56 protein-coding genes and 6 pseudogenes (2 of these 62 only partly in view) are annotated in these 55,594 nt (G+C 61.6%); 42 read left to right on the top strand and 20 right to left on the bottom strand.

All coding sequences use genetic code 11. The annotated features are described in order from the left end of the window. The 5 genes from ACW4E8_RS30360 to ACW4E8_RS30380 all read left to right on the top strand — a co-directional run. Positions 1 to 1,041, top strand: partial view of a tyrosine-type recombinase/integrase gene (locus ACW4E8_RS30360; protein ID WP_456807900.1) — the 3' portion only. The gene continues 234 nt to the left of window position 1, outside the view; 1,041 of the gene's 1,275 nt are visible here — the last part of the coding sequence; the start codon falls outside the window, past its left edge; it ends in the stop codon at positions 1,039 to 1,041. 140 nt (positions 1,042 to 1,181) lie between these two features. Beyond that, entirely contained in the window at positions 1,182 to 1,466 is a 285-nt protein-coding gene (locus ACW4E8_RS30365; RefSeq protein WP_456807901.1) for a hypothetical protein, read from the top strand. Further along, positions 1,463 to 2,638: a PDDEXK nuclease domain-containing protein gene (locus tag ACW4E8_RS30370; RefSeq protein WP_456807902.1), complete on the top strand. Its 1,176-nt coding sequence runs from the start codon at positions 1,463 to 1,465 to the stop codon at positions 2,636 to 2,638. The genes ACW4E8_RS30365 and ACW4E8_RS30370 overlap by 4 nt, the downstream gene beginning before the upstream one ends. A 106-nt stretch (positions 2,639 to 2,744) precedes the next feature. Beyond that, a complete protein-coding gene (locus ACW4E8_RS30375) occupies positions 2,745 to 3,317 on the top strand; it encodes a hypothetical protein (protein WP_456807903.1) in 573 nt (190 codons plus the stop codon). Further along, complete coding sequence (locus tag ACW4E8_RS30380) at positions 3,310 to 4,572, top strand: TOTE conflict system archaeo-eukaryotic primase domain-containing protein (protein ID WP_456807904.1); 1,263 nt, start codon at positions 3,310 to 3,312, stop codon at positions 4,570 to 4,572. Before ACW4E8_RS30375 ends, ACW4E8_RS30380 begins: the two co-directional genes overlap by 8 nt. Positions 4,573 to 4,616: 44 nt before the next feature. Here the strand turns inward: ACW4E8_RS30380 and ACW4E8_RS30385 are convergent. The 3 genes and pseudogenes from ACW4E8_RS30385 to ACW4E8_RS30395 all read right to left on the bottom strand — a co-directional run. After that, positions 4,617 to 4,730, bottom strand: a pseudogene (locus ACW4E8_RS30385) (LysR family transcriptional regulator); the annotation flags it as partial. 14 nt (positions 4,731 to 4,744) lie between these two features. Continuing rightward, a complete protein-coding gene (locus ACW4E8_RS30390) occupies positions 4,745 to 5,134 on the bottom strand; it encodes a hypothetical protein (protein WP_456807905.1) in 390 nt (129 codons plus the stop codon). Positions 5,135 to 5,566: 432 nt separating this feature from the next. Further along, positions 5,567 to 6,082 carry a MarR family winged helix-turn-helix transcriptional regulator gene (locus ACW4E8_RS30395; RefSeq protein WP_456807906.1) on the bottom strand — a complete coding sequence of 172 codons (516 nt, stop codon included), beginning with the start codon at positions 6,080 to 6,082 and terminating at the stop codon, positions 5,567 to 5,569. 131 nt (positions 6,083 to 6,213) lie between these two features. On the opposite strand from ACW4E8_RS30395, the gene badH reads away from it, so the two are divergent. The 11 genes and pseudogenes from badH to ACW4E8_RS30450 all read left to right on the top strand — a co-directional run. Beyond that, positions 6,214 to 6,981 carry a 2-hydroxycyclohexanecarboxyl-CoA dehydrogenase gene (badH, locus tag ACW4E8_RS30400; RefSeq protein ID WP_456807907.1) on the top strand — a complete coding sequence of 256 codons (768 nt, stop codon included), beginning with the start codon at positions 6,214 to 6,216 and terminating at the stop codon, positions 6,979 to 6,981. 27 nt (positions 6,982 to 7,008) lie between these two features. Further along, complete coding sequence (gene badI, locus ACW4E8_RS30405) at positions 7,009 to 7,791, top strand: 2-ketocyclohexanecarboxyl-CoA hydrolase (RefSeq protein WP_456807908.1); 783 nt, start codon at positions 7,009 to 7,011, stop codon at positions 7,789 to 7,791. A 92-nt stretch (positions 7,792 to 7,883) separates the two neighbouring features. Further along, on the top strand, positions 7,884 to 9,035 hold the full coding sequence (gene aliB, locus ACW4E8_RS30410; RefSeq protein ID WP_456807909.1) for a cyclohexanecarboxyl-CoA dehydrogenase: 1,152 nt from the start codon (positions 7,884 to 7,886) through the stop codon (positions 9,033 to 9,035). A 34-nt stretch (positions 9,036 to 9,069) separates the two neighbouring features. Next, entirely contained in the window at positions 9,070 to 10,713 is a 1,644-nt protein-coding gene (gene aliA, locus ACW4E8_RS30415; RefSeq protein ID WP_456807910.1) for a cyclohexanecarboxylate-CoA ligase, read from the top strand. Between the two features lie 12 nt (positions 10,714 to 10,725). Next, entirely contained in the window at positions 10,726 to 11,502 is a 777-nt protein-coding gene (locus ACW4E8_RS30420; RefSeq protein WP_456807911.1) for an enoyl-CoA hydratase, read from the top strand. A gap of 31 nt (positions 11,503 to 11,533) precedes the next feature. Next, positions 11,534 to 12,694 carry an acyl-CoA dehydrogenase family protein gene (locus ACW4E8_RS30425; RefSeq protein WP_456807912.1) on the top strand — a complete coding sequence of 387 codons (1,161 nt, stop codon included), beginning with the start codon at positions 11,534 to 11,536 and terminating at the stop codon, positions 12,692 to 12,694. Positions 12,695 to 12,706: 12 nt separating this feature from the next. Next, the gene (locus ACW4E8_RS30430) at positions 12,707 to 14,386 is read left to right on the top strand and encodes an electron transfer flavoprotein-ubiquinone oxidoreductase (RefSeq protein ID WP_456807913.1); all 1,680 of its coding nucleotides are present in this window, start codon (positions 12,707 to 12,709) and stop codon (positions 14,384 to 14,386) included. A 34-nt stretch (positions 14,387 to 14,420) separates the two neighbouring features. Then, positions 14,421 to 15,611 carry an acyl-CoA dehydrogenase gene (locus ACW4E8_RS30435; protein ID WP_456807914.1) on the top strand — a complete coding sequence of 397 codons (1,191 nt, stop codon included), beginning with the start codon at positions 14,421 to 14,423 and terminating at the stop codon, positions 15,609 to 15,611. A gap of 54 nt (positions 15,612 to 15,665) precedes the next feature. Beyond that, the gene (locus ACW4E8_RS30440; RefSeq protein WP_456807915.1) at positions 15,666 to 16,427 is read left to right on the top strand and encodes an electron transfer flavoprotein subunit beta/FixA family protein; all 762 of its coding nucleotides are present in this window, start codon (positions 15,666 to 15,668) and stop codon (positions 16,425 to 16,427) included. Between the two features lie 17 nt (positions 16,428 to 16,444). Beyond that, entirely contained in the window at positions 16,445 to 17,392 is a 948-nt protein-coding gene (locus ACW4E8_RS30445) for an electron transfer flavoprotein subunit alpha/FixB family protein (RefSeq protein ID WP_456807916.1), read from the top strand. A 136-nt stretch (positions 17,393 to 17,528) separates the two neighbouring features. Next, a pseudogene (locus ACW4E8_RS30450) lies at positions 17,529 to 17,767 on the top strand (tripartite tricarboxylate transporter substrate binding protein); the annotation flags it as partial. Between the two features lie 56 nt (positions 17,768 to 17,823). Here ACW4E8_RS30450 and ACW4E8_RS30455 read toward each other — a convergent pair. Continuing rightward, the gene (locus tag ACW4E8_RS30455) at positions 17,824 to 18,123 is read right to left on the bottom strand and encodes a LuxR C-terminal-related transcriptional regulator (protein WP_456807917.1); all 300 of its coding nucleotides are present in this window, start codon (positions 18,121 to 18,123) and stop codon (positions 17,824 to 17,826) included. Here ACW4E8_RS30455 and ACW4E8_RS30460 point away from each other — a divergent pair. The 4 genes and pseudogenes from ACW4E8_RS30460 to ACW4E8_RS30475 all read left to right on the top strand — a co-directional run. After that, positions 18,032 to 18,798 (top strand): annotated as a pseudogene (locus ACW4E8_RS30460) (cyclase family protein). The gene ACW4E8_RS30455 and the pseudogene ACW4E8_RS30460 overlap by 92 nt on opposite strands. 33 nt (positions 18,799 to 18,831) lie before the next feature. Next, a complete protein-coding gene (locus ACW4E8_RS30465) occupies positions 18,832 to 19,194 on the top strand; it encodes a hypothetical protein (RefSeq protein WP_456807955.1) in 363 nt (120 codons plus the stop codon). 3 nt (positions 19,195 to 19,197) lie between these two features. Then, a complete protein-coding gene (locus tag ACW4E8_RS30470) occupies positions 19,198 to 20,436 on the top strand; it encodes an adenylate/guanylate cyclase domain-containing protein (RefSeq protein ID WP_456807918.1) in 1,239 nt (412 codons plus the stop codon). 431 nt (positions 20,437 to 20,867) lie between these two features. Further along, positions 20,868 to 21,146: pseudogene (locus ACW4E8_RS30475) on the top strand (tripartite tricarboxylate transporter substrate-binding protein); the annotation flags it as partial. 29 nt (positions 21,147 to 21,175) lie between these two features. Here ACW4E8_RS30475 and ACW4E8_RS30480 read toward each other — a convergent pair. Both ACW4E8_RS30480 and ACW4E8_RS30485 read right to left on the bottom strand, forming a co-directional pair. Then, complete coding sequence (locus ACW4E8_RS30480; protein WP_456807919.1) at positions 21,176 to 21,538, bottom strand: type II toxin-antitoxin system PemK/MazF family toxin; 363 nt, start codon at positions 21,536 to 21,538, stop codon at positions 21,176 to 21,178. Continuing rightward, the gene (locus ACW4E8_RS30485) at positions 21,538 to 21,792 is read right to left on the bottom strand and encodes an AbrB/MazE/SpoVT family DNA-binding domain-containing protein (RefSeq protein ID WP_011154292.1); all 255 of its coding nucleotides are present in this window, start codon (positions 21,790 to 21,792) and stop codon (positions 21,538 to 21,540) included. Before ACW4E8_RS30485 ends, ACW4E8_RS30480 begins: the two co-directional genes overlap by 1 nt. Before the next feature lie 108 nt (positions 21,793 to 21,900). Here ACW4E8_RS30485 and ACW4E8_RS30490 point away from each other — a divergent pair, with 108 nt between their 5' ends. The 3 genes and pseudogenes from ACW4E8_RS30490 to ACW4E8_RS30500 all read left to right on the top strand — a co-directional run. After that, on the top strand, positions 21,901 to 22,047 hold the full coding sequence (locus ACW4E8_RS30490) for a hypothetical protein (protein ID WP_456807920.1): 147 nt from the start codon (positions 21,901 to 21,903) through the stop codon (positions 22,045 to 22,047). 265 nt (positions 22,048 to 22,312) lie between these two features. After that, the gene (locus tag ACW4E8_RS30495; RefSeq protein WP_456807921.1) at positions 22,313 to 23,773 is read left to right on the top strand and encodes an ISL3 family transposase; all 1,461 of its coding nucleotides are present in this window, start codon (positions 22,313 to 22,315) and stop codon (positions 23,771 to 23,773) included. 235 nt (positions 23,774 to 24,008) lie between these two features. Beyond that, positions 24,009 to 24,157: pseudogene (locus ACW4E8_RS30500) on the top strand (winged helix-turn-helix transcriptional regulator); the annotation flags it as partial. 32 nt (positions 24,158 to 24,189) lie between these two features. On the opposite strand, the gene glcF reads toward ACW4E8_RS30500, so the two are convergent. The 7 genes from glcF to ACW4E8_RS30535 all read right to left on the bottom strand — a co-directional run bounded on the left by glcF (position 24,190) and on the right by ACW4E8_RS30535 (position 31,870). Then, a complete protein-coding gene (glcF, locus tag ACW4E8_RS30505; protein ID WP_456807922.1) occupies positions 24,190 to 25,479 on the bottom strand; it encodes a glycolate oxidase subunit GlcF in 1,290 nt (429 codons plus the stop codon). Between the two features lie 24 nt (positions 25,480 to 25,503). Continuing rightward, complete coding sequence (gene glcE / locus ACW4E8_RS30510; protein WP_456807923.1) at positions 25,504 to 26,601, bottom strand: glycolate oxidase subunit GlcE; 1,098 nt, start codon at positions 26,599 to 26,601, stop codon at positions 25,504 to 25,506. A 44-nt stretch (positions 26,602 to 26,645) separates the two neighbouring features. Continuing rightward, a complete protein-coding gene (locus ACW4E8_RS30515) occupies positions 26,646 to 28,151 on the bottom strand; it encodes an FAD-linked oxidase C-terminal domain-containing protein (RefSeq protein ID WP_456807924.1) in 1,506 nt (501 codons plus the stop codon). Between the two features lie 174 nt (positions 28,152 to 28,325). Continuing rightward, the gene (locus ACW4E8_RS30520; RefSeq protein WP_456807925.1) at positions 28,326 to 28,799 is read right to left on the bottom strand and encodes an aconitase X swivel domain-containing protein; all 474 of its coding nucleotides are present in this window, start codon (positions 28,797 to 28,799) and stop codon (positions 28,326 to 28,328) included. Further along, the gene (locus ACW4E8_RS30525) at positions 28,796 to 30,025 is read right to left on the bottom strand and encodes an aconitase X (protein ID WP_456807926.1); all 1,230 of its coding nucleotides are present in this window, start codon (positions 30,023 to 30,025) and stop codon (positions 28,796 to 28,798) included. Before ACW4E8_RS30525 ends, ACW4E8_RS30520 begins: the two co-directional genes overlap by 4 nt. 5 nt (positions 30,026 to 30,030) lie before the next feature. Beyond that, entirely contained in the window at positions 30,031 to 31,014 is a 984-nt protein-coding gene (locus ACW4E8_RS30530; protein WP_456807927.1) for a Bug family tripartite tricarboxylate transporter substrate binding protein, read from the bottom strand. A gap of 79 nt (positions 31,015 to 31,093) precedes the next feature. Next, positions 31,094 to 31,870, bottom strand: coding sequence for a GntR family transcriptional regulator (locus ACW4E8_RS30535; RefSeq protein ID WP_456807928.1), 777 nt, complete (start codon positions 31,868 to 31,870; stop codon positions 31,094 to 31,096). A 280-nt stretch (positions 31,871 to 32,150) separates the two neighbouring features. Between ACW4E8_RS30535 and ACW4E8_RS30540 the strand changes: the two genes are divergently transcribed. The 3 genes from ACW4E8_RS30540 to ACW4E8_RS30550 all read left to right on the top strand — a co-directional run bounded on the left by ACW4E8_RS30540 (position 32,151) and on the right by ACW4E8_RS30550 (position 34,132). Beyond that, on the top strand, positions 32,151 to 33,461 hold the full coding sequence (locus ACW4E8_RS30540; RefSeq protein ID WP_456807929.1) for an MFS transporter: 1,311 nt from the start codon (positions 32,151 to 32,153) through the stop codon (positions 33,459 to 33,461). 82 nt (positions 33,462 to 33,543) lie between these two features. Continuing rightward, positions 33,544 to 33,747: a hypothetical protein gene (locus ACW4E8_RS30545; protein WP_456807956.1), complete on the top strand. Its 204-nt coding sequence runs from the start codon at positions 33,544 to 33,546 to the stop codon at positions 33,745 to 33,747. Continuing rightward, positions 33,689 to 34,132 (top strand): hypothetical protein, encoded by a 444-nt coding sequence (locus ACW4E8_RS30550; protein ID WP_456807930.1) that lies wholly within the window; start codon positions 33,689 to 33,691, stop codon positions 34,130 to 34,132. Before ACW4E8_RS30545 ends, ACW4E8_RS30550 begins: the two co-directional genes overlap by 59 nt. Here ACW4E8_RS30550 and ACW4E8_RS30555 read toward each other — a convergent pair. After that, on the bottom strand, positions 34,103 to 35,908 hold the full coding sequence (locus ACW4E8_RS30555) for a SulP family inorganic anion transporter (RefSeq protein WP_456807931.1): 1,806 nt from the start codon (positions 35,906 to 35,908) through the stop codon (positions 34,103 to 34,105). The genes ACW4E8_RS30550 and ACW4E8_RS30555 overlap by 30 nt on opposite strands. Before the next feature lie 478 nt (positions 35,909 to 36,386). Here ACW4E8_RS30555 and ACW4E8_RS30560 point away from each other — a divergent pair, with 478 nt between their 5' ends. Together ACW4E8_RS30560 and ACW4E8_RS30565 are read left to right on the top strand one after the other, a co-directional pair. Next, positions 36,387 to 36,563, top strand: a complete 177-nt coding sequence (locus tag ACW4E8_RS30560; protein ID WP_456807932.1) for a hypothetical protein — start codon at positions 36,387 to 36,389, stop codon at positions 36,561 to 36,563. A 239-nt stretch (positions 36,564 to 36,802) separates the two neighbouring features. Then, positions 36,803 to 36,964, top strand: a pseudogene (locus ACW4E8_RS30565) (integrase core domain-containing protein); the annotation flags it as partial. 76 nt (positions 36,965 to 37,040) lie between these two features. Here ACW4E8_RS30565 and ACW4E8_RS30570 read toward each other — a convergent pair. Continuing rightward, positions 37,041 to 37,847 carry an EamA family transporter gene (locus ACW4E8_RS30570; protein WP_456807933.1) on the bottom strand — a complete coding sequence of 269 codons (807 nt, stop codon included), beginning with the start codon at positions 37,845 to 37,847 and terminating at the stop codon, positions 37,041 to 37,043. Between the two features lie 474 nt (positions 37,848 to 38,321). Between ACW4E8_RS30570 and ACW4E8_RS30575 the strand changes: the two genes are divergently transcribed. From ACW4E8_RS30575 to ACW4E8_RS30620, 10 genes are all read left to right on the top strand, one after another. Next, the gene (locus ACW4E8_RS30575) at positions 38,322 to 39,212 is read left to right on the top strand and encodes a GntR family transcriptional regulator (RefSeq protein WP_456807934.1); all 891 of its coding nucleotides are present in this window, start codon (positions 38,322 to 38,324) and stop codon (positions 39,210 to 39,212) included. Between the two features lie 84 nt (positions 39,213 to 39,296). Further along, positions 39,297 to 41,036: a fumarate reductase/succinate dehydrogenase flavoprotein subunit gene (locus ACW4E8_RS30580; protein ID WP_456807935.1), complete on the top strand. Its 1,740-nt coding sequence runs from the start codon at positions 39,297 to 39,299 to the stop codon at positions 41,034 to 41,036. 26 nt (positions 41,037 to 41,062) lie between these two features. Beyond that, positions 41,063 to 41,296 carry a 4Fe-4S dicluster domain-containing protein gene (locus tag ACW4E8_RS30585; protein WP_456807936.1) on the top strand — a complete coding sequence of 78 codons (234 nt, stop codon included), beginning with the start codon at positions 41,063 to 41,065 and terminating at the stop codon, positions 41,294 to 41,296. A 2-nt stretch (positions 41,297 to 41,298) separates the two neighbouring features. Beyond that, positions 41,299 to 42,267, top strand: coding sequence for a HEAT repeat domain-containing protein (locus ACW4E8_RS30590; RefSeq protein ID WP_456807937.1), 969 nt, complete (start codon positions 41,299 to 41,301; stop codon positions 42,265 to 42,267). A 2-nt stretch (positions 42,268 to 42,269) separates the two neighbouring features. Then, entirely contained in the window at positions 42,270 to 42,596 is a 327-nt protein-coding gene (gene fdxA / locus ACW4E8_RS30595) for a ferredoxin FdxA (RefSeq protein ID WP_456807938.1), read from the top strand. A gap of 153 nt (positions 42,597 to 42,749) precedes the next feature. Beyond that, positions 42,750 to 44,258 carry an ABC transporter substrate-binding protein gene (locus ACW4E8_RS30600; RefSeq protein ID WP_456807939.1) on the top strand — a complete coding sequence of 503 codons (1,509 nt, stop codon included), beginning with the start codon at positions 42,750 to 42,752 and terminating at the stop codon, positions 44,256 to 44,258. A gap of 11 nt (positions 44,259 to 44,269) precedes the next feature. Continuing rightward, positions 44,270 to 45,301 carry an ABC transporter permease gene (locus ACW4E8_RS30605; protein ID WP_456807940.1) on the top strand — a complete coding sequence of 344 codons (1,032 nt, stop codon included), beginning with the start codon at positions 44,270 to 44,272 and terminating at the stop codon, positions 45,299 to 45,301. Beyond that, positions 45,298 to 46,179, top strand: coding sequence for an ABC transporter ATP-binding protein (locus tag ACW4E8_RS30610; protein WP_456807941.1), 882 nt, complete (start codon positions 45,298 to 45,300; stop codon positions 46,177 to 46,179). The genes ACW4E8_RS30605 and ACW4E8_RS30610 overlap by 4 nt, the downstream gene beginning before the upstream one ends. Before the next feature lie 2 nt (positions 46,180 to 46,181). Continuing rightward, entirely contained in the window at positions 46,182 to 46,493 is a 312-nt protein-coding gene (locus ACW4E8_RS30615) for a DUF971 domain-containing protein (RefSeq protein ID WP_456807957.1), read from the top strand. Positions 46,494 to 46,500: 7 nt separating this feature from the next. After that, entirely contained in the window at positions 46,501 to 47,274 is a 774-nt protein-coding gene (locus tag ACW4E8_RS30620; RefSeq protein ID WP_456807942.1) for a ferredoxin--NADP reductase, read from the top strand. Positions 47,275 to 47,340: 66 nt separating this feature from the next. Here the strand turns inward: ACW4E8_RS30620 and ACW4E8_RS30625 are convergent, their stop codons facing one another. The 4 genes from ACW4E8_RS30625 to ACW4E8_RS30640 all read right to left on the bottom strand — a co-directional run bounded on the left by ACW4E8_RS30625 (position 47,341) and on the right by ACW4E8_RS30640 (position 50,997). After that, positions 47,341 to 48,072 (bottom strand): IS6 family transposase, encoded by a 732-nt coding sequence (locus tag ACW4E8_RS30625; protein ID WP_456807958.1) that lies wholly within the window; start codon positions 48,070 to 48,072, stop codon positions 47,341 to 47,343. A gap of 441 nt (positions 48,073 to 48,513) precedes the next feature. Next, positions 48,514 to 48,744, bottom strand: a complete 231-nt coding sequence (locus ACW4E8_RS30630; protein ID WP_456807943.1) for a sigma-70 factor domain-containing protein — start codon at positions 48,742 to 48,744, stop codon at positions 48,514 to 48,516. 85 nt (positions 48,745 to 48,829) lie between these two features. Then, positions 48,830 to 49,810, bottom strand: a complete 981-nt coding sequence (locus ACW4E8_RS30635; RefSeq protein ID WP_456807944.1) for a Bug family tripartite tricarboxylate transporter substrate binding protein — start codon at positions 49,808 to 49,810, stop codon at positions 48,830 to 48,832. 62 nt (positions 49,811 to 49,872) lie between these two features. Further along, a complete protein-coding gene (locus ACW4E8_RS30640) occupies positions 49,873 to 50,997 on the bottom strand; it encodes a mandelate racemase/muconate lactonizing enzyme family protein (RefSeq protein WP_456807945.1) in 1,125 nt (374 codons plus the stop codon). Between the two features lie 113 nt (positions 50,998 to 51,110). Here ACW4E8_RS30640 and ACW4E8_RS30645 point away from each other — a divergent pair, with 113 nt between their 5' ends. Both ACW4E8_RS30645 and ACW4E8_RS30650 read left to right on the top strand, forming a co-directional pair. Then, positions 51,111 to 52,052: a LysR family transcriptional regulator gene (locus tag ACW4E8_RS30645; protein WP_456807946.1), complete on the top strand. Its 942-nt coding sequence runs from the start codon at positions 51,111 to 51,113 to the stop codon at positions 52,050 to 52,052. 378 nt (positions 52,053 to 52,430) lie between these two features. Beyond that, positions 52,431 to 52,958 carry a site-specific integrase gene (locus ACW4E8_RS30650; protein ID WP_456807947.1) on the top strand — a complete coding sequence of 176 codons (528 nt, stop codon included), beginning with the start codon at positions 52,431 to 52,433 and terminating at the stop codon, positions 52,956 to 52,958. Positions 52,959 to 53,145: 187 nt separating this feature from the next. On the opposite strand, the gene ACW4E8_RS30655 is transcribed toward ACW4E8_RS30650, so the two are convergent. Next, complete coding sequence (locus ACW4E8_RS30655) at positions 53,146 to 53,898, bottom strand: GntR family transcriptional regulator (protein WP_456807948.1); 753 nt, start codon at positions 53,896 to 53,898, stop codon at positions 53,146 to 53,148. A gap of 432 nt (positions 53,899 to 54,330) precedes the next feature. Between ACW4E8_RS30655 and ACW4E8_RS30660 the strand changes: the two genes are divergently transcribed. Further along, positions 54,331 to 55,269, top strand: coding sequence for an NAD(P)-dependent oxidoreductase (locus tag ACW4E8_RS30660; protein ID WP_456807949.1), 939 nt, complete (start codon positions 54,331 to 54,333; stop codon positions 55,267 to 55,269). Between the two features lie 24 nt (positions 55,270 to 55,293). After that, positions 55,294 to 55,594: the beginning of a Bug family tripartite tricarboxylate transporter substrate binding protein gene (locus ACW4E8_RS30665; RefSeq protein ID WP_456807950.1), read on the top strand. Its footprint extends 674 nt past the window's final position; 301 of the gene's 975 nt are visible here — the first part of the coding sequence; the start codon lies at positions 55,294 to 55,296; its stop codon lies beyond the right edge, outside the window.

Genomic DNA, 55,594 nt, shown 5'->3' on the forward strand with positions numbered 1-55,594 from the left:
GCAACGACGCTCTCCGCCTACCGCCGCGAGGTGGAGCGGCTGATCCTGTGGGCCGTGCTGCAACTGGGCAAGCCACTGTCTTCACTGACTCACGAAGACCTGCTCGTTTATGAACGCTTCCTGGCCGACCCGCAGCCGGCCGCGCGCTGGGTCTTGACCGGCAGCAAGAAGCTCGCACGCAACCACCCCGATTGGCGCCCGTTTGCCGGGCCGCTGTCGCCCGCCAGCGTGCGCCACGCCCTGGTCATCCTGAATGCGCTGTTTGCCTGGTTGACCGAGGCCGGCTACCTGGCCGGCAACCCGCTCGCGCTGGCCAGGCGCCGGCGCGCCCCCAGCCGGCCACGGATCACGCGTTACCTCAGTCACGAGCTGTGGGCGACCGTCAAGGAAACCGTCGAGGCGATGCCGGTAGGCACCGAGCGCGAGCGGCTGCATGCGGCGCGCTGCCGCTGGGTGCTGACGGTGCTCTACCTGGGCGGGCTGCGGGCCGCCGAGGTGACAGGCACTCCCATGGGGGCGTTCTTCTGCCGGCGCGATGCCCAGGGCACCGAGCGCTGGTGGCTCGAGGTGACCGGCAAGGGTAACAAGACCCGGCTGGTGCCGGCCTCCGATGAGCTGATCGCCGAACTGGCGCGCTACCGCCGCGCCCACGGACTGCCGCCTAGCCCGCAGCCCGGGGAAACGCGCCCGCTGGTGCTGCCGGTCATCGGCCGTGATCAGGGGCGCGACAAGGCCCTGTCGCGCGGGGCGCTGCACCTGATTCTGAAAGAGGTGTTCGGCCTGGCGGCCGAGCGCCTGCGCGCGCGCGGGCCCGCATGGGAAGCGCAGGCCGATGTCCTGGCCAGCGCCTCGGCGCACTGGCTGCGTCACACCGCCGGCTCGCACATGACCGACCAGCAGGTCGACCTGCGTTTTGTGCGGGACAACTTTGGCCATGCCTCGATTGCCACCACCAGCACTTACCTGCACAGCGAGGAGGATGCGCGGCATCAGGCCACACAGGAGCGGCATCGCATCGGCTGGGACACCTTCAGCAAGTAAGGTTGCTGATTCAATGGAGAGCTGGTCTCCCTGTCCTATCGGCAGGCAAAGCGGACAATCTTCGTTGGGCAGCAAATGCCGGCCACAGGTGTCCCACATTGATACAATCGAACGCGATCTACTTATATTCTACGAGGACGATGGCAAAGGTGGCTACGCGCGAAAGGGTGATAACCGCAGCGGACAGCTGCCTCGAATGCGGCACGCGGGAACTGGTCGAGGACGGGTGGACGGCAGCACTGTCCCCCATCAGCAAACAAGGAACATCCACGCGCGAAGCCGGCGAGCTGCAGAGCCCGAACGCCAAGGCCGGCCTCGAGGATGCCAGCCCGAAGAACCAGATTGCTTCGATTCTCGGCCACGTGGCCGAGAAGGTGCGCCTCTTTAGCGAGGACGATGAACTGGTGAATGAGGTGCCGGCATGAGCGAACTTGTTCCGGGCAGTGCCGACTATGGCAGCATGCACGGCGACATCGTCTCCTTGCTGGAAGGCGCCCATCGTGCCGCCGCCCGCAGTGTCAACGTGCTGATGACTGCCACCTACTGGGAAATCGGCCGCCGCATCGTCGAGTTTGAGCAAGGTGGGCAGGGCCGCGCTGGCTATGGGCAAGCCTTGCTCAAGCGGCTCTCGGCTGATCTCTCGAGGAGGTTCGGGCGTGGCTTCTCGGAGCGCAACCTGGAGCAGATGCGCCTGTTCTACCAGGCTTGGCCCATCGACCACATTTCGCAGACACCGTCTGCGAAATTGCCCACCGCCCGGATTTCGCAGACATCGTCTGCCATTTCCACTGGTGAGATTTCCAACGCCTTGTCCCGGAATGCCGTCGACCTGTCGGAGCTATCCAAAGCCTTCCCGCTGCCCTGGTCGGCGTACGTCCGACTGCTCTCGGTTCGCAATGAGATGGCGCGCGGATTCTACGAAACCGAAGCCCTGCGCTGCGGCTGGTCGGTACGGCAACTCGACCGGCAGATTAATAGCCAGTTCTACGAACGCATTGCCCTGTCACGCAACAAGGCCGCCATGTTGCAGAAAGGCGAAGCAGCCGAAAGCGCCGATGTCATCACACCTGAGCAGGCCTTGAAGGACCCGTTCGTGCTGGAGTTCCTCAATCTGAAGGACGAATATTCCGAGTCGGACCTCGAAGAGGCGCTAATCCAGCACTTAGCCGACTTCCTCTTGGAACTGGGCGACGACTTCGCCTTTGTCGGGCGTCAGCGCCGTCTACGCATCGACGACAGCTGGTTTCGCGTCGATTTGCTGTTCTTCCACCGCCAGCTCAAATGCCTGCTGGTCATCGACCTCAAGATCGGCAAATTCAGCCATGCTGATGCCGGCCAGATGCACATGTACCTGAACTACGCCCGCGAGCACTGGATGAAGCCGGGCGAAAACCCGCCCGTGGGGTTGATCCTGTGTGCGAGCAAGGGTAGCAACGAGGCGCACTACGCGCTGGAGGGCCTGTCGAACAAGGTGCTGGCCGCCGAATACCAGACCGTGTTGCCTAACGAGAATCTGCTGGCCGCGGAACTGGCCAGGACAAGGCGCGAGCTGGAGGCACGCCTTGGCCGGCTAAACGACGCAGGGAGCGCCGAATGAATGCGCGGCCTGAAACTGCATTGTCGGACGTGCCGCGCCGAAGCGAACCGGTGTACGTCCGCGCGGCCACCAGCGACGCTGGAGCGATTCTTCCATAGCGGGGGCCATGTCGATGCCGGACGTAAAGCCAAAGGCCGCGCGCAAATCCTCGCCCTCCTGGAGCGATGTCAAAGCCAAGCTGGCCGACTTCGACCGTGCCGGCCTGATCGGGCTGGTACAGGCCACCCTGTACGTGGCGAGTAAGGACAACCAGGCCTTCTTGCACGCCCGGTTTACGCTGGGCCAAGATGTGCTCAAGCCATACAAAGTGACCATCGACCGCTGGCTGTGGCCAGATCTGTTCAAGAACCAGGACACCTCGGTAGCCAAGGCGAAGAAGGCGATCTCGGAGTACAAGAAGGCCAATGGCCAGCCGCAAGGGATGGCCGAACTGATGGTGTTCTATTGCGAACGGGCGTCTGGCTTCAGCGTTGACCTTGGCTACCAGGACGATGGCTATTTTGACGCCTTGGTGCGCATGTTCGAGCAGTCGCTGCAAATGATCGCTACCTTGCCCGATACTCAGCGGCCGGCACTCTGGGCACGTCTTGCCCAAGTGCGCCGCACCAGTGACCATTTCGGCTACGGGGTGGGCGATGACATGGATGCATTGCTGGCCGAGTATGACGTCGATGGCTGATCGTGATGCGTTCGCCGCGCTGCAAGCCGAGAACGCCCGCCTGATCGCGTTACTGGAATCGCATGGCATCGCGTGGCGCTTGCCGCCGAAGGAGGCCGCGCCTGGTGTTCAGGAAGCGGAGCGGTCGCACTTTTCCACGGTCGACAAGGTGGCGCTGTTCCGCCGGTTGTTTCGCGGGCGCACGGATGCCTACCCAATCCGCTGGGAGAGCAAGTCCACGGGCAAGGCTGGCTACGCGCCGGCTTGCGCCAACGAATGGCGCGCCGGCCTTTGCGAGAAGCCGCGCATCAAGTGCGGCGACTGCGGCAACCGCTTGCTGATCCCGCTCTCTGATCAGGTCATCTACGACCATTTGGCCGGTGAGCACACGGTGGGCATCTATCCGCTGCTGGAAGACGACACCTGCTATTTCCTTGCCGTCGATTTCGACGAGGCCGAGTGGCGGGACGATGCCCGTGCCTTCGTGCAGTCCTGCGGGGAACTCGGTGTGCCGGTCGCGCTGGAGATTTCCCGTTCCGGCCAGGGCGCGCATGCCTGGGTCTTCTTCGCGGGCAAGGTGTCGGCGCGCGATGCGCGCCGCCTGGGCACGGCCATCATCAGCCACACCTGCTCGCGTACCCGGCAACTCAAGCTCGCCTCCTATGACCGTCTGTTTCCCAACCAGGACACGATGCCAAAGGGTGGCTTCGGCAATCTGATCGCGCTGCCACTGCAGAAGCGACCGCGTGAGCACGGCTGTAGCGTGTTCGTCGATGCCGATTTTCATCCCTATCCCGACCAGTGGGCGTTCCTGGCATCAATCCGGCCGATGGTACCGCGCGACATCGAGCCAACCATCTTTCGTGCCACGGGTAGCGTCCATCCGCTGGATGTCACCTTCATCGGCGATGAGGACTTGGCCACGCCATGGAAGCAAAACGCTTCGGCGGCAAGGAAGCTTGGAAGCAAGATGCCGGAGTCACTGACCGTGACGCTGGCCAACCTAGTCTATTTTGAGACGGCGCAACTGCCGCAGCCGCTGGCCAACCGCCTGACCGCCTGCTGGCATTGCGGCCCGGCCGGTAGGCGTACTGCTCGAATGGAAGATCCGCTTCGAAGACCGGTTCGAGCACCAGCATCGCTGCTGTCATGCACACCCGACCCCGCAAGGTCGAGATGCCCAGCCGGAGCCATGCGCCCATTCCTCGCCAAAGTACACGGCCAAGTGCTCAGCGAAGGCGCGGACCTTGGCGGACAGATACGCCGGTGGGGATAGAGCACGTGGATACCGATAGGCGTGACGCTGTAGTCGGGCAGCACAGGCACCAACCGCCCGGCCCGGATATCGTCGCCCACGATAAAGTCCGGTTGAATGATGATGCCCAGTCCGTCGAGTGCCACGCAACGCAGCAAATCGCCGTTATTGGCGCGCATCGGGCCAGCCACCTTCACCAGGTGCACCGCGCTATCTTTCTCAAGCCGCAGGCACGAGTTCCATCTCCGTTGAGCAGACAGATAGCATCCACGGTGTCGGTCTCATGCATGCTTGGGTGGCGGCTCTGGTCAATCATGTGGTGATCCGCGCCGATCCGGGCGAAGCCCGCGCGCGCCAGCGCCCTCAGCGTTTCAGTGGGAACGCCGCCCGGCATCGGTTCGATGGCGAACCGGCGAACCTTGATCTGCCCGTCGTCCGCTGCAAGCACCGCCGACGCCGGCCCCTTGTCTTCCATCAGGCCCGGACCGAGCGTATCGCCAAGGCCCTCGGCCCAGATCTCCATCAGGCCACCGAGTCCGGCCTCCACTGTGGCACCGGACGGCGGGCCGTCGACGATGATCACCGATTTGCGCCATCACCGTTGTCGCCGGTGATGACCCGTCGCAGCATGTTTTCCAGTCCTAGGTAGCTCATATTCGTGCCTCGCTGGGCGTGTAATGTCGTTCCTGGGGTTTTGTCCGTGAGCAGCGACAAGTAGTCGGATCGAAGCGCGAAGGGATATCGAGCCGTGTCGGAATGGCGCGCAGTTTTGTCGAGGCAGGCTCGCGGCCAGTGTCAGTCGGCACACGACACTTCCAACGGTTCTGGGCCAGCCCGTCCGCGAAATCCGCGCTCGCGTCCACTGTCAGCCGCGCAGCAGGAAGCGCACAGCCGCGTCCGAAAACGCCTGGGGCAACTCCCAGTTTCGACAGGTGGACAGCAACCCCATCCGATCCCGACAACGGAAACGTTCTCCGCAGGGATCAGACAGGAGCGCGAAGCCCGCTGGCTCCCACTATGCAACTTCAGTGTCATCGTCTTCCGCGCCGACCCACTCGGCGTCAAGCTTTCGCATGTTATCCAGAATCTTGAGCAAGTAATGCAGCGCATGCGTCACATCGTCGGTTGAGAAGTCTGCCAAGAGTTGTTGGTAATACATACGGATCTTGGGTTGCGCAAGGACCAGCCACACGTGACGGCCCCGCTCGGTCATGGTCACGATTCGCGAGCGGCGGTCTTGCGCGTCTGGCGCAATGGAGACATGCCCATCGCGCTCCATCCGGCTGATCAGCCCGGACAAATTCTGTCGGGTCACCATCAGGTATCGAGCGAGATCACCGATGCTCATGCCGCCCTGTGCCTGCCTTCGCGACAGGGCGCCCAGAACCGCCCACTGCTGCGTGGTTAGCCCTTCCTCTTCCACGGCTCGGCTCCCCGTTTTGTGCAACATGTTTGCGCATTGATAGAGTCGGAAGAACAGCCTGTTGGCAAGCTCTATCTTCGGTGAATCGGTATTCTCAGGGTATTTCATAGCCAGACCTCATAAATTTTGGCTTGCCAACGGCAACGCTTGCACCTAGTATAGGTCAACATGTTTACTTATGTTGTGAGCGCTGAAGTGCACATTGACACGCAGAGCCATGACAAACAACTGGAGGCATCATGCAACGATTCGAAGGCAAGACAGTAGTGGTCACTGGCGGCGGCGGCGGTATCGGCGGGGCAACGTGCCGCCGCTTCGGCCGGGAAGGCGCGCGCGTCGCGGTATTTGACCTGAACCTCGATGCGGCTGAAAAGGTGGCCGCCTCCATCCGGGCCGACGGCGGGGTCGCCGAGGCCATCCCTTGCGACATTACGGACCGCGCCAGCGTGGAGGCCGCCGTCTCGGCGACCGAGTCCAAGCTGGGTCCGATCGACGTGCTGGTCAACAACGCGGGCTGGGATGTCTTCAAGCCCTTCACCAAGACGGAGCCGGCGCAGTGGGACAAGCTCATTGCCATCAACCTGACCGGCGCGCTGCACATGCACCACGCAGTACTGCCCGGCATGGCGGCGCGCAAGGCGGGGCGCATCGTCAATATCGCGTCCGACGCGGCGCGGGTCGGCTCCTCGGGCGAGGCAGTTTATGCAGCGTGCAAGGGCGGGCTGGTGTCCTTCTCCAAGACCATCGCGCGCGAGCACGCGCGGCACGGCATCACCGTGAATGTGGTCTGCCCCGGCCCGACCGACACCTCGCTGTTCGCTGAATACAAGGAAGGCGCCGGCAACCCGGAAAAACTGATGGAGGCCTTCACGCGTTCCATCCCGCTGGGCCGCATCGGCCAGCCGGACGACCTGCCTGGCGCCGTGCTGTTCTTCGCCAGCGACGACGCCGCCTATGTGACTGGCCAGGTCCTGAGCGTTTCAGGCGGCCTGACGATGAACGGTTGACACCACCAAACACCAAAGGAGCATGCAATGAATTTCGAAGACATTCTGTACGAGAACCGCAACGGCGTGGCCTGGATTACCATCAACCGGCCGGACAAGATGAACTCGTTTCGCGGCCAGACTTGCGACGAACTGATCAAGGCCCTGAACAAGGCTGGCTACGATAAAAGCGTTGGTGCCATCGTGCTGGCCGGCGCCGGCGACCGCGCCTTCTGCACCGGCGGCGACCAGTCGGCGCACGACGGCAACTACGATGGCCGCGGCACCATCGGCTTGCCGATGGAAGAACTGCACGACGCTATCCGCAACGTGCCCAAGCCCGTCATCGCGCGCGTACAGGGTTATGCCATCGGCGGTGGCAATGTGCTGTGCACGATCTGCGACCTGACTATCTGCTCGGAAAAGGCCATCTTCGGCCAGGTCGGCCCGAAGATGGGATCGGTGGATCCCGGCTATGGCACCGCGTTCCTGGCACGCGTCGTCGGCGAAAAGAAGGCCCGTGAGATCTGGTACATGTGCCGCCGCTATTCGGGTCAGGAAGCCGTGGCAATGGGGCTGGCCAACGCGTGCGTGCCGCACGACCAGCTCGACGCCGAAGTGCAGAAGTGGGGTGAAGAGCTTTGCGAACGCAGCCCGACCGCCCTCGCCATCGCCAAGCGTAGCTTCAACATGGACACGGCACACCAGAGCGGCATTGCGGGCATGGGCATGTACGCGCTGAAGCTGTACTACGACACCGAAGAGTCCCGCGAAGGCGTGGCGGCGCTCAAGGAAAAGCGCAAGCCCGAGTTCCGGAAGTACGCGAAGTAACAGCGGACACCGGTCGATCCCACCTCCCCTTATGCCAGGGGGCCACGCAGCGAACGTGCGCCCTCGGGCTCGCTCATCCAGGAGACAAGCAAATGAACCCCTATCTCAATGACGACCTCGTGACGCTCGGCGATCACGCCCGGCGCTTCGCCACCGATCGCATCGCGCCAGGCTATCAGGAGCGCGACCAGACCCGCGTGCTCGATCGCACCCTGATGCGCGAAATGGGCGAGATGGGCTTCATCGCCCCCGAGCTGCCGGAGCAGTATGGCGGCCAGGGCCTGGGTTGCCTTGCCGCGGGCGTGATCCACGAGGAGGTGGCACGGGCCGACCTGAGCCTGTCCTATATCAACCTGCTGGCCTCCCTGAACGGCCAGATCCTCTGGCACCATGGCAAGCCCGAAGTGGTGGGCCCCTGGCTGGCACGCCTCACCCGCGGCGAAGCACTGCTCGCGATCGCGCTGACCGAGCCGCGCGGCGGCTCGGATGCCGCCAACCTGCGCCTGCGCGTCGAGCGGGTCGGCGACGAGTACGTGATCAATGGCGAGAAGACCTCGATCTCGGCGGCCGACCAGGCAGACGCCGCAGTGGTCTTCGGCCGCACCGGCACGCCCGAATCGGCGGCGCACGGCGTCACGGCGCTGCTCGTCCCGATGAACCTCCCCGGGATCACTACCAATCGTTTCGACTGTCACGGACAGCGCGCGATCGGCCGCGGCTCGATCTTCTTTGAGAACGTGCGTGTCCCGGTGGATCACAGGCTCGGCGACGAGAACAAGGGCTTTGTCCAGGTGATGCAGGGTTTTGACTTCTCGCGCGCGCTGATCGGGCTGCAGGTCCTGGCCGTCGCTCGGGTGGCGCTCGAAGAGACCTGGGCCTATGTCGCCGAGCGTCAGGCGTTCGGCAAGCCGCTGTCTGCGTTCCAAGGGGTGTCGCACCCGCTGGCCGATTTCGATACCCAGGTCGAGGCAGCGCGCCTGCTGTGCCTGCAGGCCCTCTGGCTGAAAGACAACGGCGCTCCGCACAGCGCCGAGGCCGCCATGTGCAAGTGGTGGGCGCCAAAGCTGGCGTACGACGTCGTGCACCAATGCCTGCTCATGCATGGGCACGGTGGCTATGACCGTGGACCGATGGAACAGCGCCTGCGCGATGTGCTGGGCTTCCAGATCGGTGACGGCACCGCCCAGATCATGAAGACCATTATCGCCCGCACGCGTGCCGGCCGCAACGCAGTACCCGTCTGACTCGCACGCTTCCCATAACGACAAAGGAGACGCCATGGAATTCGACGCCGTGCTGCTGCCAACGCGCCGCGCAGAGAGCATCGCCAGGGGCTACTGGCATGACCGCACGATCAACGACGACCTGGACGCTTGCGTGGCTACCTGCCCGGACAAGCTCGCCCTGACGGCGCTGCGGTTCGAAACCGGCGAAGTGCGGCGCTTCACCTATCGCGAACTGGCGGTGCTGGCCGACCGGATCGCCGTGGGGCTGGCGCGCCTTGGTGTCGGGCGCAACGACGTGGTGGCAATGCAGTTGCCAAACTGGTGGCAGTTCAGCCTGCTGTACCTGGCCTGCTCACGCATCGGGGCGGTGCTCAATCCGCTCATGCATATCTTCCGCGAGCGCGAGCTGTCGTTCATGCTCAGGCACAGCGAGGCCAAGATCCTGATCGTGCCCCAGTCGTTCCGGGGCTTCGATCACGAGACCATGGCCCGTACGCTGCAAGCGGACCTGCCCTCCCTGCAGCGCATTGTCGTCGTCGACGGCGTGGGCCCCGATGCCTTCGACGCCCTGCTCACGACGCCGGAATGGGAGAACGATCCCGACGCCACCGCCATCCTGACCCGCGATCGGCCAGGTCCCGACGACATCACGCAACTGATCTACACCTCGGGCACCACCGGCGAGCCCAAGGGGGTGATGCACTCGGCCAACACCCTGATGGCCAACATCGTCGCCTATGCACAGCGCCTGCACCTGGGTCAGGACGACGTGATCCTGATGGCGTCACCGATGGCGCACCAGACCGGATTCATGTACGGCCTGATGATGCCGGTCATGCTTCGTGCCGGTGTGGTCCTGCAGGACATCTGGGAACCGAAGAAGGCCATTGACGTCATTCGTGCCGAGGGTGTCTCCTTCACCATGGCCTCGACGCCATTCCTGACGGACCTCACGAAGAATGTCGAGGAAAGCGGCAATGCCGTGCCGAGCCTGCGGTCCTTCCTTTGCGCCGGCGCCCCCATCCCCGGCACGCTAGTCGAGCAAGCGCGCCGGGTACTGGGCAGCAAGATCGTGTCGGCCTGGGGCATGACAGAGAACGGCGCCGTCACGCTGATCCACCTCGACGACGATGACCGGCTTGCCTTCACCACCGACGGCTGCCCGTTGCCTGGTGTGGAGCTAAAAATCATTGAAGCTGACGGCGAGCCGGCGCCTGCGGGGCAAGTGGGACGGCTGGTCGTGCGCGCCTGCTCCAACTTCGGCGGCTACCTGAAACGACCGCAATGGAATGGCACCGATCCCGAGGGATGGTTCGACACCGGTGACCTAGCCAGCATGGATGCCAACGGCTATATCCGCATCAGCGGACGCAGCAAGGACGTCATTATCCGCGGCGGCGAGAACATCCCCGTGTTCGAGATCGAAGCCTTGCTCTACAAGCACCCTGCGGTGGCACAGGTGGCCATCGTCGCCTACGCGGACACGCGCCTGGGTGAGCGCGCATGCGCGGTGGTCGTGCCCAAGCGAGGCCAGGGCCTCGAATTCGCCGAGATGGTCGATTTCCTCAAGGCCCAAAAGGTCGCTATCCAGTACATCCCCGAACGGCTAGTCGTGCGCGAAGCCATGCCCGCCACGCCGTCCGGGAAGATCCAGAAGTTCCGGCTGCGCGAGATGTTGCAAGACGGTACCCTTTGAAAGGCCCCTGACATGGAAGAGCAAGTTGTACTCGTCGAACGCACCGGCCGCGTCGGCATCATCACGCTAAACCGGCCCAGGCAGCTCAACGCCCTTAACGATGCCGTGATGGACCGGTTGGGCGAGGCGCTGCTGGACCTCGACGCCGACGATGGCCTTGGTGCGATCGTCATTACCGGCGGAGCCAAGGCCTTCGCCGCGGGTGCGGACATCGCCGCGATGGCGGACTGGTCCTATATGGATGTCTACCGCAGCGACTTCATCACACGCAACTGGGAAACCATCCGCCGCGTACGCAAGCCTGTCATCGCCGCGGTCGCGGGCGTGGCCATGGGCGGCGGCTGCGAGCTGGCGCTATCGTGCGACATCGTCATTGCCGCCGAAAGCGCCAGATTCGCGCTGCCGGAGATCCGGCTGGCCATGCTGCCCGGCGCCGGCGGCACGCAGCGACTGCCGCGCGCGATCGGCAAGGCCAAGGCGATGGACATGTGCCTGTCGGCGCGCCAGCTCGATGCCGGCGAGGCCGACCGTTACGGCCTGGTGTCACGCGTCGTCGCGGACGCGCGGCTGATGGAGGAAACCCTTGCCCTGGCCAACTCGATCGCCAGTTACTCGCTGCCCGCGCTGATGGCAATCAAGGAGTCGGTCAACCGGGCCTACGAATCCTCGCTGGGCGAGGGTATCTGGTTTGAGCGGCGTCATTTGCACGCGCGCTTTGCGAGCGAGGACGCGCACGAAGGCATGCATGCCTTCCTCGAAAAGCGCAAGCCGGTGTTTGGTCACCGCTGATTTCAGACGACGAGAGTTAGAGGGTATCCCCATGTCCATTGATAGCGAATCCTTTGAGCTCCTGCTCGCTTCCGTGCAGCGCTTCGTCCGCGAGCGGCTCATTCCCGCCGAAGATGTGGTGGAGCGGACTGATGACGTGCCCGACGACATCGTCGAGGACATGAAGGCGATGGGCCTGTTCGGGCTGTCGATTCCGGAGGAGTACGGGGGCATCGGATTGTCCATGAGCCAGGAATGTCGCGTCGCCTACGAGATCGGACACACGGCGCTGGCCTTCCGGTCGGTCTTTGGCACCAACGTCGGGATCGGCTCCCAAGGCATCCTGATGGACGGCACGGAGGAACAGAAGCGCGCCACCCTGCCGCGGGTGGCGAGCGGCGAGCTGATCATGTCCTTCGCCCTGACGGAGCCGGACGCCGGATCCGACTCGGCCGCGATCAAAACCCGTGGCGAGCGCGACGGCGACGACTACATCCTGAATGGCAGCAAGCGCTTCATTACCAACGCGCCACGTGCCGGGGCGTTTACCTTGATGGCGCGCACCGATGGCCCGGGTGCTGGCGGCATCTCGTCATTCATCGTGCCGGCCGACTTGCCCGGCTTGAGCCTGGGCAAGCCTGATAAGAAAATGGGACAGCGCGGCACCAAGACCTGCGACGTCATCCTCGAGAATGTGCGGGTGCCGGCGAGCAACATCATCGGCGGCAAACCGGGACAGGGCTTCAAGACGGCCATGAAGGTACTGGATCGCGGACGCCTCCATATTTCGGCCGTGGCCTGCGGCATGGCCCAGCGCATCCTGGACGAGGCGGTTCGCTATGCGCGCGAGCGCAAGCAGTTCGGTAAGCGCATCGGCGACTTCCAGCTTGTCCAGGCCATGCTCGCCGACAGCCAGGCTGAGCTCTATGCCGGCTGGAGCATGGTTCAGGACTGTGCCCTGCGCTATGACGCAAAGCCTGCGGGGCAAAGCGATCCGGAAGTGAGCATGCGTGCGTCGTGCTGCAAGCTTTTCTGCACCGAAATGGTTGGCCGGGTCGCGGATCGTGGCGTACAGGTGCACGGAGGCTCCGGCTACATCAACGAGTTTCCAGTGGAAAGGTTCTACCGGGATGTTCGCTTGCTACGCCTGTATGAGGGCACCACGCAGATCCAGCAACTGATCATCGGCCGCGCGCTGATGGATCGAGACTAAGCCGGTCAGATCATGGCAACCCAAGACATTCAAGTGGAGCTCGGGCCCCGCGAGGCCATGGAATACGACGTGGTCATCGTCGGCGGCGGCCCCGCCGGCCTGGCCACCGCCATCCGCCTGAAGCAACTCGCGCAGGAAAAAGGCGTCAACGTGTGCGTACTCGAAAAGGGCTCGGAGCCTGGCGCGCACATCCTGTCGGGCGCCATCATGGATCCGCGCGCCCTCAATGAACTGATCCCGAACTGGAAGGAACTGGACGCGCCGCTGAACCAGGCCGTCACCGAAGACAAGTTCCTGTTCCTGAACGAGACCGGCTCCAAGGGCACCCCACCCGCGCTGCTGCCCGAGTGCTTCCACAACGAAGGCAACTACATCATCAGCCTGTCGAACTTCGTGCGCTGGCTGGGCCAGCAGGCCGAGGCGCTGGGCGTTGAGATCTTCCCGGGCTTCCCGGCCGCCGAGGTGCTCTACAACGAAGACGGCTCGGTCAAGGGCGTGGCCACCGGCAATATGGGCATCAACAAGGAAGGCGAGCCCACCGAGAACTTCCAGCTGGGCATGGAGCTGCATGCCAAGTACACCATCTTCGCGGAAGGCGCGCGCGGCCACCTGGGCAAGCAGCTGATCGAGAAATTCAAGCTCGACACTGGCAAGGATCGGCAGAGCTACGGCATCGGCCTGAAGGAACTGTGGGAAATCGACCCGGCCAAGCACAAGCCCGGTCTGGTGGTGCACACCGCCGGCTGGCCGCTGGACCCTGCCACCTACGGCGGCTCGTTCCTGTACCACATGGAAGACAACAAGGTCGCGGTCGGCTTTGTGGTCGGCCTGGACTACACCAACCCGTGGCTGTCGCCGTTCGAGGAATTCCAGCGCTTCAAGACGCATCCGGAAATCCGCCAGTACTTCGAAGGCGGCAAGCGCCTGAGCTACGGCGCCCGTGCCATCACCGCCGGCGGCCTGCTGTCGCTGCCCAAGACCGTGTTCCCGGGCGGCGCCCTGGTTGGCTGCGACGCTGGCTACCTGAATGCCTCGCGCATCAAGGGCAGCCACGCCGCCATCAAGACCGGCATGATGGCCGCCGAGGCCGCCTATGACGCGCTGCAGGCCGGCCGCCAGCACGACGAGCTGGCCGCCTACCCGGCCGCGTTCGAGCAGAGCTGGCTGCACAAGGAACTGCTGCAGGCCAAGAACTTCAAGCAGTGGTTCAAGAAGGGCCGCACCACGGCCACGCTGATGACCGGCATCGAGCAATGGCTGCTGCCCAAGCTGGGCATCCGCAACCCGCCCTGGACCATCCATCGCGTGAAGCCGGACCATGTCTACCTGAAGCCGGCCGCCGAGTGCGAGAAGATCGTGTATCCGAAGCCGGACGGCAAGCTGACCTTCGACCGCCTCAGCTCGGTCTTCATCAGCAACACCAACCATGAGGAAAACCAGCCCGCCCACCTGACGCTGAAGGACGCGAGCGTGCCGGTCAATATCAACTGGGACAAGTACGCGGGCCCCGAAAGCCGCTACTGCCCGGCCGGTGTGTACGAGTTCGTGCAGAACGAGGAAGGCAAGGAGCGCCTGCAGATCAATGCGCAGAACTGCGTGCACTGCAAAACCTGCGATATCAAGGACCCGACGCAGAACATCGTGTGGGTCACGCCGGAAGGCGGCGGTGGTCCGAACTATGCCGCGATGTGATGTGCATACCGGCCCACAAAAACAGGAGACTCATATGCATACCACCGCCACGCGCCATTCCTTCCGCTGGGATGATCCGCTGTTACTGGACACTCAGCTCAGCGCCGATGAACGCGCTGTTCGTGACGCGGCTCACGCGTACTGCCAGGAGCAGCTACTGCCGCGCGTCCAGGAGGCATTCCGCCACGAGAAGACCGATGCCGGCATATTCCGCGAAATGGGAGCGCTGGGCCTGCTGGGCCCGACGATCCCTGAGGCATACGGCGGTGCGAACCTGAACTATGTCAGCTACGGCCTGATCGCCCGCGAAGTCGAACGCGTGGATTCCGGCTATCGGTCGATGATGAGTGTGCAATCTTCGCTGGTCATGGTGCCGATCCATGCCTTTGGCAACGAGGCCACCAAGCAGAAGTACCTGCCGAAGCTTGCCTCCGGCGAGTGGATCGGCTGCTTCGGGCTGACCGAGCCCAATCACGGCTCCGACCCCGGCAGCATGGTCACACGCGCGCGCAAAGTGCCCGGAGGCTACAGCCTCAGTGGCACCAAGACGTGGATCACCAACAGCCCGATTGCCGACGTGTTCGTCGTCTGGGCCAAGGACGAAGCCGATGCGATCCGCGGCTTCGTGCTGGAGAAGGGCGCGAAGGGCCTGTCGGCGCCCGCGATCCACGGCAAGGTCGGCCTGCGCGCCAGCATCACCGGCGAGATCGTGATGGACGAAGTCTTCTGTCCCGAGGAAAACGCCTTCCCGGAAGTGCGTGGCCTCAAGGGCCCGTTCACCTGCCTCAACAGCGCCCGCTATGGCATCGCGTGGGGAGCGCTTGGCGCCGCGGAGGATTGCTATCAGCGCGCGCGCCAGTACGTGCTTGATCGCCAACAGTTCGGTCGACCGCTCGCGGCCAATCAACTGATCCAGAAGAAGCTGGCAGACATGCTGACCGAGATCTCCCTGGGACTGCAAGGTTGTCTGCGGCTGGGTTGGATGAAAGACGAAGGTACGGCGGCAGTCGAGATCACCAGCATCATGAAACGCAACAGTTGCGGCAAGGCGCTGGAGATTGCCCGTACCGCGCGTGACATGATGGGGGGCAACGGTATCAGCGACGAGTTCGGCGTGGCACGGCATCTGGTCAATCTGGAGGTCGTCAATACCTATGAAGGTACACACGATATTCACGCACTGATACTGGGGCGGGCCATCACCGGCATTGCAGCATTCAGCTAAACAGACATTGGGGGGCACGGCCGCTGCCCCTGGGCACCTGACAGGAGAGCAACAATGAAAGTACTCGTCGCAGTCAAGCGGGTGGTGGACTACAACGTCAAGGTCCGCGTCAAGGCGGACGGCACCGGCGTGGATCTGGCCAACGTCAAGATGAGCATGAACCCCTTCGACGAAATCGCCGTCGAAGAGGCCGTGCGCCTGAAGGAAGCCGGTGTTGCCACCGAAGTCATCGCCGTCTCGTGCGGCGTGGCCCAGTGCCAGGAGACCCTGCGCACCGCCATGGCCATCGGTGCCGACCGCGGCATCCTGGTGGAGTCGAATGAAGACCTGCAGCCGCTGGCCGTGGCCAAGCTGCTCAAGGCACTGATCGACAAGGAACAACCGCAACTGGTGATCCTGGGCAAGCAGGCCATCGACGACGATTCGAACCAGACCGGCCAGATGGTGGCCGCACTGGCCGGCCTGCCGCAAGCTACCTTCGCTTCGAAGGTGGTGGTAGCCGACGAGGGTGGGCAAAAGCGGGCTTCGGTGACCCGTGAAGTGGACGGCGGCCTGGAAACGCTGTCGATCAAGCTGCCCGCCGTGGTAACGACTGACCTGCGCCTGAACGAGCCGCGCTACGTCACGCTGCCGAACATCATGAAGGCCAAGAAGAAGCCGCTCGATACCGTCAAGCCGGAAGACCTCGGCGTGGACGTCAAGCCGCGCCTGTCGACCCTGAAGGTGGTCGAGCCGCCCAAGCGCAGCGCGGGTGTGATGGTGCCGGACGTTGCGACGCTGGTGCAGAAGCTGAAGAGCGAAGCCAAAGTTATCTGAGCGCGGGGAGATAGAACATGACTGCACTCGTCATTGCTGAACACGACAATCAATCCATCAAGGCGGCCACGCTGAACACCGTGACGGCTGCTGCCCAGTGCGGCGGCGACGTCCACGTGCTAGTGGCCGGTTCGAACGCGGCAGCTGCCGCTGCTGCCGCCGCGAAGATCGCCGGCGTGAGCAAGGTCCTGCTGGCTGACGCCGCCTACTTCGGCGACGGCCTGGCGGAGAACGTGGCCGAGCAGGCGCTGGCGCTGGTGACCAATGCGGCCAACGACTACAGCCACATCCTGGCCCCGGCCACCCCATACGGCAAGAACATCCTGCCGCGCGTGGCCGCCAAGCTGGACGTGGCCCAGATCTCGGAAATCTCCAAGGTCGACGCCCCGGATACCTTCGAGCGCCCGATCTACGCCGGCAACGCCATTGCCACCGTGAAGTCGGCCGACAAGATCAAGGTCATCACCGTGCGCGGCACGGCGTTCGATGCCGCCGCTGCCGAAGGCGGCTCGGCTGCTGTCGAGAACCTGCCGGCCGTGGCCGACCAGGGCATCTCGCAATTCGTTTCGCGCGAAGTGGCCAAGAGCGACCGTCCGGAACTGACCGCTGCCAAGATCATCGTCTCGGGTGGCCGTGGCGTGGGTTCGGGCGAGAACTACACCAAGGTGCTGACGCCGCTGGCCGACAAGCTGGGCGCCGCGCTGGGTGCGTCGCGCGCTGCCGTGGACGCCGGCTTCGTGCCGAACGACTACCAGGTCGGTCAGACCGGCAAGATCGTCGCGCCGCAGCTGTACATCGCTGTCGGTATCTCCGGCGCGATCCAGCACCTGGCCGGCATGAAGGACTCCAAGGTAATCGTCGCGATCAACAAGGATGCCGAAGCCCCGATCTTCTCCGTGGCCGACTACGGCCTGGTGGGCGACCTGAACACCGTGGTGCCGGAGCTGGTGGAGGCGCTGGGCTGAGGAAAGCGTGCCATACCGAGATCATCGATTCCGGGCGGTACCGCCCTGCACCAGCGCGGCGCCTGCTGCTCCCCATGAAACCACCACAGGCAAGCCATTCACATCTCGAGCGGTGCTTTAAAGCCGGAGCACAAGCTGGCCGGGTGAGCCGAACATCCCGACCATGGAGGAAGCTGGCTTCCCGGGCTTTGTAATGAGCTCGTGGCAGGCACCCCGCAGGCGATCATTGATCGCATGGCCAAGGAGATTGCCACGGCCACGCGCAGCTCCGACGTCGCGAAGAAGCTGACGGAGCTCGGCTTCGTGCCGGTAGGAGGAACGTCAAGGCGGGCAAGATCACCCTTGATTGAGGGCGCCCGCAGGGCGTTCGCCTGACACTGCCCTGCCAAGGCATCAGCCCGTCGGTCGATAAACCGAGCAATTGCCGGGGGTCAGTGGCGACCAATGAGATGTGCGATCAGTTCACTGGCGGTTCCAACGCCGTACTTGCGCATTAGGCGAGCACGATGCGCCTCGACGGTACGGAAGCTGATATTGAGATCGCGAGCGATCTGCTTGCTGCTCTTCCCCGCTACCAGGAACTGCGCAACTTCTCGCTCCCTCAAGGTCAGGTCCTTTGTGACCCGGCGGGCCGACGAATTGTCCTCGAAAGACCATATCGCCACCGCGAAAGGGTCATGGCGATCCGTGGTAGACCTGACGCAGACCCTGAGCCCGGAGTTTCCGACCATTTAGCACCCGCCCGAGCTGGGCCAGACCTGGCCCTTCCGGCAAGAGACCATCTCCCGCTATGACTACCGCGGCCCGAGCTGGTACTGGAACAACTTTTCATGCGGCGAGCATACCGGCACCCATTTCGACACGCCCGTCCATTAGCAAAGGACCGGCCGGACAATACGACCGATACGATTTCAGTCGATAAATTCTTCCCCACCGCCTGCGTCTTCGACTGCCCCCGGGAGGCCGCAGAGGACCGGGATTTCCTGCTCACTGTCGACGTCGTCAAGGCATGGGAAGCCCGGCATGGGCGAATCCCGCCCCGCTCCTGGGTGCTGATGCGTACCGACTGGTCAAAGCGCGCCAGCGCCGACGCGTACCTGAATGCGCGCGAAGACGGCATGCACACGCTGGGTCCCGATCAGAAAGTTGTCCAGTGGATGATCGAAGAGCGCGACGTCCATGGATTTGGCGTCGAGGCAATCGGCACCGATGCCGGCCAGGCCTATGGCTGGGAGCTGCCTTTCCCGTGCCATTACCTGATGCATGGCAACAACCGCTATGGGCTTCAATGCCTGACCAACCTGGACCAGCTTCCCCCGCAAGGCTCGGTGATGGTCGCTGCCCCGCTGAAGATCAAGGATGACTCCGGCAGCCCGCTACGCGTGCCCGCCTCGAGTCCGGGCTGATAGCCATCGATCGATTACGCCGTTGGCAAGCATATCGGCCCGTGGACGGTCGGCTTGAGTGGCTATTATCTGAAGCAGGTCACCGACGACAAGTTAGCGCCGTGGTACCGGAATTGCCCGGCGTCTGGAGCCGGGGCCGACGTGGCGAGGTACTTGCAATCGGCGCGAGTGTGTCTGATACGAGTGCTAGGGGAACCAGCTTCTTCCCCCAATGGCAGCACGAGGCGTATGCAAAGGACCGGTTTGGCGGCGACAAGCTATGGTTCAAGGTGGTCACGGCCTTCTCATGGAATGGGCCCGTGCTCGGCGTGCGCCGGCCACAATGGGGCGCGAGCTGTGCCCGCATCGCCGTCAGAGCCGGCCCCTGTGGCGCTGCGACGAGACACCAGGAGGTGAAGCATGGCTTCCATTAGCCTCGTGTTCCCTGATTCCCGGCAACTCCGGGTGCGCGATGTCACGCTTTGCACGAGCGACGATTTCCAGACCCAGCGGGACAAGCTCGCGCGCATCATGCTGGACGCGATGTACCAGTTCGTGGGCCTGCTGGATGTGCACGGCACGATGCTCGAGATCAACCGTGCCGCGCTCGAGGCGATTGGCATTCGGATGGACGACATTCGGGGGAAGCCGTTCTGGGAGGCCCGCTGGTGGGTGGTCTCGCCGGAGACCCAGGCGTTGCTGCGGGAACTGATCCAGCGTGCAAGCCAGGGCGAATTTGTCCGTTGTGACTTCGAAAACTACGGCCAAGCCGAGGGCGAGGAGAAGATCATTGTCGACTTCTCCCTCCTGCCGATCAGGGATTCGAACGGGAACGTCGTATTCCTGCTCCCGGAAGGCCGCAATATCACGGAGAAGAAGCGCGCCGAGGCCGCGCTAGCGCTGAAGAACGAAGAACTGCAGGCAAGCTGGGAATTGATCCGCCGCCAGCGCGACGAGCTCCAGAGCCTCTATGACAGGATTCTGGCCGAGCAGAAATTGTCGGAGCGGCTGCTGCTCAATCTGCTGCCCTACCCGATCGCTGAACGGCTGAAAGCGCGTCCGGACCTGATCGCGAGCGGCGTTCCGGAACTCATCGCCGACAGCTTTCCAGAAGTGACGGTCCTGTTCGCTGACATTGTGGCCTTCACACGGTTTTCAGCAGGCATGAGTCCCGAGCAGCTGGTTGCCATTCTCAATGAGATCTTCACCGAATTCGACACCATTGCCGAAGTTCGCGGCCTCGAGAAGATCAAGACCATCGGCGACGCCTACATGGCAGCAGCGGGGCTACCGGAGCCGGCGCCTGATCACGCGGTGCGGGCAGCGCATATGGCGTTGGACATGAGCGACGCGCTCATGCACTTCAACCAGCACACGGGCTTCAACCTGCAGATGCGCATTGGCATCAATAGCGGGGCAGTGGTCGCCGGCGTCATCGGCAAGCGCAAGTTCATCTACGACTTGTGGGGAGCGGCGGTCAACATCGCCAGCCGGATGGAATCCCACGGCGTGGCCGGACGGGTGCAGGTCACCGACGCAACCAGGCGCCTGCTGGGTGAGTCGTTCCAGTTCGAAGAGCGCGGCTCAATCGAGGCAAAGGGGATAGGCGCGCTGCACACTTGGTTCCTGACAGGCCGAAACGATGCAGTATTTGCATAGTGTTTGCCGACTACTGTTTGTACATCGACATCCCCGTTACGGCGGACACGATGCCTGATGAACGGCACCGCATCCGAAGCCGCCCCAAGAAGGTGAGGTTTGTTGTGTTGATGCCCCTAAGGTGAGATGTATTGTGCGTGACCTGTCCATATGTCTTATCTCCCAAGCTGGACAAAGGCTGGAAGGAAACAGCTGGCAGGGATCGGTGAGGTAGGTTGTGCGCCAGGTGAGGTTGATTGTGCGCGTTGACCAGTAGCGCCGGGACACAACCTCAACATGGGGTTGGCGGCGCGCCATGCTGCCGGGGGGGCCACCGCCAGCATTGACGCTCACGCAGGCCGGCGCCCAGTTCCGCAGCGCGCACCTTGGGCGGCGCAGTGACTTCGGCGCGCGGACCGCGCGGCGCGACGAGTCCCGCCCACTGCCCGGCGCTGGCCACACAGGCCAAGGCACAACTGCAGAAGATCACCTACGCCACGCCCGGCATCGGCACGCTGTTGCACCTGATAGGCGTTGTGCTCGACAAGAACAGCAGCGTGCCGCTGCAGCACGTGCCGTACAAGGGCGCCGGGTCGGCCATCAATGATCTGCTCGGTGGTCAGGTTGATGTGCTGATCACGTCTACGTCTACCGTGGCTGGCTTCATCCAGTCGGGCCGCATGCGTGCGCTGGCAGTGACCAGCTTGCGACGGCTCGGCGCGTTCGCCAAGACAACGCGCCATGCGGTCAAGCACGGAGGTTACTCCGCGATCGCGATAATCTGGTTTAGCTGCTCGCAAGCGGCAGCAAAAACCTCCAAGGGCGCTTGCTTCCAGGGGTGAGCCTTTGCGTTTCGGGCTCGCCAGTCAAACGACTTGGGTTGATGGGCCAGAACGTAGCTGTCCTTTCCCTTCGGTCCCTGAAACTTGATCGCAAACGGATTGGTCTCGTTGTAGGCTGCCGTAGTCATCGGCAAGCCAATCACAATACTAGTCCTTTCATTAAACGGCCGCGGTGAAAGAACCAGCATCGGATGCATATCCTTCATCTCGCGGCCGGCTTGCGGATTGCAGTCGATCCAAATAATGTCGCGTCGTTCAGGCGCCCATAGCTTGCCCGCCATTACATGGCCTCCGCGCCGACACGCTGCGTGGCCATAGCTTCGCCGCCGTGCTTGATGGGGTCAAACAGAGCAAGCTTTTCCGCGAGAGTGAGGGCACGACGACCAACTGGTCGAACAGTTACGCCAATCTCATCGACGGATACCTCCACTTCCTGGCCCTCGGCGAAATGTGCAGAACGAGCCACCGCAGTGGGGATTCGAACCGCCAAGCTGTTGCCCCACTTTTGAATCGTCAGGGTTGCGCTTTTTCGCATAATAGATGCCTCCAAACAATGTTGTTACAAGTATAAACATAAGAGATCCATGTTTCAACGCGTATCTACATCGCTCCCTCGAGCGTTGCTCGCCATCGCTGCCAACAAATGAAATTTCCCCGCGTGACGACTGACGGCGCAGCGGCGCTGCGCAGCCGAACGCGCGAAGGAGTCTGCGGGCAGAAGCCTGCGTATCTGCTTGGCGCCGCGCCGGGCTCCGGCTACCGCACCGGCGCCATGCCGCAGCCCCGCTAGCGCCAGCTTCGACACGGTTGCCATTGCCTTGTTCGACATGGCCGCTGTTTTCCTGTGAGGACATTTGAGCCTCCTTTCTCGGCAACCCGCCGGAAATCTGCACCGCCGCGGGGCGCTTTCTCCGCGGGCCGACGCCACGGCTGCCACACCTGGCGCGACGCTGAGCCACTACCAGGTGACCTGTCGCAGTGGGTTATGGCAATCGGCTCGAATCTCTTGTGCAGCCTCGAGGTAGCAGCTTTACGGACGCTTCGTCTCTAGCGACGTGCAAGGGGAGACCATTACTGTCGAAGCCTGCAGTACAGTTCGCAGGGCACCGTGTCCGGCCTGTCATAGTTGGAGTCACCGAATCCACGGCCGCTATGTGCGCAAGCTGGAGGAACGTCCAATGCTCGGGCAGCGGGTCGTTCTCGCTATTGAGGTGCGTCGCTTCAAGTGTATGAACGCCAACTGCCCCCGTCGTACGTTTGCCGAGAACATCCACGCCTTGGCCGGTCGGTATCAGCGTCGTACGCGATCGCAGGCTCAGGCGTTGCACGCGCTGGGCCACGCCCTCGGTGGTGAGGCGGCAGCCCGGCTTGCCGACGCCTTGGGCTTGCGCGCCAGTGCCGACACCGTGCTGCGGGAATTGCGCAGAGTACCTGAGCGCAGGCGCAAACCACGACCGCGGGTCGTCGGCATCGATGACTGGGCGATCGCGCGCGGTCATCAGTACGGAACGATCATCGTCGACCTGGAGCGACGTGAGCCGATCGAAGTGTTCGCCGGCAGGGAAGCCATTGCGGTGGCTGCGTGGATGCGTGCGCACCCATCGATCGAGATCGTCGCCAGGGACCGAGCCGGGGCCTATTCCGAAGCGGTCGACATCGCGCTGCCGGCAGCCAAGCAAGTCTCGGATCGCTGGCATCTGCTGAGCAACCTGCGCGACAACGTCGAGAGGCTGCTATACCGACTCGGGCCACAACTGCGCCAAGCCGCCCAGAAAGTAAACGTCCGTAGGGTAACCCTGGGCCGGCAGGGGATTCCGAGCCGAAACTCACAACGGTCATGGGAGCGTCTGAGCGATCAGCGACGCGCCACGCGGCTGGCGTTGTACAAGCAGGTGATGGCGCTACGCGCCCAGGGCGGCTCGATGAAAGGAATCGCGCGCGAGCTCTCGATCAGCAATGTAACCGTGCGCAGGTTCGTCACTGGGGGGGGATTATTCCCCGAGCGCGCACCCAAGGCGCGGGGTCCGACGCCTTTGGATCCCTATCGCGACTATATCGAGGAACGAATCGTCCAGGGCTGTCGCTTTCCTGAACTGATCTGGCAAGAACTCAAGCAGCGAGGTTACTTGGGAAGTCGCGGCTCCGTGCAGAGTTGCGTGACCCGCCTCCTCTTTCCGCTGGGCAAGACGCCGCTTGTCTTGGAGCCCGTGCGAACGATGCCGTGTCCTTCGGCCCGGCGCGTGTTTGGATGGCTTGTCGGATGGAGGAACCTCGCCATCGAGGAGCCAAGGAGCGCGGACCACGAGCGGTTCGTGAAGGCGCTGTGCAAGATCGAACCCGTGGTGGGCGAGGTCCGCAGTCTCGCGCGGGAGTTTCTGGGGCTCATGCACCGGCGAAGTGTGCGACATTTCGTCCTTTGTTGGCGCAGCTCCGTTTCTCGCGCCGTCAGGCGGCCATATCCTCGCGGCGTTCGCTGCGCGGTGCGGCGACTTCCCGCGACGCCTGCCGATAGATGAGTTCACGAAGTTGCGGGTAGATTTCGCGACGCCAGGAGAGAATGCCGTGGTGTCTCCGCGATGACTAACGTTTCAACGCCTCGCTGCCCCGAAACCGCACACAATCCAAATACCTCCCCTGTAAGCGACATCTGCTTCGTTTTGCAATAGCGGGTCGCGAGCTTCAGCAGTTCCTTGATATCGCGGCCGCTAGCTTTCGGATACCCGAAAAAAGTACACCCCTACGACCGCCGCAATCGATGTCGAAGCAGCATTCAAGCTGCTGGAAGTGCGCCGGAAGCTGGTGATCCTGTTCACCTTTTCGGTGGCCAGGTGCAGCGCTTTTCGGACCTCGAGAGGCTGATCCCTGGCATCACGCAGAAGATGCTTGCCCTGCAGCTACGGCATAGTAAGAAATCGATGTGCGCGCCGGCGGATCACCCACTTCCATCCCTCCCATCGGTTGTCCTTCGTCCGTCACGCAATACGCGATCAACCAGCTCAATCCAATGTACGACCGGTTTCTCAGTACCATCCTGCAGGTGGGAAATGCAGCCGATGTTGGCTGAAGCAATTGTCTCTGCGCCTGTGCTGTCCAACTTCTGCAACTTATCATCGCGCAATCTGACGGACAGTTCCGGCTGGAGCACAGAGTAGGTCCCGGCTGAACCGCAGCAAAGGTGGCTGTCAGCACAGAGCCTTGTTTCGATTCCAAAAGCGGCAAGTAGGGGCTCCACCGCCCCCTTCAGGCGTTGCCCATGTTGCAGCGTACATGGCGGATGATATGCGACAGCCTTCCGATCCAGGGCCGGCATCAGGCCATCGGTCAGAGTCCCGATGAATTCGGGGAGAACCTCGGACAAGTCCTTCGCTATCACCGAGATGACTTTAGCCCGCGCGGCATAGGCCGGGTCATGCCGCAGCAGATGCCCGTATTCCTTCACCATGGCGCCGCAGCCCGAAGCGTTAATGAGGAGGGTGTCAATGCCATTCGTAACATGGGGCCACCAAGCGTCTATATTGCGCCTCATGTCATCGAGGCCGCCTTCGTGGTCGCCAGTGTGGAAACGAACGGCGCCACAACAGCCTGCTTTGCGCGGCCCGACCAGTTCGACGCCTGCCTGATTCAATACCCTGGCAGTCGCCAGATTGATGTTCGGCGACATTGTAGGTTGCACGCAACCTTCCAGAAAAAGCATCTTTCGTTCGTGGGACGCCTCCAACGAGCTGTCGACTTTCTCGATGAGATGTGAGATCGGAATTTTCCTCTGTAATGCCGCAGGCAAGCCGGGGCGCATGATCCGTCCGACCTTCATAGCCGCTGCAAACAATCTCGGCCGTGTGAGGCCCTCTCTAAGCGCCCACCGGACAATACGTTCCTTCACCGGACGGCGCATTCCCGCCTGGTCCAGACGACGCTCGACAATATCCCGCCCAATATCGACGAGTCGGCCATAGGTGACTCCCGACGGGCAGGTGGATTCGCAGTTGCGGCACGTCAGACAACGGTCCAGATGTTTGCGGGTGCTCTGGGAGACGTCATTTCCCTCGAGAACTTCCTTCATCAAATAGATTCGACCACGGGGACCGTCAAGTTCGTCACCGAGAAGTTGATACGTTGGACAGGTTGCCGTGCAAAATCCACAATGGACACATTTTTCGATGATGGACTTGGCTTCTTGCGCATCCTGAGAGCCAATCAGAAAGTCCGCTAACGTTGTCTGCATTTCGTGATCGCTGGTTGCCGTAGTTCAAAGACCTGCATACATGCGGTCAAGACCGAAGATGTTGTGAGGATCAAAGGTTGATTTCAAGCGTTTATGGACGGCCCATATCGATGCCGATAGTTTCGTGAACACGCCTGTCGACTTTTCGCCATTTCGGAAAAGCGTGGCATGGCCACCTGACTCGCTCGCCGCGCGCCTCACCCGTTCGCAAGTGAATTCAGCACTATCCGGTGCGATCCACCATCGCTGTCCTCCGCCCCATTCGATCATCTGCTCCCCGGGCAAGTGCAGTGGAGGGGCGACAGGGGGTACAGCGATACGCCAGAGCGGCTCCGATCGGTGTCGCAGGAAGAAGTCGTGCGTCTGGTTGCGAAAACCATCCCATTGCTGTCGAGCCATCCGATCCGATAGCTCCTGGCCACCTAGCTTCTTCTTGGCCGCATTTACGGCCGCACGCGCACCAGATAGCTGCATCAGGGCGGTGCCCTCGAACCATGCCGTCGCGGCGATCGGTAAAGGTTGTCCGCTACATTTGTTGAAAAGACGCATGGCTGCGTCCTGGTCCATCTGGAACTCCAGCGTGACGCTCGCAACAGGGATAGGCAACACCTTCAGAGAGACTTCCGTCACCAGGCCCAGTGTTCCGAGAGAACCGGCCAACAGTCTTGAGACATCGTAGCCGGCGACATTCTTCATCACCTGCCCACCGAAGTTAAGGATGTGCCCGTTACCATCAACCAGCTGGGCGCCGAGCACGAAATCGCGCAGTGCTCCAACAGACTGCCGCCGAGGACCCGACAAGCCTGCGGCAAAGGCACCGCCGATGGTTGCTCCGCTTTGATTCGGTCCATCGACAAAATGTGGAGGCTCGAACGGCAGACATTGTCCCCGCTCGGCAAGCACGGCTTCAACCTCTTCCAAGGGAGTGCCACAACGTGCGGTGATGACCAACTCAGCGGGATCGTAGTCGATGATTCCGGCATAAGAGCGTGTATCGACAATCCTTCCCACAAGCGTCTGTCCGAAGAAGTCCTTCGTTCCACCCCCTCGAAACCGCAGCGGTTGCTTGTTCATCCCGGCAGCCCGGATGGTATCTACAAGTTCATCAAGAACAGCTTGCATTCGTATCACCGATTGTCAGCATGAAAGACGTGCCCCGATGTACCTCAGAACCGGGGCAAATCGGGATGGGGGAGAAGGCCCTTACGTACGTGTAGCCGCCCATATTCGGCGCAACGAGCTAGTGTCGGGATGGCCTTGCCAGGATTCAGAAGCTTGCGTGGATCGAAGGCACTTTTCACAGCGAAGAACGCCTCGATCGCTTCCGGAGAGAATTGGACACACATCGAGTTCAACTTCTCCACGCCGATGCCGTGCTCGCCGGTGACGCTTCCTCCGAGTTCGACACAGGTTTCGAGAATCTCGGCGCCGAACAATTCGGCTCTCACCCACTCCTTATGGTCCGCGCCGTTGAAGAGAATGAGAGGATGCATATTTCCGTCGCCCGCATGGAAGACGTTCATACAGCGCAGGCCGTACTTGGTTTCCATCGACTCAATGCGTTTCAACAGTGTCCCGATATGCTTTCGCGGAACGGTGCCGTCCATGCAGTAGTAGTCCGGAGACATTCGGCCCGCAGCGGGGAACGCGTTTTTCCGTCCGCTCCAGAAACGCATCCTTTCTGCTTCGGACTGGGATACCTTGATGCCTGTGGCGCCTGCAGCAAGGAGCACCTCGGTCATACGTTCGATTTCCTCTGCCACTTCCGCAGATGTCCCATCCGATTCACAAAGTAGGATGGCGGCTGCATCGAGGTCGTATCCAGCGTGGACAAACTCCTCTACCGCAGCGGTTGCCGGCCGATCCATCATTTCCAGACCGGCAGGAATGATGCCGGCCGCAATCACGGCGGCGACGGCATTACCGCCCTTTTCGACATCGTCGAAGCTGGCCATGATGACCTGGGCGAGTTGGGGCTTGGGAATGAGTCGCACGGTAACCTCCGTGACGACAGCGAGCATCCCTTCCGAACCGATGATTAGCGCCAGGAGGTCCAGCCCAGGAGCATCTGGCGCTTCGAGTCCCAACTCGACCACGTCTCCATCCATTGTCACAGCGCGGACGCGCAGGACGTTCTGGATCGTTAGCCCATACTTCAAGCAATGCACGCCACCCGAGTTTTCACTGACGTTCCCGCCAATCGTGCACGCGATCTGGGATGAAGGATCCGGTGCATAGTAGAGTCCGTATGGTGCAGCAGCTTCGGATATCGCGAGATTTCGTACGCCGGGTTGAACTACCGCGACACATGCGACAGGATCCACCCGCTTGATCGCTTTGAACTTGGCGAGCGACATGACAATGCCATCCGCCACGGGCATGGCTCCGCCCGATAGACTGGTGCCTGCTCCCCTCGGTACCACAGGTATTTCCAGCCTGCGGCACAGTCGCAATATCTCGCACACCTGGTCTTCGGTAGAAGGCAACACCACCGCCAGCGGTTTCTCCCGATAGGCGGCCAGCCCGTCGCATTCATAGGGCGTGGTGTCTTCGGGTTCAGACAGGAGAGCGTCGCTCTCTACGATCCTGCCCAGGCCCTCAAGCAGCTTCGCCCGTCGATCAGGTGGTTGCACCGCACCCGCCAGAGCAAGGGCGTTGGTATTGGCATTCAATTTCAGTCCTTCTCGTTAGGCTGGATGAAGGCATAGCGGGGGCGGACGCTCGGCTAGGCACAGCCGGCGCCTTCGATCATCTGCCCTTTAAGCTCACACTCGACCCTCGAGCATTCGATTCGGTCCGAACGGCCACGCAATACGCCTGCGTGGCCGTCTATCGGGGATGCGAACCTATTTCGGAAAGTGGACCCGTGCCAAGCCTTCTTCGAGTTCCTTCTGGGAAGGCACTTCGGATGCGTCGAGCACGCGGATGGACTTGGTTTCTGGGTCGATCTCGACGAAGCTTCCGTGAGGAATGGCCTCGGTGATGTCAATTTCGAAGCCGGCCATCATCGTCACGTCGCCAAGCGCAGCCCCTTGAACGAGAATCGTGTTGACGGTGTTGAACACGATGGCCTGCGGCACCATGTTGCGCGAACGCATTTCATGCAGCATCCAGGCGGTGGCGACACCACCCTTCGCCGTGTCGAGCACAAGGATGCGGTCGATGTAGGATTGGCCTGCCAGTTTGTGGGCCGGGCGCGAAAAGACACCTTGCAGACGGTTCAAGTCATAGCGAGCCGAAAAGCCGTCATGGGCGACCAACGCCTGACCAATCACCTTCTTGCCCATGGCGTGACGGGCGATATATGTATCGGGTTTCATTTCAGTTCTCCGGTTTCGGCGGCATCGACGCATTCCTCCATGGTGGCCAACATTGGCACGTAGCCATAGCCGCCGAGGATGTTCACGAGCTTCGCGCTGTTGGTCGCAAGGCGCGTCCAGCCCTTGGCTTCCTTCATTTCACGTGCATAGGACTGGTAGAAGCACATACCCGATAGCACGGTGCCACCCGCCTCTTCGATCGTCTTGGTGTACCCAAAGCGGTCGCAATCGGGCTTCACCTGTGGGCTGGTTACCGCGAGCAGAGGCTTTTTCAGCTGGCGCCCCTTGCACAGTTTGGCGATGTCGCGCAGCTCATACAGGCTCAGTTGCGGTGCGGAGAACACCACGACATCAATGCCTTGCTGGACGGCATAGCTGTCCCGCAGACCGCGAAGCTCGGCCTGGCCGATACGATGTGCGACCGGCAGCTTGTCACCACCGACATCCTCCAGACGCGACGCTTCAGGCGTAATGCCAACCAGATGGAACAATGCCGAGGAGCCGAAGCTGGCCATCGCGGCGCCGAAGTGTTTGAGCTCGTCCGAAGTCGGGGCGCGGTCCAGGCCTTCGACGACCGGCACTTGCCAGTAGTTGCCCGCCAGTCGGCCTACGACTCCGCCCAGAGCACCCCATTCACTCAGGTCCTTTGGGGTCCAATCAACCCCCAGTCGCAGCGTCGCTTGTCGCTGTGCATCCAGGTGATAGCCATATCGCGGCGTGCGACCAGTGAGCCCTGCCGACAGAGCGGAGGGGCCACCCTCGAAGTTGGAGCGGGCGCCGCCGACTGAGTTGGAGTAGATGACTACCCCGGTATCCCCGAAGGCAACGTGCTCGCCTCGCGTCGCCGCCAGCACGGTCTGGTAGTTAATACACGTGTCGGTCATGCTCACGCCCAGGCGAGAGAACGCTTCGATCGCACGTCGCTCGAGTTCGATCATCCATTCGGCCTGACCCAAGTCAGACGCCTTCGAGAAATCGGTGCCGCGCGGGTCAGTGATCGTAGGAATTCGCACGCCACCTTCTTCGGCGTCCGCCAATCGTTCCAGCCACATTACGCCGGCCTGCCCGAGGCTCTCGGTATCCGCCATGACGTGGGCTTGGGTCACGGGTACGAAATCCCGCGCGCCAAAGAACGTCCCAACCTTGATCTGGTGCTCGATCGCGAGCTTCGCCACAACGCCCGCCTCACCTGCGAGCATTGCTTTTTCCTCTTCAGTCAGTATCATGTCAATCACTCGATAGTTATGCCCGTGGAGCGAACCGCATCGCTCCACTTGGCGGCTTCAGATCGTTGGAAATCTGAAAGTGGAACACTCATCGGCTGCAAGCCCATTGGCGTGAGCAAGCTTCCGAATTCGCTGGACTGCACGATCTTCCGCGTCTCCGACACGAGACGCTCGGAAATGGTGGCCGGTAGTGCCGCGGGTCCATATAACGCCCACCAAGCCAATGCCTCGAACCCTGGGTAGCCCTGTTCAGCCACCGTCGGTACATCAGGCAACGCTTCGAATCTTTGCCGACTCGTCAGCGCAAGAATCCGGATCTTTCCCGATTTCACATGCGGGAGCACGGATTGCAGCGGATCGAACATCAAGGGGATTTGTCCGCCGATCAGCTCGGTCATCGCGGGTGCGCTTCCTTTGTAGGGGACATGCGACAAGCGAATGCCGGCTTTTGCCGCAAACAACGCGCAGGCCAAGTGTCCAGGTGTGCCATTTCCGGCAGACCCGTAGTTGGTAGCGAGCGGCTTGGCTTTGGCTTTCGCCACAAGATCGGCAAGGGACGTGATGCCAGAGTTCTGGCTGACCACGATCGCCACTGGCGCACTGGCCAACGTAGCGATGGGTGTGAAGTCCTTCTCCGGGCTGTAGTTCAGCTTCCGATACAACGATGGATTGATCGCATTGGTACCTACGGTTCCAATCAGGAGTGTGTAGCCATCCGGCGGAGCCGATGCCACAGCCGTCGCACCGATGGTGCCGCCGGCCCCACCACGATTGTCAACAACAAGCGATTGCCCCAGAGCGTCGCCGAGAAACTTTGCGAACGGTCTTGCGACAATGTCTGTGGGACCGCCGGCGGGGAACGGCACTACGAGGCGGATTGGTTTCGAAGGATATTTGGCGCCAAACGCTCTGCCCGATACGCCTAGTGCGTATGATCCGGCAGTGAACGTAAGGGCGGCCAGTATCCTCCTTCTCGTATGGAAGGACATGTTGTCTCCTGTGGGATTGCGCGACTTCTACGGTCGTCGTTCTGGATTTACGTCAAATGACGCTGATCATCGACGCTGATCATCGCGCCGCCGTCGCAGTGGGTCGCAGGGCCCGTGCAATCTCCAATCGCCCCGGCATGCTGAGGGTGAAGGTATAGCTTTCGGGCACGATGAAAATTCGCATGTGCTCACAAGCCTGCCCGGTGCCACTGAACGAAGTGCGTTCCATGACGAGGACGTTCGAGCTGGGACGCAATCCAAGTTCCTTCGCAACTTGGTCGCCGGGCCGTGCGCATCGAATGCCGACGTCGGCGCGGCCGATCCGCAGGCCCATGAACTGTTCGATGATCTCGTAGACGGCCATTTGCTTCGCCCGTACCTCTCCAAGCGTCGCGGCGGCCTCGGGCAGAAACGCTTCCACAACCGCGAACGGTTTGCCGTTCAGGCAGTAGCGTCGACGAAGGCGAACCGGAAAATTAAGTCCAGCCGGAATGTGTGAATCGATGCGTCCCGCAGAGGGAGAGAATTCAAGCAACTCCATCTCGGGCTCGACACCTTGGCTTCGCAAGGCTTCCTGAAAGCCCTGCAGCATACTCAGGTCTTGCTGCAAGCTCGGGCGCGTCACGAACGTCCCTTTCCCTCGGTGAGCTGTCACTTGGCCATTCCGGCTCAACATCTGGATGGCTTGCCGGACAGTGATGCGACTCACGTTGTACGCGGCCATCAATTCGGCTTCCGTCGGCAGCTTGCCCCCCGGCGGAAGATCGCCCTGCGAGATACGCGCAGCAAGCCTGCCGGCCAGCTGAACGTACAGCGGCTCAACACTTCCTGCCTCAAGCGGTTCTGGCGCGTTCATCGTATTCCTTCTTTGTTCCGTATTGTTATAGAACATCATATGCGAACCGCGACTGGACATCAAGAACTACGGGAAAAATTACAGCCTGAGATACATAAGCCGTTCCCATCATCGAAATAAGAGCACTAAAAGGCGCTTATTTCGGCCATTCTCAAAAAAAGAGGTACGCCTGAAACCGAAAGTTGCCTTGTCTATTGTTCTGTAAACATCTACTCTGCTCCGATACGTTATAGAACAACATGCGACATGGTGTCGCGTGCAGGCACCGAGGAGACACAGAGTGCATACCGCCCCAAAGAAGTTTTGGAAGTTCAGAGCAACTGATTGGGTTTTGATCCTTATTTGTTTGCTGTATCTCATCCAGTATTCCGACCGCGTAAACATCGCGACCGCCGCAGGCGCCATCGCAAAGGACCTCCACTTGAGCAATACGGAACTAGGTTTCGTGTTCTCGGCCTTCGCCTATCCCTACGCGGTGGTTCAGCTCTTCGGTGGATGGCTCGGCGACAAGATTGGCGCCAGGCGCATGCTCACGATCTTCGGACTGATTGTCTCGATCGCCTGCATCTTCACCGCTTTCGCCGGCGGTCTCTTTTCGCTCGCAGCATGTCGTTTTCTGCTCGGCGTTGGCGAGGCGCCCACGCTCGCTACCGCAACCAGCGCAATGGCCCGCTGGCTTCCCGCGCATCGGCGGGGTCTCGGCCAAGGGCTTACGCACGCCTGCGCACGTGTTGGCAGCGCCCTGACGCCACCGCTGATTGCTCTACTCATGGCACTGTGGAACTGGCGCGTATCGTTCATTATTGCGGGCGTGGTTGGCGTGGTGTGGGTCGTTGTGTGGTTCTGGTATTTCCGCGACGAGCCCGCCGCGCATCCGGCGATCACCAAGGCCGAGCTGGAAACGTTGCCTGCGCCCAAGCCCAAAGGCGCCAAGACGGAGGTCCCCGTCTTCCCGCTGCTGCGTCGCATGCTGCCTGTCACAGCAGTGGATTTTTGCTACGCATGGACACTGTGGGTGTTCCTCACCTGGCTACCGTCGTTCTTCCTGAACAACTTCAAGCTGGATCTCAAGAGTTCTGCCCTGTTCACCTCTGGCGTCTTTGTTGCCGGCATCGTTGGCGATACGCTGGGCGGAATCTGGAGCGACAAGATCTACGAACGTACCGGCAACGTGCAAAAAGCGCGCCTGACCGTCATCGTGGGCGGCATGGCCGGCGCGCTTGCATTTCTTACACCGGTACTGTTCGTGCGTGACCTCACCACCGTTTGCTTCTGCCTTTGCGCAGCATTCTTCCTCATGGAACTTGTGATCGCGCCGCTGTGGTCGGTGCCAATGGATATCGCACCGGAATACGCTGGCACGGCCAGTAGCTTCATGAACGTTGGCTTTGGCCTGGCGGGCATCACATCGCCTCTGGTTTTCGGCTGGGTCATCGACCGCACGGGGAATTGGCAACTTCCCTTCGCCATCTCGATGGGCCTGCTGGTGGTTGGCATCGTCCTGTCCTTCTTCATGCGACCTGATCGCCCGTTCAAGCCGGAAGAACGCCGGAACGAGGCGATCCGGGTCCCAACTGAGCAAGGAGCCTAGCGTCTAAGCAAACTCCATTAAAGCCGATGGCCCTCTTCGTGAGGGCCTAATTGCCTGCTGAGGCACCGATTCCATCATGTCCATGCCCACTCCCCTGTCCCTCGCACCTATCCGACGTGCCATCGGCACAGTCACTATCCCCGGTTCGAAAAGCATTTCTAATCGTGCTCTTCTGTTGGCCTCTCTTGCCGAAGGAACAACTCGCCTTCAACGATTCCTGGAGTGCGATGACCCCCATCACGATAGAAAGCGCAGCGGTCTCGTTCGAGGGCGGCGTAGATATTGACGCGTCCACTTCGAGCCGGTACCTGACCGCATTGCTATTGACACTGGCCGGCGCCAGCAACAAGTCGGCGTATGTCGAGGTACGTGTCGGCGAGCAACTGATCTCCCGACCATATATCGACATCATGTTGGACCTCTTGGCATCGTTCGGCGTACCCATTGAACGCCTGGATGCATCGACCTTTCGCTGGCAGCATTCGGCCCTTCCGCCGTGGTCATCAACGATCCTGGGTGTGTATCAAAGACATTCCCGACTTACTTCGACCTGTTCAGGCAGGTCTGCGGCACGGATGTCTGACGCGGTGGAGGGTGGTTCCACCCTCCCCCTCGCCGCTACGCTAGCCCTGGGATCGCCGTCACACCTCGCTGCAGTCGTTCACTTGTGACGGTATGCCCGGCAGGGGAAGCGGCGGACAGTCTGTGAAAACGCGAGCGCGGCAACTGGCGCATATCTCTGGATCCAGCCTTGGAACGATACGCCCCAGCGCATCCCGTTTCGCGAAGAAAATGTTCTTCTCTCCGAGCTTTTCCAGAAAGCCACTACGCTTCCAGGTCTCCAAGACCTGACGCCGGGGACGGTGGAAGTATAGGTCCCCTCCCCTTGCCCGTCGGTCCGCCAGTTCCTTTTCCCACATCTCCGCAGCAGCAAGGTCGATGAAGTTCATGCTCTTGACCATGGCGAGTGCGAATTTCTCTCCTTTTTCGTCGTCCTCGCCATGAAGCTGCTCCATGACGTGAGGCACCGCGCCGAAGAATACGGCTCCTTCGATCCGAACGAGGCGAAGCTGCGGGCACGTAGCAACCGCATCCGGGAACTCGTCCAGAGGGGTGAAGGTGCGCTCCGGTCGGTTGGCATCCGGAAGAAGGCTGCGAATGGCAGGGCGAGAGGTCTGATACAGGTACGCGCCGAGCGAAAGCGCCGTACCGAGAAGGACCGCCACTTCGAGTCGGAGAACCAGCGTAGCACTTAACGTCCCGAGGGCGATAAGGAATTCGATGCGACTCAAGCGTGACACCTGGCGCAACCGTCGCACGTCAAAAAGACCCCACGCGACGAGGATGAGCATCGCCCCGATGGCGGCAAGAGGGATCTGTTCCAGGACCGCAGCGCTGACGGACACCAGCGTCACAAGCGCAACGGCCGCAAACACGCTCGCCAGCGGCGTGCGGGCTCCCGCTTCAAAATTCGGCATGGAGCGGTTTAGGGACCCGCAAGAGACATACGAAGAGAAGAAACCGCCGACGACGTTGGATAGTCCCTGTCCGATGATTTCCCGATTGCTGTCGATCTGTTGTCCCGACCGCAATCCGACCGCCTTGGCGATGGAGATCGATTGCCCAATGGCCACGATCGTGAGCGCTGCCGCCAAGCCCAGAAGGTTTGGCAGCGCTTCCCAGGAGACACGGGGAATATGCAGCGGGGGCAGAGGCGACGGAATCGCGCCCACCACGGCGACATGCTGTACCCATACCAGCCCCGAGTGGTTAAGTCCGTACGCGATGCCGAATCCGGCCATCAAGCCAATCAACATGAAGGGCCAATGCCGGGCCACGCGTTTCACCACAAGCGTGGTGCCGAACGTGCCCAACCCCACAATCAAGGCACTCCAGTTGACGGTCTCAACATGAGTGACCAAATGGTGCAGGACGCCAAATGCCGATGTGCCGGGCGGTAACTGCAGCCCAAAGAGATCCTTGAGCGCGTACAGGCCGATCAGCATCGCCGCCCCGCAAGTGAAGCCGAGAAGCACCGAAGGCGAGATGAAGTTCGCCAGTGACCCCAAGCGAAAGACGCCAATGCACAGTTGGAGCAGGCCGACCGCCACCGTGACGGTGAGCGCCAGATTCACGTACTCGGGGCTGCCTACCAGTGCGAGCGGCGCCAGCATGGCGAAGAGGGCCAGAGAGTTCGCGTTAGTAGGTCCCGACACCACGTGCAAGCTCGAGCCAAACAAAGCTGCCACGATGCAGGGCACGACTGCGCTGTAGATTCCGTACTGAGGTGGAAGACCTGCGAGCGTGGCGAAGGCGACGCCTTGCGGTAGCGCGAGGACCGCACCTAGCAGTCCGGCCATGAGGTCTGCCCGAAGGGTAACGGCGTTGACACTGCGGAGCCAGTCGGGAACCCTGATCGCCCGGCCAAGCGTGAATCGGCTGTTCATTGCGACAATCATCAATATTGGTCGATCGCGAAGCGGTTGGAACAGCGGATCGAACCTGTGCAGAGGACTTGAGCACCAAAGTACGCTCGGGCCGCACTATCAGCGGCGAACTTTTGTAGGCGCTATTGATCTAATTAGTAATAGAACAATATAGATCATATCAGACAAAGGCCAGTGCCGTGTCAATGAGTCTTGGCCTGCAGGAGCGGGCCACCGTCCCCGGGCCACCTCGCGCAGTTCGACATGGGGCTGGAGCGGCCGGCCAGGGGCGACATGGCGGCCTTCAGCATCGGCATCCGGGTCGTGTTCGACTGCCACGTGGTGACCGAGAAGGACGCGACCAAGGGGCCGGGCGACGTGCTGGGCGATCCCGCCTACCGGGGACAACTGCCGGCGCTTCCATGTCGAGCGCTATGCGCTGTCGCAAAGCCTGCCGGACCTGATCCGCGGGCTGCCCGACGGCAAGACGAAGTGCTACGTGGCCAAGAACACCAACTACATGGTGTGCCGCCCAATGGACGCCGGCCTGGAGGGGCCCCACTACCAAGTGTTCTTCGATCTCTACCGCACTGCCGATCCCACGCCGCGCCTGGTGATGTACGTGCAGAGCGCCTACGTGAAGGACAAACCGCTGAAAGACTTCAGATATTTATGAATCGCGGCCAACCCTCTTGGCCGCCTTCTGGATGAGGCCAGCCAGCTCAGCGCACACCGTCGCAAACGGCTTCTGGTTCTTGCGCTGGACTCTTCAGATATTTGCGATTGTATAGGGGTAGGAAACGGCGATCGCCGTCCCCTCCCTCCGGTAGTGTCGAGAACTGGCGCGCGCACCGGTAGGCGCCGGTGGTGATTCCACCGATTTCGCGATGGCCCGCAATCCGGCACGGAGTTCACTGGGCGTATCGCCGCGGCGTCAAATTGGATTACACGCGTCGAGGCAAGCCGACGGATGATGGGCTGATCGAGTTGTTCAATGGACGGCTGCATGACGAATTCCTGAACGTCCACGAATTCATCACGCTGCACGATGCCCGCCAGAAACTAAAAGCTTGGCGCCTTACAACCACTTGAGGGGGAGCCAGGACGCGCAGTCTTGACGAACCCGGCCGAAGCCTCGACTCCGGCCTTTGTCTCACCCGCTCCTGTCCATGTGCACCTGAGTACCGGTGACAGGGGTGGTTCGGTCCCAAGCGGGCGTCGAGGAAACCTCGGCATCTGCTGTGAATTGTCTCGCCATGCGACTGCCGAGCAAAAACAACAACAACGCCCCGACAATGAGCATGCTTCCCGCGTATTGCCAGGGAGAGACCTGCTCTCCGAGCACAAGCATCCCTGCTGAGAGCCCAACCACGGGCACCGCAAGGCTCAACGGCGCCACTCGGTTGGCGGGGTAGCGCTGGAGGAGCCACGTCCATAGAAAATACGCCGCGACGGTCGCAATCAAACCAAGATACGCGACGGAGGCCCATGCCAGAGGAGCCGCATGAAGCCACTGGATTCGAGTCTGTTCCGGCTCAAAAAAATAGGACAACGCAAGGAACGGCAACACAGGCACGGCGGACATCCAGACCACATATTGGAGCGCGTCGTATCCCGGGGCACCGGCCTGCGCCTTTTTGACCACGATGTTCGATGCAGCCCACATCGATGCGGCACATAGATTCAGGATCAGACCGATCAAAGTCACCGCAGCCCCTTGGGCTCCCACGCCGAGCCCAAAGCAGCCAATCCCGAGAAGCGCGATACCCAAGCCAAAGCTCTGGGCCACGGTGATCTTCTCGTTAAGCAGCGCTGCACCCAACAACGTAGTAAAGAACACTTGCGTCTGCATCAACACGGATGCCAGGGCCGCCGTCATTCCCACGCTCAAGGCCACGAACAAAAATCCGAACTGCCCAACCTGGGCAAGTCCCCCTAGCACAACCCATCGCCAAGGCATGGTGGGAAAGCGGAAAAAAAATGAGCGGGATCACAGCCACCACATAGCGTGCCGCACCTAACTGGAACGGTGTGAACGCGGCGAGCGCGAGCTTCATCGCAACGAAGTTCAACCCCCATATGACGACCACCGCGACGGCGGCGAGCGCATCAACCCACGACGGTCCGTTTCGGCGGCAAGCGGAGGAAGGAATGCTGGACATGGACTCTTCAACCTCGGAAACGATGTGGGCAGATCCAGCCACACGTGTCTACGCACGCCGTGCATCGACTTCGTGCCTACAACACGAGCAATGCCCCAACTTGCGGCAACGCATCACGAAAAATGCGCGTTGCGCGCGCTGATTGCGCTATTGAGTGACATATGAGTGGCTGGATTAGTTGGCACAGCCGTTGCTTAGGATAACACGTCATAACGAGTTGGGCAGACCCAAGCCGATGGTTGTATTGCCGTCATGCCACGCCGCCGTGGGCCATGTCCCTGAGCGCCATCGCACGCCCCGATACACAGTCGCTTGCCATGACTAAACGTAACCAGTCACCCACCATGAATTCGAAAAGCGCATCGTCCACACTGAAGATCGTTCCCGCTGCAACGAGCGAAGCCGACAGGTTCGTAGTCCGGCCGCAGTCTCCCGTGCCGCTTTACACCCAGATCAGAGAGGTGCTGCGCTCCCGGATTCTTGACGGAACCTATCAGCCGCATCAACAGATGCCCTCCGAGGCCGACATGATCACCGGATTCGGCGTCAGTCGCATCACCGTGCGGCAAGCCTTGAGCGACCTTCAGAACGAGGGCCTGATCTTCCGCATCCACGGCAAGGGTACGTTCGTTTCCAAGCCTAAGGCGTTCCAGGATCTGGGCCGATTGCAGGGGTTCGGCGAAGCGATGCGCCAGATGGGCTATGAGACGTACGCGAAGGTCGTTTCGCTCCGCACCGGCAAGCCCACGCCGCAGGTCGCTGAGCGTCTCCAACTGCCGAAGAGCAGCAAGATCACGGAGCTCAAACGCGTGCGCTACCTGAACCGCGAGCCCATCTCGCTGGACGTCACGTATCTCCCGGCCACGATCGGCTGCAGGCTTGCCAAGGAAGACCTGGCGACCCGCGACGTGTTCGTAATCCTCGAAAATGATTTCGGCATGTCACTGGGCCATGCGGATCTGCAGATCGGAGCCACCGTTGCCGACGAGGCGCTGGCAAAGCAGCTCCGCGTCCACGAGGGGTCGCCCGTGCTGGTCATCGACCGGATGACGCACACGACGGATGGACAGCCCATCGACTACGAGCACCTGTATTACCGCGGTGACGCATTCCAGTACAAGGTACGGGTCGATCGAGTCCCGGTTGGGCACCAAGCACCTTAGATTCACGGACCATCCCCATCGGCCTGCCGCTCACTGGCTGGCACGGTGGAGCACTCATCCCTTCCCACGAAAGTTGGAGCATATATGAACACCATTGAACTGGAATACGACGTCGTTGTTGTTGGTGGCGGCACCGGTGGGCCGATGGCCGCGGTGAAGGCGAAAGAGAAGAACCCCAAGCTGCGCGTGCTGGTCATCGACAAGGCCAACGTGAAGCGCAGCGGTGCAATCTCGATGGGCATGGATGGCTTGAACAACGCCGTGATTCCCGGTCACGCCACGCCTGAGCAGTACGTCAAGGAAATCACTGTCGCCAACGACGGTATCGTCGACCAGAAGGGCGTGAACGCCTACGCCACGAACAGCTTCGCGATGATCCAGGAGCTGGACAAGTGGGGCATCAAGTTCGAAAAGGACGAGACCGGGGACTTCGCTGTCCGCAAGGTGCACCACATCGGCAGCTATGTGCTCCCGATGCCGGAGGGGCACCACATGAAGCGCGTCCTCTACCGACAGTTGAAGAAGGCCCGCGTCGAGGTGACGAACCGCGTGGTCGTTACGCGGTTGCTGACGGGGCCCGATGGTCAGATCACGGGGCTGATGGGTTTCGACTGCCGCACCCTCGACTTCTACGTGATCAAGGCCAAGGCCGTAGTGATCTGCACCGGCGCGGCTGGCAGGCTTGGGCTTCCCGCTTCGGGCTATCTGTTCGGGACCTACGAGAACCCGACGAACACCGGCGAGGGCCACGTCATGGCGTATCGGGCCGGTGCTGAGCTGACCAACCTCGAGTGCTTCCAGATCAATCCGCTGATCAAAGACTACAACGGGCCTGCATGCGCATATGTGACCGGTCCATTTGGGGGCTACACGTCCAACAACGCTGGCGAACGCTTCATCGAATGCGACTACTGGAGCGGCCAGATGATGATGGAGTTCTTCAATGAACTCGAAGGCGGAAAGGGCCCCGTTTTCCTGAAGCTCGACCACCTCGCAGAAGAGACGATCTCCGAGATCGAGCACATCCTTCATACGAACGAGCGACCCAGCCGAGGCAGGTTCCATGAGGGCCGCGGTACCGACTACCGCAAGAGCATGATCGAGATGCACATCTCGGAGATCGGCTTCTGCAGCGGCCACAGCGCCTCCGGCATCTGGACGAACGAGCGTGGCGAGTGCTCGATTCCTGGCCTCTACGCCGCCGGCGACTGCGCGAGCATCCCTCACAACTACATGCTGGGTGCCTTCGTCTATGGGAAATTCTGCGGTGAGAACGCAGCGGACTATATCTCTGGCACCGATCGAGCCGCGATCGACCCGGACCAGGTCCATGCGGAGCGCGAGCGAATCTTCGCGCCGCTTGCTCGCTCGGAAGGCCTGACACCTTTTCAGGTCGAGTTCAAGACGCGCCGCATCGTCAACGACTACCTCCAGCCGCCGAAGGTCACCCGCAAGATGGAAATCGGCCTGACGCGCTTCGAGGAGATCGAAGAAGACCTCGATCATATGGTCGCGACCGACGCCCACGAGCTCATGCGCGCCATGGAAGCCTACACGATCCGCGATTGCGCCGAGCTCGCCGCGCGTGCGTCCCTGTTCCGCGCGGAAAGCCGCTGGGGCCTCTATCACCACTGCGTGGATCACCCCGCGAAGGACGACGAGAATTGGTTCTGCCATACCAATGTCGCCCCCGACGCAAACGGCAACGCAAGGTTCCGCAAGCGCGAGGTCGAGCCTTACATCATCGAGTTGAACGATCAAGAAAAGGCAGCTTACCAGCGCATGCGCGTTGCGAGTTCCGCGGCTGCTTCCAAAGTCGCCTAAACACACCACCCACGATAGGAGTTCCCATGACTATTGCGCTCACCCGCACCCAAGCCCCGGTGGTGGTTGACGAGGAGAAATGCATCGCCGACAAGGGTTGCACCGTTTGCGTGGACGTCTGTCCGCTCGACGTGCTGGCGATCGATCTCGTCAAGAACAAGGCGTTCATGAAGTTCGACGAGTGCTGGTACTGCATGCCTTGCGAGAAGGACTGCCCCACCGGTGCTGTCCACGTCAACATTCCCTATCTGGTGCGCTGATCATGAGCAACATGCCTGCCACCATCCATGCCCGACTGAGGGACCCGGACGCATCGATCCGCCGAGTGGCCGTGATCGACCTGCCATACACGGACGAGGAAGACGACATCGCTCCGCTGCTGGTGGATGCGTTGGGCGACGAAAGTCCGCTCGTTCGGCTCGAAGCCGCAAAAGCACTGGAGGGATTCGAGGACACGCATGTACTGGAATCGCTCGTCCCCCTGCTGAAGGATCCCGATCCGGCGGTGCGCGACGCTGTGGGATACACACTCGCAGAACTTAAGGAACCCGCGTCCGCTCCTCCTATCCTCCCGTACCTGATGGACCCCGAGCCATCGGTGAGAGCAGCAGCCCTGCACGCAGTTCGGGCGCTGCGCGTCGAGGAGGCATTCGAGCCTGCGCTTGAAGCCCTTGCCGATGCCGATGCCCAGGTGCGACGCGAAGCCGTCGGTGTGCTTGGTTATCTCAAACGGCCAGATGCTATTGGCGCGCTGACTCGCGTAGCCGCGCACGATACCGATGCGGAGGTGCGACGGGTAGCGGTCGGCGCCATGGGCTACGCGAATGCATCGACTGACATCAGCATCCATCCCGCGCTGAGCCGTGCCATCGTCGATCCCGTCTGGCAGGTCCGCGAAGAAGCCGCGACTGCCTTTGCCAAGACCCAGTCTGTCGTTGGCATACCTGATCTGATCCGCGCGATGGACGACGAATACTGGCAGGTCCGCGTAAAGGCAGCGCGGAGCCTTGGAAAACTAAGGGCAAAGCCCGCCATCGACGCACTCGGGAGCGCATCGATGCACGAAGTGAGCAATCTGCGCAAGGAGGCCGTCATCGCGCTTGGTGAGGTCGGAGATTCGCGCGCAATCCCGGCGCTCGAGCGTGCGCTGAAGGACAGCGATCCGGATGTCCGCAAGCTCGCGAAGCTGGCCCTGACGAGCATCCAGATTGCCGGCAATGGGGGAAACTGATCATGACTCACGTCGTCACCGAAGCCTGTATCCGCTGCAAATACACCGATTGCGTCTCCGTGTGTCCGGTGGACTGCTTTCACGAGGGCCCGGATTTCATCGTCATTGACCCGGAGGTTTGTATCGACTGCGGCGTCTGTATCCCGGAGTGTCCGGCCGAAGCGATCTTCGAGCAGAGCGATCTGGCGCCGGACCAACTCCAGTTCATCGACATCAACAAGCGCCTGGCGGCCGCCTGGCCGGTTATCTCGGCGACCAAGGATCCCATGCCCGAGGCGGACCACTGGGCGCAACAGAAGGACAAGCGGGAACTGCTGAGCGAAGCCTGACAGTCTTCCGCAAGACGCGCCGGCGGCGAGAAGCGTGTCACCGATTGTGATTCACCAATGTCTGCGTTGATGGCTGTCCCGCTTCCCGAGCAGAGGCTGGGTCTCCACATGCAGCGTGACTCGTTCAGCGACCTGATCCTTTGGAGAGAGAAGATGTTTTCACTGAAAAGCGTCATTCTAAACGTGGAGGCTCGCGCAGACGGTTGGGCGCGAAACTCCGCGAACGCGGTATGCACGGTGGCGCTCTGTGCGAGCGCCCTCCTTGGAAGCACCGTTCATGCGCAAGAAAAGCAGGAAGTCACGATCGGCATCGGCACGCAGAACAGTACGACCAACACGGTCACAGGCGGCGTCGTGATCAAGGAGTTGAAGCTCCTCGAGAAATATCTTCCACGGACCGGGAAGTACCAGAACACGACCTGGAAGGTCGAGTGGCAGAACTTTACGTCGGGGCCTCCGGTGACGAACGGCATGCTGGCGAACAAGCTACAGATCGGCATGATGGGCGATTATCCATTGCTCGTGAATGGCGCCACGTCGCAACAGAAGCGCGGCAGTGAGACGCAACTCGTGGCGATCATCGCGTACAACGCTTTCGGCTCGGGCAACGGTGTCGTGGTCCACAAGGACAGTGAGTTCTTCGAACTCGCGGACCTGAAGGGCAAGACTGTCTCCGTGCCATTCGGCTCGGCTGCGCACGGCATGCTTCTGCAAGCGATGCAGGCGCGCGGATGGCCGGACAACTACTGGAACCTCGTTAATCAGAGCCCGGAGGTCGGCACGACCAACCTGCAAGAGAAGAAAATCGATGCACACGCGGACTTTGTCCCGTTTGCAGAGTTGCTGCCCTACCGCGGTTATGCCCGCAAGGTCTTCGACGGCGCGCAGACCAAGATTCCGACCTTCCACGGCGTAGTCGTCCGAAAGGACTTCGCGGAGAAGTATCCGGAAGCCGTCGTCGCGTATATCCGCGCGCTCATGGAGGCGAATGACTGGGTGCGCAAGGATCCCAGGCTCGCGGCCCAGAAGATCGAGGAGTGGACGAAGATCGAGAAGGAAGTCGCTTATCTGTATCTCGGGCCTGGTGGAATTCATACCCTTGATCCCTCCATCAAGACGCGCTGGGTGGAGACGATCAAGACGACATATGGCGTTCTGCACAAACTTGGTCGGGTAAAGGAGTTCGACATGAATGCCTGGATCAATGAGTCATACCTGCGCGAAGCGTTCAAGGCGCGTGCCGCCGACTACGAAGGGCAGAAGCAAACGATCGTGAACTACGACATCCAGGGTACCGATCCGATCTGCAAGCGACCAGTGAGCCGGCCCAAGGAGGCAGGCGAGATCTGGCCCACCACTGGGGCAATGGTGCCGGTGAGTTCGCCGACCTGCCTGCTGATGGGCATAAAGCAATTCGAGAGCGAAGGCAAGAAAGTCGGCGTTGCATATCTCTACGACAAAGAGCTCGGTATCAAGATGTTTGCCGACAAGGCCTTCTACGCCGTAGACGCGTCCGACCCGAAGGATGTGCGGGTGCAGCCGTTCCTCCTCAAGAAGGACGCACTCGGCTTTGCCGCCAAGGTTGGCGGCAAGCAGTTGTCTTACCCGGAAACGCTCGCGCTGCTGGGTCAGGCAGCCATCACCGTTGCGAAAGCCAAATAGGAGGTTTACCGATGCCCGTCGTAGCCATCAATCAAGTGAGAGAGGCGCCGGTGTCGAGCGAAGGTCTGCCCGCTAGCGCCAGCCCCGAGCGGCAGGGCCGCGGCCAGAGCGACGCGAGCGCCAAGACGCGCCGGACGCTGGCGGAAGCCGGCGCTCCCGCATCTATGCCGACAGCGGCGGCCCCGCTCCGCACCCAGCGGCCCCCATCCGTGCCAGCCATTCCGGCCCCGCCTCACACCCGCCTCCTGTCGTGGGTACGGGCCGAGGCTCCTGGATGGCTCTTGGGCGCCGTCTCGATCGGAGCCGTCCTGCTGGTCTGGCATCTGGCCACCCACTTCAAGGTGGACTTTTACGTGCGCTTCACCAATATCCCAAGCCCCCTGGAGGTGTGGCACAAAGTATTGGATCTCAACAAGACGCCTCGATTCGTCATTAATATTAGTGCGAGCATGACCCGCATTCTCGGTGGTTTCACTGCGGCGACGGTGATTGGAGTTGCGATGGGCATGATCATCGGGCGCTATCGGTGGGTCAGGCAATTGACGATGCCTGCGCTCGAGGTGGTGCGCCCTATACCTGCCATCGCGTGGGTACCGATGTCGATCATGCTCTGGCCAACCACCGAGGTCAGCATCGTGTTCATCACGTTCCTCGGTGCGTTCTTCCCAATCCTGCTCAATACCATCGACGGCGTGGAAGCCATCGATCCCGTGCTCCTGAGGGCTGCACGGTCGTTGGGCGCACGAGAGCACACCTTGCTTCGCGAGGTCATCCTGCCGGCGGCGTTGCCCCATATCTTCACCGGTCTCGCGGTGGGCATGGGCGTGGCATGGGTATCGCTGATTGCAGCCGAAATGATCTCGGGGCAATTCGGCATCGGCTATTTCACATGGGAAGCCTATTCCCTCATTTCCTATCCCGAGGTTGCTCTCGGCATGATTACGATCGGCGTGTTGGGCCTGCTCTGCAGCGGGGCAATCCGACTCGTCGCTCGCATCGCCATGCCGTGGATGGCTTCTTCGCCGAGCAGGGGACGTGCATGAGCGACACAATTCATGAAAGGGACACTGCGGTCCAAGGCCGCATCGACATGCGCGACGTGTCGATCCGCTTCAACGTCAACGGTGGGGCGGTCGACGCCGTGAGTGGCGCGTCTATCCACGTGGAACCCGGCGAGTTCGTGTCGCTTATCGGGCCTTCGGGTTGCGGAAAATCCAGCCTTCTCAACGTGGCCGCCGGATTCGTTCAGGCCAGCGCCGGGCAAGCTCTTTTAGATGGTGCGCCGATCGTGGGTCCCGGCTCGGACCGTGGCGTGGTGTTTCAGCAGTACTCGCTGTTCCCCTGGATGACCGTTCGCAAGAATGTTGAGTTTGGACTCAAGATTCAAGGCATGTCTGCGTCCAAACGCGAGACGCAGGCACGGACACTGTTGGGTCTCGCCGGTCTCCTGCATTTCGAGAGCCACTATCCGTCGCAGCTGTCGGGCGGCATGAAGCAGAGGGTCGGGATCGTCAGGGCACTGGCGACAAGTCCCCAGGTCCTGCTCATGGATGAACCGTTCGGCGCGCTTGATTCTCAGACCCGCGCGGTTATGCAGGAGATCTTGACCAATATGTGGCAGCGCTTGCGAATATCCGTGCTCTTCATCACGCACGATATCGACGAGGCCATCTTCCTCTCGGACCGCATCTACGTCATGACGGCTCGTCCGGGCCGCGTGAAGTCAGAGATCGTGGTGCCTTTGCCCAGGCCCAGAACGCCGGAGATGACCGGCACCCCGCAGTTCGCCGACATGGTGAAAACCATCAAGGCGCTTATCCGGGAGGAGAGCTTGGCGGCCATGGGCGGCGAGCTGCACGAGGGAGGGCTCGCCGGATTGAGCACCGAAGTCGGTCCTCACGGCGTGTCGGAAGTCGTGTGACCATGGAGAGCGCCGCGCACCCCGTCGATGTGGTGTTTCATCAGGCCTCTGGCCGCTTGTCCGTGTCGTGGAGCGATGGCTTGTCCGGGATGTTTGCATCCCCTGCACTACGGGCGGCGTGCAAATGCGCCGGCTGCGAGTCTGCACGCCGCGCCGGCCGCGCGCCAGTGATCTCCCCCCTGCTTCGGCTCCAGGCGATCCACCCCATGGGGGAATTCGGCCTGCAACTTGTCTTTGAGGACGGGCATGACCGGGGTGTCTATCCCTGGCAGTATCTGCGTGCCCTTTCGATGGATTCGAGAGACGCAACTTAACTTCATCATGAGCAATATCTACGAAGCTGAAGTCTTGACGGTTCACCATTGGACCGACCGGCTGTTCTCCTTCACGACGACACGCGACCCGGGTTTCCGCTATCAGAGCGGCCAGTTCGCGATGATCGGGCTGACCGTCGACGAGCGCCCCTTGATGCGTGCCTATAGTATGGTGAGCCCCCACTACGAAGAACGTCTGGAGTTCCTCAGCATCAAGGTTCCAGATGGTCCCCTGACTTCCCGGCTCCAGCACGTCAAGACTGGCGACAAAGTGCTGATCGGCCGCAAGGCGTCGGGCACGCTCCTCACGCAGAACCTGATCCCAGGCAAGCATCTGTATCTGCTGTCGACGGGCACCGGCCTGGCCCCGTTTATGAGCGTCATTCGCGATCCGGACGTTTATGACCTCTACGAGCAGGTCATCCTCGTCCACGGATGCCGCGAGGTTGGCGAACTCGCATACAAGACTGTGATCGAGGAGGAGCTGCCTCGAAACGAATGGTTTGGCGAGGTTGCCGCGGCCAAGCTTCGCTACTACCCGACGGTCACAAGGGAGCCTTTTAGAAATCAGGGACGAATTCCGTCACTTCTGAGCACGAACCAGATCTCCGACGAGCTGGGGCTTCCCCCCTTGAATGTCGAGAACGATCGCTTCATGTTGTGCGGCAGCCCCGCGATGCTTCGCGACACGCGCGCGCTGCTCGACGCCCTCGGCATGCAGGAGGGCAACATGAGCCATCCGGGCGAGTACGTCATTGAACGGGCTTTCGTCGCTAAGTGAACCAGTGCACGGAGCTTTGTCAACTTACCAATATCGAGACAAGGCAGCGGGGAACGTTCCCACTGCTCAGGAAGCGGTAGACGGATTTTTGGCCACTTCAGTGAATTCATGCCAGCCAGCGAATCTCGCAGCGAGATGCTTGCGGTAGAGCGAAGCGCGCAGCAGATGTCGCTTGAGCGCGAAATGCTGCCGGATCGACCCGAAGTTCGACAGGAAGGCCTGCGTACGCTTCGGGTCTCGGAATCCACGCATGCGCCGCTCGCGTTCGCGGGTCGGCTGATGGCTGTTCTCGGCCCGATTGTTCACGCGGGCGGCGGCCTTCACGAACACGTGCTTGACGCTGGCCAGCTCCGCGATGTCGGCCTTTGCGGCCGGATAGCTGCGCAGCTGGTCGGTGACGATCTGGCGCGGCGCTGGGCAGGAACGCAGTATGCGCAGGAAGAAGCGTTTGGCCGCAGCCTTGTCGCGCCGCTTCTGCAGCAGGATGTCGAGTTCGGCCCCATGTTCGTCGACCGCCCGCCATAGCAGATAGGGCTCCCCGCGCAACGTCACGAACATCTCATCCAGATGCCACGTGCTGCCTGGTTTGCGGCGCGCAGCCTTGACGCGATGCGCGAAGCCGGCGCCAAACTTGTCGCACCAGCGGCGGATCGTCTCGTAGCTGACGACCACGCCGCGCTCGAACAGCAGTTCCTCGATGTCGCGCAGGCTCAGATTAAACCGGAAATACCAACGCACCGCGCAGCTGATGACCGCTGCAGGAAACCGGTGGCCGTGATAGAGCGATTTCTTCTTCATCGCCCATCTTACGCGACCAGCCTGCCAACGTGAAAAAGCCCTCTGCGCTATCGCTTCTTCCCGCTGCGCCGATGCCGCGGTGAACAGTTCGAGGAGGCCGCCGCCCTTTAGGGTTACTTTGACAGCTAGTGTTTGCGGGCTCCTCTTCAGAGGCGACACAGTTTCTCTTGTTCCGGACAGCGTGCTTCGAACCTGGCCTGGGCATCGGATGCCTGCTGGAAGGCGGCTACAAAGGCCTTCTTGAGCGGTCGTCAGCCAACTATGGCTAAAGCAACTTCTTAGCGCCCTTGGCACTAGATTTTGCCAACGCCTCGCAGTCAGGGGCTAAAGTATATGGCTCTCCTTTCGCTACCTTTTGGAGAACAACCCCCTTCTTATGCGCAGGCAAGCCATCCACAACCAGATAGACAGGCGACTCCTGCGATTTATTCGCTCCTGTGATCAGGTCTTTCGGCCATGGCCAGGAGTTCGGACACAACGGGCCGGGCAGGCAGCCATCACCGCCATCATTTCCGCCAGGGCGGCTTCCAGGCACATCGCGATGGCCACCTCTTCTTCGCACGCCAGCAGCTTGATGGCGCCGATTTCCCGCAGGTAAAGATGCGCGGGGCCCGTGGTACGAGCCAAGCGGCCGTCGCTTTGTGTCAGAGCTGCCGCGGCTTCCTGAACCACGTCCTCGTCCGCGGTGGGATGGATTGCGGATGCGTGATGTCACGTAGCCATGTCGAATGCAGGACTGCCCGCCTGCGCCCGGCGCTTACGCCTCCGCCGTGATCTTCCGTTCCTTGATCAGCTTGGCCCACTTGGCCTGCTCGGCCCGCATAAACTCGGCGAACCGCTCCGGCGAGCCGCCGCCATCCTCCGCGCCGAACTCCTCCAGCTTTGCAGCCACATCCGGCATGGCGAGGACCTTGTTCACATCGGCATTGATGCGCGCGACCATCGCCGCGGGCAGGCCGGCCGGCCCGACAACGCCAAACCAGATGCTGGCGTCGAACCCGGGAAAGCCAGATTCCGCCACGGTGGGCACATCGGGATAGCTCTTGACGCGCTTGTTTCCGGTCTGCGCAATCGCCATCAGCTTGCCATCCTTGATAAAGGTGGTCGCGGTCGTCATGCCTTCGAAGGCGAATTGCACATGCCCGCCAAGCAGGTCAGTAGCCAGCGGCGCCGAGCCCTTGTAGGGCACATGCAACACGGAGATGCCGGATCGCTGCTCGAACAGCGCCAAGGCCAGGTGCTGGGCGGAGCCCGAGCCGGCGGAGCCGAACGTGATCTGCTTGGGCGACTTCCTGGCGAGTTCGATCAGCGCCTGCACGGTCTTGACGGGCTGCGCGCGGCTGGCGATCAGCACCTGCGGCGTCTTGCCGACCAGCGCAATCGCCGTGAAATCCTTCTCGGCCGAGTAGTTGAGCCTGGCATGCAGACCGGGCGCGATGCCGAGCGCGTTGATATGGCCCAGCATCAGCGTATTGCCGTCCGGCGCCGCCTTGGCCACTTCGGCCGCGGCGATCAGTCCGGCGGCGCCCGCCTTGTTGTCCACCACGACCGGCACGCCCCACAGCGCACCGAGCTTGTTGGCGACGATGCGGGCAATCACGTCTGTGCCGCCGCCGGGAGGAAACCCGACGACCACGCGAATCGGGCCTTTTGGCAGCGCGGGATCGGCCGCCAGCGCCGGCAAGGCGCTGGCGGTGGTGAGAGTGGCAAGGGCACGGGTGAAAGCGCGGCGGTCCATGATGGTTGTCTCCAAGGTCTACTTTATTGTTTGATGCGGTGCTGCCGACGGCCGGGACGACTTCAGGCGGTGGTTGTCCACTTGCCGTACTTCGCCACCTGCTGCTCGTCGAAGCCGAAGCCCAGCCCCGGCGTCTGGTGCAGGACGACGCGGCCGTCCTTGTGGCCAAGCTGCCGGTCGATCAGGCGGCGGAAATTCAGCACTTGGTCGTCCCAGAAGAATTCCACATAGCGCGCGTTCGGCGTAGCCGCCACCAGCGGCGCGTGCACATCATGGAACCAGTGCGGGCACACCTGCACGCCGTAGCCGGCGGCAATGGCCGCGATGCGTTTCCACTCGGTGATGCCGCCGCACACCGCCGCATCCGTCTGCAGGATGGCGGCGCCGCCCATGTCGAGCAACTGCTTGTGGTACCAGCGGCCGTAGCCGATCTCCGCGGTGGCCACGGGGATGGAGGTCAGCTTTGCCAGACGGGCGTGGCTTTCGATGTCGTCCGGGCCAAACGGCTCTTCGATAAAGTACGGCCGGTACTGCTCGATGCGGCTGAGATACTGCATCGCCTGCACCGTGTCGACCCATCCGTTATTGCAGTCCAGCATCAGCTCCACGTCCGGCCCGATGGCTTCGCGCGCGGCCTTCACGCGGGACTCCTCGCCCTTGGGGTCCCAGCGCCCGGTCTTCATCTTGACCGCCTTGAAGCCGAGCTCGACATAGCTGGCCATTTCCTCGCCGACCATCGCGGCGGTCTTGCCCTCCATGTAATAGCCGCCGCTGGCGTACGCGGCCACCGTGTCCAACTCGACGGCGCCCAGGTATTTGTGCAAGGGCAGTCCGACGGCCCGGGCGTTCATGTCCCACAGCGCGATGTCCAGCGCGCTGATAGCGCGCATGACGGTGCCCATGCGGCCCTGCAGCAAGGCCTCCTGGTACATCTGTTGCCACAGGCCTTCCACGCCGAGCGATTCCTTGCCGATCAGCACGGGTGCGAGCAATTGCTCCACCGCGACGCGGAACAGCTCGCCGCCGGCGCTGCCGACATAGCAGAAGCCGATGCCTTCGACGCCCTCGGCGGACCGCACCCGCACCAGCCCGTAGTGCCGCTCGGTGACGGTGCGGTTAGAGAAGGAGGTGACGTGCTCCAGCGGCACGCGGGCGACACAGACTTCAATGGACTGGATGATCGGCATGACGGTCTCTCTCGGTGTTTTTGGGTGACTGGGTAAGTGCCCCTAGTGTTGCTCACCGAAACCAACCGAAAAAGCGCTGCCAGGATGTTTCTGAACACGTAACATACGTGGTTATGGATACCACCTTCCTGCATACCTTCGTGGTCGTCGTGGACGCGGGCTCCATCGCGGAAGCCGCGCGGCGCCTGGACCTGGCGCCCACCACCGTCGCGCAACAGATCAAGGCGCTGGAAGCCGACATCGGCAGCAAATTGTTGGCGCGCTCGGGCCGGACCGTCCGCGCGACCCTTGCCGGCAGCCGCATCCTGGAGCGTGCCCGGCTGGTGGTGCGGGAGGTCGGCAACCTGCGCTCCGAGGCATCGGACACGGCACTGCCGGCCGGCCCGTTGCGCCTTGGCTCCGCGCCGACCGCGCTGATGGGCCTGCTGCCGAGCGCTCTGCGGGAATGGAAGCAGCGCTACCAGGGCATTGAGATCTTTATCGAGCCGGGTACGTCAGCGACGCTGATTTCCAAAGTCATCGCCGGCGAACTGGATGCCGCAGTGCTGGTGCAGCCCTCCTTCGCCATGCCCAAGACCTGCGAGTGGGTGCCGCTGCGCAACGAGCCGTTGATCCTGCTGACGCCCGCGGGCATGAAGGTCACGGACCCGTTGCAGACGATTGCCCGCGAGCCGTTTATCCGCTATGACCGCAGCGTGGTGGCGGGAAAACTCGCCGACGACTACCTGCGCCGCCACTATGTCCGGCCGCAGGTGCAGTTCGAGCTGGACGGGATCGAGCCCATTGCCAAGCTGGTGGCGGAGGGCCTTGGGGTTTCCGTATTGCCGGACTGGGCGGCAAGCGGCCAGCAAGATGCCCGGGTGCGGCGCTGGGCGCTGCCCGCGCCGTGCCCGCAGCGGACGGTGGGCATGGTGTGGCTGCACTCGTCGGTGCGCTCGCCGCTGGCGGCGGTGCTGGCGGGGCTGCTGGATCTCAACCGCCCGGCGCCGGAAACGGGCCCGAGCACGGCGACGGTAGCGGAGCGTTGGCGGGGCGTTGGCGCGGGGAGCGCCTGAACGCTGCCCGCCGCCACGCTTCAGGGTTGCGCGGGCCTTTCCCGTTTGCGAGGCCTGGGATTTCCACAAATCCCAGGGGCGTTGCGCCTGCCCTCGTGGGACTCGGCGCACATTGCGCATTCCGCTTCAGTCAGGTAAGTCACTTCACCCAACTGCTTCTTCGGAAGGTCGCGCCGCGCACGCTGATCGTTGATGAGGTCCGTTTCGGGGTCATCGTATTTTTTGTGCGGAATCTGGCGCTAGCAAGCCGGAATGCCGCTTGCAGCAAGGCGTCACGGGTTATCCAGCCTCGCGCGTCCGCTGATTTTTCAAGTGATGAACCACGCCGCTACCCCCTCTCGTTCCGCTAGCCACACCGGATACTGAACTGAGCTTCAGGTGTCCGCGGACAGGAAGCTCACCGCCGCCGCGTTCCACCAGCTCGCCGCCGTGCCGCCCGCGGCTGAGTGGTTTGCGGATCTCGACAACCCACGCACGCGGCGCGCCTACCAGACCGACCTGCAGGACTTCATGACCTTCGCCGGCATCGCGCGACCCGAGGAATTCCGCCTCGTCACACGCGCGCACGTGCTGGCCTGGCGCGCCACGCTCGAGGCCCGCGCCCTGGCAGGCGCCATCATCCGCCGTAAGCTGGCCGCGCTAAGCAGCTTGTTCGACTACCTGTGCGAGAAGCATGCGGTCGACTTCAACCCGGTCAAGGGCGCGCGGCGCCCACAGTCGTGGCGCGGGTGTACGCGTGGGCGCGCGAGGGTGCTGCGCCAGCGACCCCTCACGCCGCTGCAGTCGGGCAACAACAACATCCGTGCCACCTACCGTAAGGGCCTAGGGACCTCGGGCAACCTTCCGGCCGGCCGACTCACTACGCTGCTGGCGGTGGAGGCTTGGACGTTTTCGAGGATCCAATAGCACGGGTCTGGTCGTCCGCACTTTCAGTACCAATCGAACGTCTCAATCGGGAAGATGACTTTCGAACTACAGTTTCTGCAGAACTGGGGGGAAGGACCAGCACGAGCGGAATATAGCGGCTTGACGCCTCACCCTTGGAAGGCGAAAAACAAGGGGAACCTCATTCCTCCACCGAGGAACGAACGCCTCACACCTGAAGCTCTATGTCCAGCTTGACTAGGTCGCCTCTGTAAATCACTTCAGCAAAATAAAGCACCTTGCCGCCCGGTGCCTCGAACGTCCGCTCGACATAAGCTGCGGGAGCACCCAATGGGACACCAAGGTGGGTAGAAGTCTCGGCGTCAACTGCTCTAACAGTGAGAGTCTGATGAGCTCTTGCAATGAATGATCCGTACTTTGCTACAAGCACAGGGATGGCGGCACTGTTTCGGAACTCTTGTGCGGCTTGGTTGAAAATCCCCGCGTCGATGTGAACTGCAATAACGCAGTACGGAACGCCTCCCTCGGAGTGAACGCGTCGAATCCGCACGAAGGGCCGATCGTTGCCAGTACCGATGTGGGGCGGCAGGGAAACAATCCGTTCATCAAGCGTGAGAATCTCCGGCGGTGTCCGAACGTACATGTCGGCGAGCGCGCGGAGCGTTGTTTGGACCTCGATAGTCTTGATGGGTGTGCGTCCCCGCGTCACATAGGTTCCGCGTCCTTGCATTGATTCCAGCAACCCCTCCTGCACGAGAACTTGCACTGCCTGGCGCGCCGTCAGTCTTGCCACACCGAATTCTTCGGCAAGCTCGTTCAGAGACGGTAGGCACGTACCCTCTGGCCATATACCGCGAGCTATTCGCTGACGCAGCGCTTCAGCTAGCACGCCGTACTTGGGAGCCATTCCTCGTCGCAGATTGCTCGGAGTGTCTCGAAAAGATGGAGGGGTAATCGACATAGATTTTGCTTTGCTGTTGCCAAGTATAGATTGTGGGGGATTGCTTCGCGTCGCTGGCCAGTTAGTGCGACCACTTCTGGCGCCAGTCGTCGAGCCAGCTAGGTTCGAGGCGCTGGTGTTGTACGCAACCGTAAGCCCCCTTTGCGGCCAAGTTCTCGTCAAGTCACCAATCGTCCCTCCTACTGTCGCGAGCCACTCATCTCCAGTGGCACAACACTCACGATGAGTCGCAGAGCCTCGCCTGTGGATGTGCAACAGGTCAGTACGTCACCAAAGCTCCTGTACCGGCTCTTCAGGGTATCGGATGTGGTCGGGAGCACGCAACGTCGCGTGTCGATGCGAGCTTGTACGGGTAATCCCGAATTACGGCTCCCTCCAAGCTTGCTACTATAGTTCTATAGTTATATACCTTTAAACACTGTGGTGACACCTATGGCCCGTGACCGGATCGTGATTTCGGAATGGATGAACCGCGACGCGGTCGACAAGCTGCGCGTGAACTATGACGTGCTCTACGCCCCCGACCTGGTTGAGCAGATAAATGAGCTCTATGCAGCACTTTCTGATGCCGGTGGGCTCATCGTACGGAATCGAACTCAGGTCACTGCTGAGCTCCTCCATGCCGCTCCGCGCCTCCGTGTCGTCGGACGACTCGGCGTAGGGCTAGAGAACATCGATTTGGCCGCGTGCCGGATCCGGACGGTCGCTGTATGTCCAGCCGTGGGTGCGAATGGGCGCTCCGTGGCGGAATATGTTCTTTGCAGCGCGATGATGCTCTTGCGAGGCATTTATCAACATAGCGGGGAAGTCGTTTCGGGAGCTTGGCCGAGAGCTGCGCTCGCGCAAGGTCGCGAGGCGATGGATAAGACCATAGGCATTATTGGTTTCGGCTCAATTGGAAGAATGACTGCGGAGCTGGCAGAGGCGGCTGGCTTCCGGGTGCTCTATTGGGGAGAGGCGAATCCAGCAGCCGCTGCTAGTCATGAGACTGGACGCTGTCGGCCGGCTGCCAGCCTGAACGCTCTCCTCGCGCAATCGGATGTTGTCAGTCTTCATGTACCGATTGCCCCCGAGACGCGAAACCTCATCAGCGCTACGCAGTTAAGCATCATGAAGGATGGAGCCATCCTGATTAACGCTGCTCGCGGTGGCGTTGTCGACGAGGTAGCTGTTGCAGCGGCCTTACGCGCCGGCACGTTGGGCGGGGCAGCCATCGATGTGTTTGAAGACGAACCGCTGAAAGCAAACAGCCATTGGCAAGGCTGTCCGAATCTGATCCTCACGCCTCATGTGGCTGGATTATCCAGAGAGTCCAATGAACGGGTATCGCATTCTGTTGCTGATGCGGTGCATGCCAACCTATCCAACTAAAAATTCTTTGTAGGAGACAATCATATGACAGTCCGTCGCAGGTGGTTAGCCGCTCTCACTGTTTCTATCTTCGTTAGCCCCTTACTGTCTTTTGCTCAGTCCTGGCCGGAAAAGCCTGTAACGGTTGTCGTTCCGTATGTGGCCGGTGGAGGTGTTGACCCTGTAGCACGTCTTGTCTCGGCCAAGCTAACCGCACGCTGGAAGCAGCCGGTGGTCGTAGACAACCGCTCCGGCGCGAGTGGCACGATCGGTGCCAGTTTGGTTGCTCGTGCCGCTCCTGACGGCTACACCATTCTTATGTCCGCTACCGCTGAAGTCGCTATCA

The organism is Cupriavidus sp. CP313, assembly GCF_054072015.1.

Coding starts and splice junctions, on each gene's coding strand:
- ACW4E8_RS30365 (WP_456807901.1), top strand. CDS start 1,182: ATGGCAAAGGTGGCTACGCGCGAAAGGGTGATAACCGCAGCGGACAGC.
- ACW4E8_RS30370 (WP_456807902.1), top strand. CDS start 1,463: ATGAGCGAACTTGTTCCGGGCAGTGCCGACTATGGCAGCATGCACGGC.
- ACW4E8_RS30375 (WP_456807903.1), top strand. CDS start 2,745: ATGTCGATGCCGGACGTAAAGCCAAAGGCCGCGCGCAAATCCTCGCCC.
- ACW4E8_RS30380 (WP_456807904.1), top strand. CDS start 3,310: ATGGCTGATCGTGATGCGTTCGCCGCGCTGCAAGCCGAGAACGCCCGC.
- ACW4E8_RS30395 (WP_456807906.1), bottom strand. CDS start 6,082: ATGAAATACCCTGAGAATACCGATTCACCGAAGATAGAGCTTGCCAAC.
- badH (WP_456807907.1), top strand. CDS start 6,214: ATGCAACGATTCGAAGGCAAGACAGTAGTGGTCACTGGCGGCGGCGGC.
- badI (WP_456807908.1), top strand. CDS start 7,009: ATGAATTTCGAAGACATTCTGTACGAGAACCGCAACGGCGTGGCCTGG.
- aliB (WP_456807909.1), top strand. CDS start 7,884: ATGAACCCCTATCTCAATGACGACCTCGTGACGCTCGGCGATCACGCC.
- aliA (WP_456807910.1), top strand. CDS start 9,070: ATGGAATTCGACGCCGTGCTGCTGCCAACGCGCCGCGCAGAGAGCATC.
- ACW4E8_RS30420 (WP_456807911.1), top strand. CDS start 10,726: ATGGAAGAGCAAGTTGTACTCGTCGAACGCACCGGCCGCGTCGGCATC.
- ACW4E8_RS30425 (WP_456807912.1), top strand. CDS start 11,534: ATGTCCATTGATAGCGAATCCTTTGAGCTCCTGCTCGCTTCCGTGCAG.
- ACW4E8_RS30430 (WP_456807913.1), top strand. CDS start 12,707: ATGGCAACCCAAGACATTCAAGTGGAGCTCGGGCCCCGCGAGGCCATG.
- ACW4E8_RS30435 (WP_456807914.1), top strand. CDS start 14,421: ATGCATACCACCGCCACGCGCCATTCCTTCCGCTGGGATGATCCGCTG.
- ACW4E8_RS30440 (WP_456807915.1), top strand. CDS start 15,666: ATGAAAGTACTCGTCGCAGTCAAGCGGGTGGTGGACTACAACGTCAAG.
- ACW4E8_RS30445 (WP_456807916.1), top strand. CDS start 16,445: ATGACTGCACTCGTCATTGCTGAACACGACAATCAATCCATCAAGGCG.
- ACW4E8_RS30455 (WP_456807917.1), bottom strand. CDS start 18,123: ATGGTCGGAAACTCCGGGCTCAGGGTCTGCGTCAGGTCTACCACGGAT.
- ACW4E8_RS30470 (WP_456807918.1), top strand. CDS start 19,198: ATGGCTTCCATTAGCCTCGTGTTCCCTGATTCCCGGCAACTCCGGGTG.
- ACW4E8_RS30480 (WP_456807919.1), bottom strand. CDS start 21,538: ATGGCGGGCAAGCTATGGGCGCCTGAACGACGCGACATTATTTGGATC.
- ACW4E8_RS30485 (WP_011154292.1), bottom strand. CDS start 21,792: ATGCGAAAAAGCGCAACCCTGACGATTCAAAAGTGGGGCAACAGCTTG.
- ACW4E8_RS30490 (WP_456807920.1), top strand. CDS start 21,901: ATGAAATTTCCCCGCGTGACGACTGACGGCGCAGCGGCGCTGCGCAGC.
- glcF (WP_456807922.1), bottom strand. CDS start 25,479: ATGCAGACAACGTTAGCGGACTTTCTGATTGGCTCTCAGGATGCGCAA.
- glcE (WP_456807923.1), bottom strand. CDS start 26,601: ATGCAAGCTGTTCTTGATGAACTTGTAGATACCATCCGGGCTGCCGGG.
- ACW4E8_RS30520 (WP_456807925.1), bottom strand. CDS start 28,799: ATGAAACCCGATACATATATCGCCCGTCACGCCATGGGCAAGAAGGTG.
- ACW4E8_RS30525 (WP_456807926.1), bottom strand. CDS start 30,025: ATGATACTGACTGAAGAGGAAAAAGCAATGCTCGCAGGTGAGGCGGGC.
- ACW4E8_RS30530 (WP_456807927.1), bottom strand. CDS start 31,014: ATGTCCTTCCATACGAGAAGGAGGATACTGGCCGCCCTTACGTTCACT.
- ACW4E8_RS30535 (WP_456807928.1), bottom strand. CDS start 31,870: ATGAACGCGCCAGAACCGCTTGAGGCAGGAAGTGTTGAGCCGCTGTAC.
- ACW4E8_RS30545 (WP_456807956.1), top strand. CDS start 33,544: ATGCCCACTCCCCTGTCCCTCGCACCTATCCGACGTGCCATCGGCACA.
- ACW4E8_RS30550 (WP_456807930.1), top strand. CDS start 33,689: ATGACCCCCATCACGATAGAAAGCGCAGCGGTCTCGTTCGAGGGCGGC.
- ACW4E8_RS30555 (WP_456807931.1), bottom strand. CDS start 35,908: ATGAACAGCCGATTCACGCTTGGCCGGGCGATCAGGGTTCCCGACTGG.
- ACW4E8_RS30570 (WP_456807933.1), bottom strand. CDS start 37,847: ATGCCTTGGCGATGGGTTGTGCTAGGGGGACTTGCCCAGGTTGGGCAG.
- ACW4E8_RS30575 (WP_456807934.1), top strand. CDS start 38,322: ATGTCCCTGAGCGCCATCGCACGCCCCGATACACAGTCGCTTGCCATG.
- ACW4E8_RS30580 (WP_456807935.1), top strand. CDS start 39,297: ATGAACACCATTGAACTGGAATACGACGTCGTTGTTGTTGGTGGCGGC.
- ACW4E8_RS30585 (WP_456807936.1), top strand. CDS start 41,063: ATGACTATTGCGCTCACCCGCACCCAAGCCCCGGTGGTGGTTGACGAG.
- ACW4E8_RS30590 (WP_456807937.1), top strand. CDS start 41,299: ATGAGCAACATGCCTGCCACCATCCATGCCCGACTGAGGGACCCGGAC.
- fdxA (WP_456807938.1), top strand. CDS start 42,270: ATGACTCACGTCGTCACCGAAGCCTGTATCCGCTGCAAATACACCGAT.
- ACW4E8_RS30600 (WP_456807939.1), top strand. CDS start 42,750: ATGTTTTCACTGAAAAGCGTCATTCTAAACGTGGAGGCTCGCGCAGAC.
- ACW4E8_RS30605 (WP_456807940.1), top strand. CDS start 44,270: ATGCCCGTCGTAGCCATCAATCAAGTGAGAGAGGCGCCGGTGTCGAGC.
- ACW4E8_RS30610 (WP_456807941.1), top strand. CDS start 45,298: ATGAGCGACACAATTCATGAAAGGGACACTGCGGTCCAAGGCCGCATC.
- ACW4E8_RS30615 (WP_456807957.1), top strand. CDS start 46,182: ATGGAGAGCGCCGCGCACCCCGTCGATGTGGTGTTTCATCAGGCCTCT.
- ACW4E8_RS30620 (WP_456807942.1), top strand. CDS start 46,501: ATGAGCAATATCTACGAAGCTGAAGTCTTGACGGTTCACCATTGGACC.
- ACW4E8_RS30625 (WP_456807958.1), bottom strand. CDS start 48,072: ATGAAGAAGAAATCGCTCTATCACGGCCACCGGTTTCCTGCAGCGGTC.
- ACW4E8_RS30635 (WP_456807944.1), bottom strand. CDS start 49,810: ATGGACCGCCGCGCTTTCACCCGTGCCCTTGCCACTCTCACCACCGCC.
- ACW4E8_RS30640 (WP_456807945.1), bottom strand. CDS start 50,997: ATGCCGATCATCCAGTCCATTGAAGTCTGTGTCGCCCGCGTGCCGCTG.
- ACW4E8_RS30645 (WP_456807946.1), top strand. CDS start 51,111: ATGGATACCACCTTCCTGCATACCTTCGTGGTCGTCGTGGACGCGGGC.
- ACW4E8_RS30655 (WP_456807948.1), bottom strand. CDS start 53,898: ATGTCGATTACCCCTCCATCTTTTCGAGACACTCCGAGCAATCTGCGA.
- ACW4E8_RS30660 (WP_456807949.1), top strand. CDS start 54,331: ATGGCCCGTGACCGGATCGTGATTTCGGAATGGATGAACCGCGACGCG.